The sequence below is a fragment of the Bacillota bacterium genome (assembly GCA_013177945.1).
In the GTDB taxonomy this organism is placed as follows: Bacteria; Bacillota; DSM-12270; order Thermacetogeniales; family Thermacetogeniaceae; genus Ch130.
Map to the genome: position 1 here is coordinate 1 of JABLXW010000011.1, position 57,379 is coordinate 57,379.

Genomic DNA, 57,379 nt, shown 5'->3' on the forward strand with positions numbered 1-57,379 from the left:
AAAGCCGCCAGACGGCGGCGCATGAAATCCCGGGGCCTCCAGAAAAGGCATCCTACTCCAGAATGTATACCTTCACCAGGCGGCGCCCCCACCTCCGGCACTCCTCCTCGGATTCAAAAAAGAGGTCGATCCTGTTTCCTTTGATCGCGCTTCCCACATCGAGCGCCCTGGCAAAGCCGTAGCCCTCCACATAGAGCCGCGTTCCCAGAGGAATGACGCGGGGGTCAACGGCGGCCACCCCGTACCCGACAGGGTGACCGGTCGCCGTGTACCTCCCGGTGCGCGGACTGTAAGCCGTTGCATGGGCTTCAAGAACACGCTGAAAACGCATTACAGAGCCTCCGCGCGCCACCGTCCCGAGAGTCCCGCAGGCAACAATCCGGTTCTGGGCGGGGCGCAGCACCCTTTCCTGGAGCACCGTTCTCTTTATCTCCCGTCCGTCCGCAAAAGTGACCCTGACGATCCGCTCGCCTTCGCCTGCCCTCCCCGGGCTGACAAGGCGCACCCGTCCCCGCTCCAGAGCGGGATCGGCCCTCCTCTCCACGGCCGCCGGGAGGGTATATTTCTCCCTCAATATTTTTTCAACAATTCTGGTCACTCGAATCACAGTACCTTGCCTTACGGTGAAATCCAGGGGCAAACTCACCCGGTCCTGCTGCCCCAGGGTGATGTTTGCCATTTTCAGAATGCTTACCACCGGGGCCGGGGGAGTTAAGACAACCCGGGTCTGCCCATCGGCCAGAACGCGGACCGGCACCGCCCGGTGCACCGTTACCTTCAGCCCTCTCTTAACCGGTGTGGCGGGATCTGGAGATACCAGATCCCGGGGGCCCACCTTCACTCCCGCCTCGGCGAGGGCTTCCCCCAGGCTGCGCCTGAGGGTTTTGTGCTCCACCACTTTCCCGTCAACCCTGATCACAATCCGCTGCTGGGCGCCGGCCAGCGTCCCCCAGGCGAGGGTCCCCACGAGACAGGAAACAAGGGCAAGGCGTCCCGGCCCAGATTTTGCCCATCCCCCGGCAATTTTCCACATGCTGCCTCCCCCTTTACACCAGGCTCCAACCCCGAAATGGTTCCCCGCACCCAACACCATCCTTTGCCTTTCTGATACCTAATAGTCTCCTGTTTTTTTGTGCCTTCTACCTTAAATTGAGTGCGTGGTTCCTTTCTTTGCCAAACATCTTTTCTTATCGATTAAATGTGTCATGCCAAAGAAAAACCGTGGTTATATATTATTCCACACGCGGCCAAAATTTCCTCTTTTTTCAGCTGCCCTCTTCCAGCACGTAAACGGTGACCTCCCGCCTTCCGAAGGCAAAACACTCCTCCGGAGTATTGAAAAAGAGGTCAATCCTGTTCCCCTTGATCAACCCGCCGGTGTCCACCGCGCTTGCCGGCCCGTAACCCTCCACGTAGAGCTTCGAACCCAGCGGAATGACCTCGGGGTCCACCGCGACTCCTCCCACATAGGGCCAGACCCCGGTTGCGGTGGGGTTTCCGGTGTGCGTGTAGGCCGTTGCCACCATCTTAAGCACCCGGCGCGCCTCCTTTTCGGGCGGTTCCCCGCGCGCCGCAGCGCGCCGGGCCGGGAGCCCGGCGCGGGAGCCGCAGGCGATGATCCTGGGCTCAGGCTTCCGGATCACCTCAGCCCCGACTTCTTTCCTGGCAACCTCCACCCCGTTTTCGGTAGTCACCTCGATCTTTTTCAAAAGGAGCCCGGGGCGCCCCGGGGAGCGCACTTCGGTTTTCCCAGGAGGAAGATAGAAATCCTGGACCCGCCTCACCGGGCAGGGAAGGCGCACCTCCTCGGCAACGATCCGGCTGCGGACCCGGATCACGTTAATCTCCGGAATGTCCTCTCCCGTGACAAGCTTCGCCTCAGCCCGGTCGCGCGCCCCCAGCTCAATTCCCGCCCCCGCCAGAATTTCTTCGAGGCGGGGGAAAGGGGCGCGCGTCACAACGGTTGACCCATCCACCTGCACCCGCACCGGCGTATCTTCAAAAGTCTGAAGAGAGAGCCCTTCCCCCCTGGTATAGGTGATCCCGATCCGCACCACCCGGCGCCCTTCGGGGCGCGGTGGTTTGCCAAAAAAGTCCTGCCAGAAGACGCCGACCGCCTCGGGCAAGGGGGTCTCCGCCCGGCCGCTCCCCTCCAGAAAAAGCAGGAATAAAGCCAGGGTGACGGCGCAGAGGAGGCCCCTGCGCCAGCATCCCCGCTGCTTTTTATCAGAAGACGAAATCAGCAGCTCCAGCTTCGTCACAACCCAAACCTCCCCTTTTCTGGGAACTGGTTTATCCACCATTATTTCCCATCAATTCCCGATTTATACAGGGAAGGGGGAGCGGGGCCGGCCGGTGCAAATAAAAAACCCCCTGAAAAAGGGGTTGGAGCAACAACCAGAAAACGGTTTTCAGGAGGGGGCAATGCGGAAGAGGCGGCAGGCGCTGGCGGTGGTTGCCGCCGCGACCTCGGCGGGGGAAACCCCTTTCACACGGGAAACCGCCTCCGCCACGGCGGTCAGGTAGGAGGGTTCGTTCCGCCTGCCCCGCCAGGGCTGAGGGGCAAGATAGGGGCAGTCGGTCTCCAGCAGGAGCCGGTTCAGAGGGGCAATCCTCACCGCTTCGGTTAACTCCTCTGATTTGGGAAAGGTGATGGGGCCCGCAATCCCGAGGTAGTAGCCCCGCGCCAGGCATTCCTCGGCGAAGCGGGGCCCCCCGGAAAAGCAGTGGAAAACAACGCCGGGAAGCCCGGGGAACTCTTCCAGGACCGCAAGGGTCTCCTCGTGGGCGGCGCGGTCGTGAATGATCACGGGAAGGTTTAACTCCCCGGCAAGCTGAAGCTGCCGCCGGAAAACCTCCTCCTGCACATTGCGCGGAGAAAGGTTACGGTAAAAGTCAAACCCCATTTCCCCCAGGGCCACCACCCGCCCGTTTTGGGCAAGCAGCCGCAGGCCCTCCCAGGCGCGCTCGGGAACACCGGCGGCGTCGTGGGGGTGAAATCCCACGGCGGCGTAAATTTCGGGGAACGTCCCGGCAAGCTGCACCGCGCGGCGGGAGGAGGCAAAATCGTAGCCCACGCAGATGATGGCCGCGACGCGGGCCTCCCGCGCCCGCGCCCGGACCGCCTCCAGGTCCCGGTCGTACTTCGGGTCGTTCAGGTGGGCGTGAGTGTCAACCAGAACAAGATCGGCAGTTTCCATTAAAAATGCCTCCCCGGCAGACTTTCTCGAGCCGGCCCGGCTGCCGGGCCGCTTGAAGACCCGGCCGGGGGAAAAAAGATCAGCGCACAGGCGTTCCGGGCGGAAGCTCTCTGTCCACCGTCAGGATCCCAAGATCCTCTTCCCCTACGGCCGCCAGGATCATGCCGTGGGAGGTGACCCCCCGCAGCTTCGCCGGGGCGAGGTTGGCCACAACCACGACCCGCCTTCCGACCAGCTCCTCAGGGCGGTAAAACCGGGCCACCCCGGCGACAACCGTCCTGGTCTCCCCTCCCAGATCGACCTCCAGCTTCAGCAGCCGGTCTGCCCCTTCGATCCTTTCGGCCGACCTGACGAGGGCGACCCGGAGGTCGAGCTTCGCAAAATCAGAAATCGTAATTTCCGGCTTAGCTTCCCCCGCTTCCGGGCGCACCCCGGGCGCCTCCACCGCATGGGGAGAGCGCTCTGCTTCAGCAGGCGCGGCCTCCGGGGCAGGGGCGGCCTCCCGGGGCGCGGGCGCGGCGGCTCGCTCGTCCGCCCCTTGTTGCACCCGCGGGAAAAGCCCCGGCCCCCGCGTGATCCGCAGCCCCGCAGGCAGGCGCCCCCACTCCCCGGTGCTCTCCCAGGTGTGGAGTTCGGGGCGGTCGTCGATTCCAAACTGCTCCCAGACCCGGGCCGGGAAGAGCGGCATAAAGGGGGAGCACCAGACGGCCAGGACCCGGACCGCTTCGCTCAGGTTGTAGAGAACCGTCGCAAGCCGCGGCCGGCCTTCAGGATCGCGCGCCAGGTTCCAGGGCTGGGTTTCGTCAACGTAGCGGTTGGCGCGGTGGACGAGCTGCCAGACGGCGGCGAGGGCATTGCTGAAATCGAAGCGCTCGAGTTTCTGCTCCAGCTCCTGCCTGGCCTCCCGGGCGCAGGCTTTCAAATCTTCATCAAGCGGCTCCCGGCGGCCCGGCTCCGGAACAACTCCGCCCCAGTACTTTTCCAGCATTCCGAAGGTCCGGCTGATCAGGTTCCCCAGGTCGTTGGCGAGATCCGTGTTGAGCCGCGCCACAAGGCTCTCCTCGCTGTAGTAGCCGTCCCCCCCGTAGGGAAGTTCCCGCAGGAGGTAGTACCTCACGGCGTCGGCCCCGTAGCGGTCGATCAGGATGAGGGGATCGATCACATTCCCCCGGGACTTGGACATCTTCCCCCCTTCCAGGAGGAGCCAGCCGTGTCCGAAAACGGTTCGGGGGGGCTCAATCCCGGCGGCCATCAGGATGATCGGCCAGATCACGGTGTGGAAACGGACGATGTCCTTTCCCACCAGGTGCGTCACGTGGGGCCAGTAATGCTCGAAGCGGGGGTCTGCTTTGTCCCAGCCAAGGGCCGAAATGTAATTGACAAGGGCGTCAAACCAGACGTAGATGACGTGGCGGGGATCGAAGGGAACGGGAATCCCCCAGCTGAAAGTTGTCCGGGAAACGCAGAGGTCCTCGAGCCCCCCCTTGATGAAATTGATCATCTCGTTCCGGCGGGAAACAGGCTGGATGAATTCGGGGTGCTCCTCGATGTAGCGCAAGAGCCGATCCTGGTATTTGGAGAGGCGGAAAAAGTAGCTTTCCTCCTTGAGCAGCTCCACCGGACGCCCGCAGTCCGGGCAGTTCCCCTCCAGCAGCTGGCGCTCCAGCCAGAAGGTCTCGCAGGGAGTGCAGTACCAGCCTTCGTAGGTTGATTTGTAGATGTCTCCCTGCTCGTAAATCTTCTGGAAGATCGCCTGAACCACCGCCTTGTGGCGGGGCTCCGTTGTTCTGATAAAATCATCGTAGGAAATGTGGAGACGCCGCCACAACTCCTTAAACCCCGCCACGATCTGGTCCACGTAGGCCTGGGGATCCATCCCCTTTTCGCGCGCCTTGCGCTCGATCTTCTGCCCGTGCTCATCAGAGCCTGTCAAGAAAAGGACATCGCACCCCCGCAGCCGTTTGTAGCGGGCCAGGCAGTCGGCGGCAACGGTGGTATAGGCGTGTCCGATGTGAAGACGATCGCTCGGGTAATAAATGGGAGTTGTGACATAAAAAACCTTTTTCTCCATAAACACGCCCGGCTGCGCCATGCTTTGCGCGAATTTCTTCTAACGACCAGGCTCTACTCCTTTCCCTTGGGAATTTCTCAAAAACTTATTATACCACAGAAAGCAGGGAATTACGCCCCGGGGAACAAGCTGAAACTTTTTAAAAAATTTCGCGCAAATGGTTGACTTTTCCTGGAAGAGATGGTATGCTTTTGCTTAAGCGAATTCTGTCGAATTTTATCCAGGAGGGAGAGGAGCTGTGAAATCTACCGGAGTTGTCAGAAAGGTCGACGAACTGGGGAGGGTCGTGATACCCATTGAGCTGCGGCGAACCCTGGGAATCGCAGAAAAAGACGCCCTGGAGATCTATGTAGACCGGGAGAAGATTATCCTGAAAAAGTACGAACCGGCGTGCATTTTCTGCGGCAATGCAGAAAACGTCCAGCATTTCCGGGGCAAAAACGTGTGCCGGGAGTGCGCGCGGGCGATGGCTCAGGAGGCTGTTTAATTGCGCCTGCAGGCGGTCAAGCCTTTGCAGCTTTTGGATTCCCTGTCCTCAGGAAACCCCCCGTTTTAAAGCCGAAACGGGGGTTGATTTTTCGTTTTTTGGGTTCAGCAAATGATGCGTGCGCATCATTTTCCGCGGCAGGCCCGGTAAACCTCGCTCTTCGAGATCCCCAGGGCGCGCGCTACAGCCTTGCAGGCGGCCTGGAACTCCGCCCCGGCGCGCCTCAGGGCCTCCACCGCAGCCCTGAGGGCCTCCGGGTCCTCCGGAGGGGCCGGCGCCTCTCTCCTTCTCCCCTCCGTAACAAGGGTCAGTTCCCCCCGCGGGGGGTGGGCTGCGAAGTGGGCCGCGAGTTCGGCAAAGGTTCCCCGCACCACTTCCTCATGCTGCTTCGTGAGCTCCCGCGCCACCGCCGCCCGCCGCTCTTCCCCCCAAACCTCCCGGAAGTCCTCCAGGGTTTTCTGGAGGCGGTGGGGGGTTTCGTAAAAAACCCCCGTTCTGGTTTCCTCCTCAAGCTCCTTCAAAAGCTCCCGCCGCGCGCCCCGGGCGCGGGGGAGGAAGCCCTGAAAATAAAAGGGGTAAGGGGGAAATCCCGAAATCACGAGCGCCGCCACGACGGCCGAGGGGCCCGGCACCACCGTGACCCCGTAGCCCTCGATGAGGGCGCGGCGCACCAGGTGATAGCCGGGGTCCGCCAGGCCCGGCATCCCGGCGTCTGTAACCAGCGCCACCAGCTTCCCTTTCGCAAGCTCCGAAAGCAAAAAGGGGATCTTTTCCTCCTGGTTGTGCTCGTGGAAGCTGGTGAGAGGGGTATGGATGTCGTAGCGGGAAAGGAGTTTCCGGGTGCAGCGGGTGTCTTCGGCGGCAATCAGGTCGACCATGCCCAGGACCCGGAGCGCCCTGAGGGTAATGTCTTCCAGGTTCCCCAGGGGGGTCCCGCAGAGGTAGAGCGCCCCCTTTCCCTCCTTTTCAGGGTGCTTCTGGCTGCTCCTTTCCGCCCGGAGCATTTTCCTCTCCTTCATCTTCTCCCGCCTCGTGTTTCTCTTCCGGGTGCACCGGACAGGATTCGTAGCAGGGATTTTCATACTTGAGGCAGCACATGAGCCGCCCGCAGATCCCGCTGATCTTGGTGGGATTCAGCGAAAGATTCTGGTCCTTCGCCATGCGAATCGAAACCGGCTCAAAATCCCCCAGCCAGGTGCTGCAGCAGAGCTCCCTCCCGCAGGGGCCCAGCCCCCCCAGCAGCTTGGCCTCATCCCTTACCCCGATCTGGCGCAGTTCAATCCGGGTCCGGAAAATTGCGGCCAGGTCTTTCACCAGTTCCCGAAAGTCAACCCTTCCCTCGGCGGTGAAGTAAAACAAAATCTTTCCCACATCAAAGGTGAATTCCACATCGATCAGCTTCATGGGAAGGCCGTGCTCGGCAATTTTCTGCTCGCAAATGGCAAAGGCCTCCCTGGCGCGCCGCCTGTTCTCCTCCGCCTTCGCGCAGTCTTCCGGAGTCGCCTTCCGGATCACGCTTTTCAGGGGAGAGACCGTTTCTTCAAGCAGCACCTCGCGGGGAGCCAGCACAACGGTGCCGAACTCGATGCCCCGCGCCGTCTCGACGATCACGTGGTCACCGGGCTGGAGGGGGATGCCGTCTGGTTTAAAATAATAAATTTTTCCGGCCCGCCGGAACCGGACCCCCACCACAGTCACCCTTGCGGCCGGTCCGGCTTCCTGCCCGGCCTGACTTTCCTCGCTTACATCCTGGACTTCTTGCTCACCTGTCATGGCTTTTCAATCCTCGCTTCCAGAAAATGCTTTCACATCTTTTAGCCCCCGGAGGCGCTTCTGCACCGTCCGGAGGGTCAGGGCAAGCACCAGAGAAGTCTGCAGATTTGCCTCCAGGAAAAAAATGCCCCGCTCGAGAGCCACCAGGCACTCGAGCAGGGACTCCAGCGCATCCAGCTCTTCCCGAGCGCGCTCCGGCTTCCGGCAAACCAGGCTCCGCCGGGTGAGGTAGATTGCCTCAAGATCGCCAAAAAGAATCTTCAGCAAATCCCGGGCAGCAGCCCGGTCCGGGCCGGAGAGGCGGAGCGCCCTGAGCAGTTCCGATTCCTTCCCTTCCCAGAGGAGCCGGGAAATCGAGGCGCTCAAATCTCGGGCCTCCCTGGAGCAGGAAGAATCCTCTTCCCCCCCGGACCGGAAAGCCAGGACCCGGCAGCGGGAAACCAGGGTTGGCAAGAGGACGCGGCAGTCCCTCGTCAACAGGAGAAAAACGGTCCGGGCCAAGGGCTCTTCCAGAACCTTCAAAAGGCTGTTGGCGGCCGGAGCCGTCAGGTGCTCGGGGCCCTCCAGACAGAAAACCTGGTGCCTGCCGAGCTGGGGCTGGTAATTAAAAAAAGGGCGCCAGAGCCTGATCTGCTCTACTTTCAGGGTGCTTCCCTGCGCCTCTAAGAAATGGAAATCGGGGTGCGCCCGGCGCTTAAAGGCGCGGCAGGAGGGGCAGGCTCCGCACGCCTCCCCGGCTGCCGGAGACGTGCAGAGGAGCGTTTGCGCAAAAGAAAAGGCGAGTTCCCTCAACTTTGCCGGGTCGCGCCCGGAGAAAAGGTAGGCGTGGGATATTCGGGCGCCCGCCAGGTCCTGACGCAACTGGCGCACCGCCGCTTCTTCCTGTTTCGCAAGAGATCCGCCCACCGGCTTCACCTCATTCTCCAGTTGTTTACGAATTTAAAAAGGGGCGCCCGGCTCCCTGTCCTCCAGATAAAGGGAAACCAGTTTCCAGAGGCGCGCCTGGACCTCCTCCGGAGCACCCCGCGCATCCACCACCTTGATCCGGCCCGGTGCGGTGCGGGCAAGAATACGGTAGCCCTCCCGGACCCGGTGGTGAAAAGAAATGTCTTCGTGCTCCAGCCGGTCGCCGGCGTGCCTCCCCCGGGAACGGCGCAGGCCCAGTTCCGGCTCCAGATCCAGCAAAATCGTGTAAAAGGGCCCCAGGCCGTTCAAAGCAAAGGCGTTGATCGTCCGCAGCAAATCCAGGTCAAGCCCCCGCCCGTACCCCTGATAGGCGAGGCTGGAATCCACAAAGCGGTCGCACAAAACAATCGTGCCTGCCGCGAGGGCCGGGATCAGGACCTCCCTCACCAGCTGGGCGCGCGCCCCTGCGTAAAGGAGGGCCTCCGCAGCAGGGGTCATTTCCCGGAAAGACGGATCCAGAAGGAGGCCGCGCACGGCTTCCGAAAGCCGCGTCCCGCCGGGCTCCCGGGTTGCCAGTACGGAGTAGCCGCCCGCCCGCAGAGCAGCGGCGGTTAAATTGACCTGGGTCGTTTTTCCTGCTCCGTCCGGCCCCTCAAAAGTAATCAGTTTCCCTTTCCTCCTCAAAGCCTCAACTCCCTGCCACTATTTTAATTGTTCCCTCTTTCCGGCCGGGCCAAACCCCTCCCGCCTCCTGCCAGGCTTTAAGGTAAGCAAGGACCTCCGGGCCGATCTCCTCGCCCGGGCAGAGGACCGGGGCTCCGGGGGGGTAAGGTGCCACAACCTCGGCAGCAATTTCGCCTGCAGCCGCGGCCAGGGGCACCTCCCGCCGGGGGGCAAAGAAAGCTGCACGGGGAGTCATCACCTGGCGGGGCAGGGGGAGTTCAGGAGGCTCCGGGTAGCCGCGCCTCCGGCCTTTTCTTCCGAAGCCGTGCGCCCGGGCAAGCGCCTCCAGGGCCGCGAGCAGTTCGGGTGCAAGACCTGCATCCGCCGGGCTCAGGAGGAACAGAATGTTCTGAAAATCGGCCAGCTCTACCAGAATGCGCCGCTCCCTCCGCAGCCAGGCTGCCGCCGCAAAACCGGTGATCCCGAGCCCCTTCACGTTCACGATCAAACGCGCCGGATCGAAGGAAACAACACCGGGCGCTTCCTTCAGCTCCTCTCCGGGTGCAAAAAGGCCCGGGACCTGGGAGATCTTGCGCCGGAGTTCCATCCCCAGGCAGGCAATCCCTTCCCACTTTTCTTTTTCCCTGAAAAACTGGTGCCGCGCCACATCCAGGGAGGCCAGCAAGAGGTAGGAGGGGCTGCTCGACTGAAGAATGCGGAGGGCCTGCCGGAGTATCCCGGGGTCCGGGAGGGTCCCCCGGTGATGGAGGAAAGCGCCCTGGGTGAAAGCCCCCAGCACCTTGTGGGCCCCCTGGGCAACAAGGTCTGCCCCGGCCCGGAGGGCGGGAACGGGATATGGGGGGCCTGCGTGAAAGTGGGCGCCGTGAGCCTCGTCTACCAGCGCCAGAAGCCCCCGCTCCTTCACCCTCTGAATCTGGGCCTCGAGGGCGCCCGTCAGCCCGTAATAATTGGGATGCAGGAAAAACGCAGCGCGCGCCCCGGCGCCGTGGAGGTCCAGGGCGCGGTCGAGGTCCTCTGTTTTTAAAGCTCCGGGCAGACCCCAGGTCCGGTCCGTCTCAACAGGCAGGTAGACCGGGCTCGCCCCGCTCAAGATCAAGCCGTGGACCACCGCCTGGTGGGAATTCCGGGGAACAAGCACCCGGTCCCCCGGGCGGCAGGCGGCGAGGAGCATGGCCAGGATCCCTGCAGTTGTGCCGTTGACCAGGAAATAGGTCTCCCGCGCTCCGAAAGCAGCCGCGGCCTCCGCGGCTGCGGCCTGAATAATTCCTTCGGGGGCCTGGAGGTTGTCGAGACCCGGAAGTTCGGTCAGGTCGAGGCGAAAGACTTCCTCTCCCAGCAGGCTGCGCCAGGCCGGCCAGGCTCCCCGGCCCTGCCTGTGGCCCGGAACGTGAAACCCTGTATAGCTTTTTGCAGCATGGGCAAGAAGGCCCGCCACAAGGGGGGGCCAGTCCTCCGCCGGGCCTCCTGCGTACGATCCGGTTCGCCCGGGAATGCGCTCCGTCTCCATTAAACATTCGACCCCAATCTTTCCGGCCTTTACCGCAACTTTTTTTTATTCTACCATATCCTAAATTTTTATTGAACCTCCCTCGACCGAGCCGCTGAGAGACAAGATGCGTCGCGGCTCCCCGGTGGGACGAAAAAACGCTCCCCATTGAAATGAGGAGGTATTCCCGGCGGGTGTTAATAAAACATTCGCAACGTCAAGCGGTTTTCCGGCAGCCGCTCTCAGGCGGAGCAAACTCTTGTTCCTGGGAGGGGAGGAGGAAGGAAGCTCTTCTCAGAAGGAAAAATCGGGAGAGATGAGGGAAAGAGGGTCGGGCTAAGGCCTGACCCGCGCCCAGATCCTTTTGATCTTTTCTTTGAGGTGAGAATAGCGGCTGTCGCCAACCTGGGCGCGGACGATCTCCTCTTCGCAGGGCGCGCAGAGGAAGCGGCCCGAGACCAGCATCCCTCCCGCAATGCCCTGGGGAGGAGTCCGCTCGCAAATTACGCAAACAGGCAAGAGGATTCCCTGCTTCTTTTCGTGAGAGGGCCTTAATTTCTCCGGATTCATCCTTTGCACCTGCCTCATTCTTTTTCTCAATATTATTATACGCAAAAAATCCTTTTTTCAACCCCTCGTTCTCCTTCTCCTTACTTATCTCGTTCTTGCTTTTGCCCCCGCAGCCAGGTCGAACCCCTCCTGGAGGGCGCGGAAGTTCAGGTCCCGGAGTTTGGGGCTCTTCTCAAACCTGTACCCCAACCGCCTCTCGATGGCTTCCCTTGCCTTCTCCAGGGTGACAACCCCCGTCGCGCCGATCACGGCGCCCAGCACCAGAACGTTGAAAACCCGGGGATGAAGCCTGCGGTTGGCGGTTTCCAGGGCCGGAAGCGCCGCCACCCTCTGAGCCTTTTCCGGGAGATCCTCTTCCGCCACCGGAAGCAGGGAGTCGTAAATGAAGAGCGTTTCGGGGCCCACGTGCATCCGCACCCGGTCCACCGCCCGGCAGCTCAGGGCAACTACAACGTCCCCTGTTCGGAATTTCGGAGAGCCGATCCTCTCGTCCCCGATCTGGACGTAGGCCACGGAAACCCCGCCCCGCTGCTCGATCCCGAAGTTGGGGATGTAGAGCGCCTCCTTTCCCTCCAGGGCGGCGGCCTCGGCCAGGATCTCGGCGGCGGACTGGACCCCCTGGCCGCCCTCGCCTGCAATGGCGATTCTGACGGGCCTCCCCATTCCTATCCCTCCTTTCTCCCGGAGCTTCTTTCGAAATCTCCCGATTCGCCGGAGCCTCCGGGAACCTTCAGTTCGCCAGGCGGAAAATACCCTGGCATCTTCTCTTCAACAAAGGCCCATGTCTGTTCGGCATCGGTGCGCCAGTTCGTCGGACAGGTGGAAAGCGCCTCCACAAAGGAAAAGCCCCGGAGCGCCAGCTGGTTTTCCAGCGCCTTTTTCAGGTAGGCTTTGAGCTGCCGGAAGCGGGCAACGCTTCCGCGCGCCACGTAGGCCCCTTCAGGGGAAATGGCCGCCACCATTTCGGGGCCCAGCATCGGGTGGCCGGTCTCCCTGACATCCCTCCCGTAAGGGGTGGTTTCGGTTTTCTGCCCCGGCATCGTCGTGGGTGCCATCTGGCCCCCCGTCATGGCGTAGGTGGTGTTGTTGACCAGGATGCAGGTGATCAGCTCGTTGCGGGTGGCGGCGCTCACCAGGTGCTGGGAGCCGATGGCGTAGCCTCCCCCGTCCCCCATGTAGGCAACGGCAACAAGGTCGGGCCTTGCCCGCTTGATCCCTACCATCACCGGGGTCGTCCTGCCGTGGTGGGTCTGCACGGTATCAACATTGAAGAAGTTCCAGGCCAGCAGGGAGCAGCCGATATCGCAGCCGAAAACAAGGCGGTCCTGAATCCCCAGTTCGTCGATGGCCTGGCCCAGGGCCTTCAAGACGAGCCCGTGCCCGCACCCGGGGCAGAACCTGTGGGGCTTTGTGGCCGGATTCCAGCTCTTCGGCATCTTCGGGAGGATCTCCACGGCCCTACCCCTCCCTTCCGTCCAGCAGAGCCTGACAGGCTTCCGCGACCTCTTCCGGAGTGATCCCCATGCCGGGGCGAAAGAGGGTCCGGACCGGTGCCTGCGACCCGTAGAGGTTTTCCAGGACGAGCCTGAAAAGCTGGCCGTAGGCCGACTCCACCACCAGGAGCTGCTTTGCCTCCCGCGCCGCCTCCCGCAGCTGCGCCCGGGGAAAGGGGCGGAGGGTGATGGGACGGAAATAACCGAGGCGCGCCCCGCGCCCTGCCAGCTCTCTGACCGCCTCGGCAACCGAACGGAAAACGATCCCGTGTGCGACCACCAGCAGGTCGGCTCCTGCAGTGTTGAAAGAGGCGGCCTCTGCGATTTCCGGCGCCGCCCGCTCGTAATCCTCAAGGTCCTTTTCCAGAGCGGCGAAAAGCTCCTCTTCAACGCTGAAGGCATTGCGCAGGTGGGCCGGGGGGCGGTCGACTCCGGGCATCCCCGGTTTCCCCACCAGCGGTTCTGGAGGCGCCATTTCGATGCCGCGCCGCCCGGGATCGTAAACGGTCAGCGGCTCCCGCATCTTCGCCTGGTAGCCGTCGCCCAGCACAAAGGTCGGGAAGCGGTGCCTCCAGGCAGTATTGAAGGCCTTAATGGTGTAGTCGAAGAGCTCCTGGTGGGAGGCCGTCGAGTAAACCACCCGCAGCCCCTCCCCGTTCCCCCCAAAGCAGGTCAGCGTCACCTCCTGCTGGGAGTAGATCACCGTTGCGGTGGAGGGGCCGCCCCGCTGCTGGATCACGACCACAACGGGGATCCGCATCGCCTCCGCCATCGAGAGCGGCTCCTGCATCAGGACGTTGCCCGGCCCCGCGGTTGCCGTAAAGGCGCGCTTCCCGGCGAGCACCCCCCCGATTGTCGTAAAACCTGCCGCAAGCTCATCCTCGGTCTGGAGGAATTTCTTCCCGAACCTCGGAGCCAGGCGCGTCCAGTAGTGCATGATCTCGTTCTGGGGGGTGATGGGGTAGCCGTACATGATCTCCGCCCCGGCGGCCAGGGCCCCCCAGGCCACGACCTCGTTGCCTGTCATAAAAACCTTCCTTTCTTCCTCAATCGGCTTCACGCCGGGCAAAGCAAACACCTCCCGGAATGATTGCTCCTGCATCCTCAGTTTACCCGGGCAGCCCCTGCTTCATGCACCCTCGCGGCCCCGGCAGGCGAGTGGCGACCCGCGCCAGGTCGGAAAATTCCTCGTGCAACCTCTCCAAATAAGAGCGCGCTGCTTTTAATGCTTAAAGAAAAAAGACCGGAGTAATCCCCGGTCTTTCCTCCGGTGCAGAGCCAACTTTTTGGCGCAGCGCGAAGATGGTTTTTTGCTCAGGCGATTCCGGCCAGCCTGAGGAGGCGGTTCCAGCGCCGGTCGGTTTCCGCCTGCAGTTCCTCGAGCAGGTGCTCGTTCCCCGGCCGGAAGAAGTGCTCAAAGCGGCCCTGGGGCTTCAGGTACTCGGCAACGGGCAGCTTGTTCTTTGGAATGTAGTTGACCGTCCACTTCTCTCCTTTCTCCTCCACTTCGTAGAGGGGAAAGATGCAGGTCTCGGTGGCGAGCCTGGCGATTTTGATGGTCTCTGAAGCGGGGTAGCGCCACCCGCGCGGGCAGGGGGACTGGATGTTGATGAAGGAGGGGCCCTCGTAGTTCAGGGCCTTTTCCACCTTCTGCATGAGATCCCGCCACCTGTGGGGGGAGGCGCTTGCGGCGTAGGCCCCGTGCGCGGCGGCAATCTGGATCATGTCCTTCTGGTGCTGGGGCTTCCCTTTCTGGGCCTCGCCCACGTGGCTCGTGGTCGTCCAGGCGCCGAAGGGGGTGGAGCCGGAACGCTGGATCCCGGTGTTCATGTAGGCGCCGTTGTCGTAGCAGATGTAGAGGCACCTGTGGCCGCGCTCGAGCATTCCTGAAATCGCCTGGAGGCCGATGTCGTAGGTGCCGCCGTCCCCTCCGATGGCGATCACGTCGTAGGTGCGGTCCCCCAGCATTCCTTTTCTCTTGAGGGCGCGGACCGCGCCTTCCACGCCTGAGGCAACGGCGGCGGCATTTTCAAAAGCGGAGTGGTAGTAGGGGGTCCGCCAGGAGGAGTAGGGGATGATTGCTGTTGTGATGTAGAGGCAGCCTGTTGCGTTGATGATGACGGGGTTGTGGGGCGCGGCCAGCAAAACCTGCTTCACGATGATCGGGGCGGCGCACCCGGCGCATGTCCTCGTGCCGCCGGTAAACTTGATCTCCTTCATGCTGAGTTCTTTTAAAGTGGCCATTTACTGCCACCCCCTTAGATCTAGATAGTTGAGGACTCTGTCGACACTTCCGGCTTTCGCGATCTGCTGAAGGTGGTTGTAAATCCTGGTGATGCTCTTGGGCGGGACATCCCGCCCTCCCAGGCCGGCGACGTAGCTGATCAGGTTGACTCTGGCATCCTGGTGGTAAAGTGCTCCGAGCACGTCGGAGAAGAGGGCAGGTCCGGGGGCGCCGGGAGAAATCGCCTTCTCCAGAACTGCGGCTGCGCGCACGTTTTTGAGGGCTGCGGCGACGGCGGCAACGGGGAAGGGGCGGTACAGTTTGATCTTCAGCAGCCCGGCCCTGACTCCTTCTTCCCGGAGCCTGTCTACCACAAACCTGGTGGTGCCGGCCATTGAGCCCATGGTGACAACCGCCACCTCGGCGTCCTCCAGGCGGTAGGCCTCGGTGATGCCGTAGCTCCTGCCGAACTTTTCTCCGAACTCGCGGTCGACCTCGGCGACCTTGTCCAGGGAGCGGTCGAGGGCGTGTGACTGGGCGAACCGGTGCTCGAAGTAGTACTCTGGCAGGGCGGCGGCGCCGAGGGTGATGGGTTTTTCGAGGTCGAGGAGGCTGGTGCGGGGCCTGAACTCCCCGATGAAGTCCCTGACTTCGCCGTCGGAGAGGAGCTCCAGGCGCTCCATGCTGTGGCTCAGGATAAAGCCGTCCAGGCAGACCATCACCGGGAGCTGGACCTGGTGGTCTTCGGCAATCCGGATGCCTTGAATTGTGGTGTCGTAAACCTCCTGGACGCTCTCGCAGTAGAGCTGGATCCAGCCGGCATCCCGCGAGCCGAAGGCGTCGCTCTGGTCGTTGTGGATGTTCAGGGGTGCTGAAAGGGCGCGGTTGACGTTGATCATGACGATGGGGAGGCGGTTGGCTGCCGCAATGTAGAGCATCTCGTGCATGAGGGCGAGGCCCTGGGAAGAGGTGGCGGTCATGGTGCGCGCCCCGGCGGCGGAGGAGCCGCAGCAGGCGCTCATGGCGCTGTGCTCGCTTTCCACGCAGATAAACTCTGTATGGACCAGGCCTTCGGCCACATACTCTGCAAATTTCTCTACGATTTCCGTCTGGGGTGTAATCGGGTAGGCTGCCACCACATCGGGATCGATCTGGCGCATTGCTTCGGCGGCGGCGCCGTCGCCTGTAAGACCGACTACTTTTCGTGTCAAAAGCTTCACTTCTTCACTCCCTCCTGGTAAGCGCCTCCCTCGGCCATCTTGATGGCTTCCTGGGGGCACTCGGTGCTGCAGATTCCGCAGCCTTTGCACAAAGACTCGTCGATTCCGACTACTTTGCCGTCTTTTACCTGAACTGCAAAGTCGGGGCAGTAGATCCAGCAGAAGAGGCAAGAGGTGCATTTTTCGGCATTGAATACCGGGCGCTGGCTGCGCCAGCTTCCGGTTTTGAAGTCGTCGGATCCTTCTGAAAGGAGCGCCCAGCCGAGGGGAATTTCATCCCAGGCGGGGAGCTTTGTCTTGTCGAGCTTCCTGATGGAATCGTCTTTCATATCTCCCGGACCTCCTCGTAAGCGCGCCTGATGGCGTTGAGATTCTGCTGGATCACTTCTGGCTTGAAGCGGTGGGAAAACTGGTCTTGAAACTCTAAAAGGACGCTCTCCAGGCTGACCAGGCCCACGGCTCTGACCAGGGCGCCCACCATCGGGGTGTTGGGCATCACCCGCCCCAGTTCTTCGCGGGAGATCTGATCGGCGTCTACAACGTATACTCTGCGGTTCGTGCCGTTTTTGAGCTCCTGGGGAACGCCGGTGTGGTTGACGACTGCAATCCCGTCGTTTTTCAGGTTTGCCGTGACGTTGACGACACTCAAAAGGCTGGGATCGAGGACGACGACGACATCTGGCTCTTCAATGGCGCAGTGCAAATCGATGGGTGCTCTGCTGATGCGCGTGAAGGCTACGATGGGCGCGCCCAGCTTTCGGGGCCGAAAAACGGGAAGGCCTGAAAGTAGAGGTTTTCTCTGATGGCTGAAGAGGCCAGAAAGCGGGAGGCCAGCACAACCCCCTGGCCGCCGCGGCCGTGCCACCTGATTTCAAGCATTTGACCTGACAAAACTTTCCCCCCCTCTCCCATTTTAGTTGATTTAACTTAACTCTATCTCGGAAACCCAAGGGCTTCCGGAAAAATCCTTCACCAGAAAGCGCAGGGCATGAAACGGTGCAGGACCCGGACGGGGTGGCCGAGCCCGGTAAGGTCCCCCACGCAGGGTGCAAGCTCCTCCGCCACTGCCGTCGCAACAACAGGAAGCCCCAGCACTGCAGCAGCAGCCCCTACAACCTCTGCGCCCTTCCGGACAAAGGCGGCATCGGTTTCCTCCCCCAGGTGAGAGTTGTTGATCAGGCCGTCAACCCGCCCGAGGCTGCGCACATGCTCCACAATGTCGGATACGGTTGCGGTCAGCGGCCGGGCGATGTTAATCACGGCGTAGATTTTCAAATCAGGGCTGTCCCGGGCGCCCTCGACCAGGTTGAGTACCCGGACCCCGGTGGCCCCGTATCCAACATCGAAAACGACGTCTCCCGGCCGGCGCAAGGCCCAGCGCACTGCGGGCTTGAGAATATTCCCCGCCTCGCCCAACCCCTCGGCCTCCCGGGTCTCCCAGGCAAGCACCGCGACCCCGGCCGCCTCCAGCTCTCGCTTCAGGGGCCTCAGTGTGTAAAAGGGCTCAACAAGATCCAGATCCACAAGGGTAACCCTTCTCCCGAGGCGGGCAAGTTCGAGGGCCCGGTTCACAGCATTTTCACTTTTGCCGCTGGCGTACTCACCAACATAGGCCTCAATCACGCGGGATGGAAGCTGCAGGGAAGACAACTTGCGTCACCTCAAGGAATCTCCAGGCAGGTCCGGCTGGCCAGGGGCATCCTGCAACAGGCGAGAAAAGGGGAGCTCGCTGTTTTTTAAGGTATATACTGAAGTATATATCGAAACTTAAAATTTCGTCAAGTTAAATGCCTAATTTCACATTTGCCAGCCGCCAAAGAGGAGCTTCAGCGCCCCCAGGAGAAGAAAACCGGGGAAGCCCAGCGCCCCGACGGCCAAGGCGCTGAGCGGGTTGACGGCAAAGGTCCAGCCCCAGGCTCCGGCGCAAAGGTTGAAGAGGAAAAGGGCAACGCCCCCCAGCAAAAAGCGGAGGCCCACCCGGAGCAAAAAGCGCAGAGGACCCCACAAAGCCTGTCCCACGAGAAACAACAAAAAAAGACCGAAAAGCACCCCCAGGACCGTTCCCATCATTCGCATTTCCCTCCCTTGCAGCTCACCCTTTCTGGCGCATCTTTTTCCAGAGGTAGACGTACCGCTTTTCGGCGGCCTGCAGGGTGAGAATCGCGTAGTCAACCAGGTCAGGTTCGGTTGCAAATTCAAAAAACTTCCGGGCCGCCATCCAATCGCGGTGGGCTTCGGCAAGGATCTTCTCGTCGTCCAATCTTTTGCTCCCGCTCCCCTCCCGAAGCCGGGTGCAGCAGCGGCGCAGCCAGCCTGCAAACCATCCGGGCATTGGCAGCCGCCCCCTTTCAGGCAGAAGGTTGGCATCCCCCTTTTCTCTTATTATATGAAAACGGGTTAAAAAAATTGCTAAACTTCGCGCCTTCCGAGAAACGCCCGGCTCAAAGTAGCGGTATCGGCAAACTCCAGATCCCCTCCCACCGGAAGGCCGTGGGCAATTCTGGTTACCTTTACGCCCAGGGGCTTTAAAAGCTGGGCGAGGTAAAGAGCGGTGGCCTCTCCCTCGACGGTCGGATTTAAGGCAAGGACGACCTCCTGCACCGTTCCCTCCCGAACTCGCGCCAGGAGTTCGGAAATTTTCAGATCCGCGGGGCCGATTCCGTCCATTGGGGAAAGAACCCCGTGCAGGACATGGTACAACCCCTTGAACTCCCTGGTGCGCTCCAGGGCAATAACATCCCGCGGCCACTCCACAACACAGAGGGCGGAACGGTCGCGCGCCTCGTCCCGGCAGATGCTGCAGGGATCGACATCGGTCAGATTGCCGCAGGTGGAACAAAAAAAGGTTTTGGTGCGCGCCTCCAAAAGCGCCCGCGCCAGACCCTCGGCCTCCTCCGGCGGGGCGTGCAAAAGATACAGGGCGAGGCGCTGGGCGGTTTTCGGTCCGATCCCCGGAAGCTTCCTGAAGGCTTCGATCAAAAAAGCCACGGGTTCCGGATAGAGGAACAAACCGTCCACCCCTAAATGAACCCCGGAATCTTTAAGCCGCCGGTGATCTTTTCCATTTCCCGGGTCACCGTTTCGCGCGCCTTCTTGAGGGCCTCGTTGACGGCAGTCAGAACCAGGTCCTCGAGAAGTTCGGGGTCCTCGGGGTCGATTACCGCCCGGTCGATCTTGATCTGCACAAGCTCCTGGTGGCAGTTTGCCACAACCTGAACCGCGCCCCCGCCGGTGCTTGCCTCAACGGTTCTGCTGGCCAGCTCCTCCTGGATCCGCGCCATTTCCGCCTGGATCTTCTGGACCTGCTTCAGCATCTTCTGCATGTTCCCAAAGCTCACCTATTCACCCTCCATTCCCGCTTGACTTATGATTTCCCCTTTAAACAAAGACAATGCCATCCCCACCGGATCCCCCCCGGGATCTCCTTCTTTTTCTCCCACGTCCGGCGCTCCCGTGTGCCGGGATTGCTGCATCTCTAGCTGCCGGGGCTCTTTTTCTGCAAACTCAAGCTCCACATCCCCCTCCAACTCCCTGATGGCCTCCAGCAAAAGGCGGCGGTTTTCTTCCTTCTGCAGCAGTTCCCGGGCGAAGGGGGAAGGGGGAACCACCACTATTTTACTCTCTCTTCGCTCAAATTTACACCCGGCCAGAACCTGGGCGAGCAGGGGCTGCCTGGATAAGCGGTTGCACAAAACATTCCTGAGGGCCTCGCGTTCTTCCCTCCGGCCGGGTGCCTGTCCCCGGCTTCTGCCCGGGGCCCCGGCCTGCCGCCCCGCCCGCGCGCCGCACGCAGGGAGGTCTTCAGCAACCCTCCCGGCAGGCGCGCCGCCCCCCGGATCCGGCGGCTCCGGACCCGGCTGCCGGGCCGCCCGCCCTGCGCGGGGTTCCTGGGGCGCGGTTTCCTCCTGGAGGCGGCCCGGTGCTCCCCGCAGCGGGCGCGCCCCGGCCGACGCCGGGAAGCCCTCCCCGGCGAGGCGCAGCAAAGCCAGTTCCAGAATCAGATCCGGCCGGCTGCTTCCCTTCATCTCCGCTTCGGCAGCTGCAAGGGCGCGCAAGGCTGCAGCATAATTTTCTCCTTCAGGGGCGAGGCTTCCGGAAGCAAAGAGGAGATCCCGGAGGTAGTCGGCCAGCTGAAAAAGGACCTGGCGGGGCTCATAACCTGCCGCAAAAAGGGATTCCAGGCGGTTCAAGAGTGCGGGCACATCCCCGGATGTGACCGCAGAAATCAGGGCCTTCAGGGGCTCCTCGCCCAAGGCCCCCGTCAAAGCCTCCACATCTGCCCTGGTAATCCGGCCGCCGGTGAAGCTTGCGGCCTGGTCGAGGAGGCCCAGGGCGTCCCGCAGGGCTCCCCCAGCCTGCCGGCTCAGGAGGCTTAAGGCGTCCGGCTCGACCTCCCACCCTTTCTCCCGGGCGACCCGCGCCAGGTGGCCGTTGATGGCCTCCCTGCCCAGCCGCCTGAAGTCAAAGCGCTGGCAGCGGGAGGCAATTGTGGGCGGGACCTTATGGGCCTCGGTGGTGGCCAGGACGAAGACGGCATAACGGGGAGGCTCCTCCAGGGTCTTCAGGAGGGCGTTGAAGGCCTCCCCTGTCAGCATGTGAACTTCATCAATGATATAGAACTTGAACCTCCCCGCAGTCGGGGCAAAGCCGACCCTCTGCCTGAGATCCCGGATCTCTTCGATCCCCCGGTGGGAGGCGGCATCCATTTCCAGGACGTCGAGGGCGGTTCCCGCAGTAATGCTCAGGCAGAGGGCGCACCGGTTGCAGGGCTCCCCCTCTTCCGATTGCGGGCAGTTGGCCGCCTTGGCCAGGATGCGCGCCGTGCTCGTCTTTCCCGTCCCGCGCGGACCGCAAAAAAGATAAGCATGGGCTATCCGCCCCTGCCTGACGGCGTTTTTCAAGGTTCTGGTTACGTGCTCCTGCCCCACCACATCTCGAAAGAACTGAGGGCGCCATTCCCGATACAAGGCCAGGTGCTCCACGGCTTCTCCTTCCTTCCCTCGACCCCGCAAAATTCCGGTTTTTTTATTCTTTTTTATTCGCCTCCAAGGAGCTTTTCCCCTGCCGGATTAAAAAAGCCGGCGGAATTCCGCCAGCCTTTTATTCTTGATGGTCGTGCACCTGCCTTCGAATGCAACCTTCCAGGCGGTACCAGGGCAGCCGGCTCGGTTCAGGCGCTCCCGCGGCACCCAAGAAACACCACTTACCGCTGCTTCCTCCCGGACCTGACGGGGTTCATGGGTTCTTGCTGCGCGGGACCCAAACGTCTTCACCACTTACCCGGGGCGGCCCCACAAGATTGACCCTCGGGCAGGACTTCGACCCCGCTCTAGCGGATTGCGGGCTACAGGGCACCGCTACCTCCCCGTCTAGCACGACCAACTTTTTTGCAGCTGGAGTGGCGCGCCCAGAGGGACTTGAACCCCCAGCCTCCAGATCCGAAGTCTGTCGCTCTATCCGGTTGAGCTATGGGCGCGGGTAAAATAATGGCGGAGAGAGGGGGATTCGAACCCCCGAGGCGGAGTTTTGCTCCGCCTACTCGCTTTCCAGGCGAGCGCCTTCGACCAGCTCAGCCATCTCTCCGCGCAGGGTCTCCTCTCTTTCCTCTGTTTTGTTGTTGCACCATCTTTTCCGGAGATGCCTTTCACTCCTCCGGGCAAATATAATTATACCACAACATCCTGAAAAAGCAAACATGATGCAGCGGGGCGGCAGCTGCCAACTCCAGGCGGGAAATTTTTTGCCGCCCACGCCGCAAGCGAAGGAATTCCTGGCTTGAGCCCCAAGCGCTTCCCCTGAGGAGCGCCTTGGGCCCTGGCAGCAAGCAAAAGCGAAAGGAAACCCCCTTTCTTCTGAAGGGGGCTGAACACGGTTTATTAACGGAGCGCCAGACCGATAAATCCTGCTATGATTGTTACGAAGATGCCAACTGCCCAAAATGTCAGGCTGTTGAATTTGCTGTTTATCTTTTCGTTCAGAGCGTTAATCTTTCCGTCAAGGTTTTTAATCTCTCCGCTCAGTCTTTCGTCCAGCGCCTTTATTTCACTGCTCAGCTTTTCGTCCAGGCGGTCGATGCGCTCACCCTGGGCTCTGATTTCACTGCTCAGCTTTTCGTCCAGCCTGTCGATGCGCTCACCCTGGGCTCTGATTTCACTGCTCAGCTTCTCGTCCAGGCGGTCGATACGCTCACCCTGGGCTCTGATTTCACTGCTCAGCTTTTCGTCCAGCCTGTCGATGCGCTCACCCTGGGCTCTGATTTCACTGCTCAGCTTCTCGTCCAGGCGGTCGATGCGCTGGAGCAGGAAAAAAAACTCCTGTGTAGCCAGGCGCAACCGCAAACGGCTTTTCGCCGGCGGATCGCCGGTTGCAGCAGCTTCTTTCAACGCATCATCAGGCACGACGCTCACCTTCTTTCGCTCGTCTTCATTATAACATCCGCTCCTGGAAAACTCAACCGCTTATTGGACCGAGATGCTGTCAAGATTTGCCAGGCAAAAATTCCGAAAATCTAATCTAACTTGAAGCCCTTTTTCTGGAAGAGATTCAGGCAGGCATCCACCACCTCGGGGTCGTACAAGATCCCCCTGTTGCAGGCGATTTCCCTCAGGGCCTCGGCGATCGGAAGGGCGGGCCTGTAGGGCCTGTGCGAGGCCATCGCCTCGACAACATCGGCAACACCCAAAATTCTTGCTTCAAGGAGAATTTCCGCCCCCAAAAGGCCGGAGGGGTATCCGGTGCCGTTCATCCTCTCGTGGTGCTGGAGTACAATTTCCGCAACCGGCCAGGGAAATTCGATGGTTTTTAAAATTTCAAAACCGACCTGGGGGTGAGTTCTGATCAGGCTGAACTCGATCTCGTTCATCCGGCCCGGTTTGCTGAGAATCTCGGCGGGAATGGAGATCTTACCGATATCGTGAATCGCCGCTGCTGTTTTTACTCCATCGACCTGCTCCCCTGAAACCCCCATTTCTCTTGCAATCGCGCAGGCAAGCTTTGCAACCCGGGTGTGGTGGCCAGCCGTGTAGGGATCCCTGATCTCAACCGTCAGTGCGATCGCCCGGATGGTGTCCTCGATGCTCTTTTTCAGATTTTCGCAGCTCTTCCTGATCTTTTCCTCGGCCAGCCTTTGCCCGGTGACATCCTGAAAAATCCCCTGATACCCGAGGATCATCCCTTTCTGGTCTCTCATAACGCAGGCTGTGGCCAAAACGCTAATCGCCTTGCCGTCCTTTCTCTTAAGGCTGACCGGGTAGTCCTTAACAAAATCCCGCCCTCTAACCTGGTCTAGAAACTCCCTGCCTGGAGGGTTGATGCAGAGGGCCTCCAGCTTTGTAGCCAGCAGCTCTTCACGCGTGTAGCCGAGGGTTTCCACCAGAGCAGAATTGAATTGCAGCAAATCTCCTTCAACTGAACTGAAATAGATCATATCCCTGGAGTTTTCGAAAAGGAACCGGTACCGCGCTTCGCTCTCCCGCAACGCTTCTCTTGCATCGTTGCGCCCGGCGCTCCTGGATGCGGCCTTGCTGGCCCCGGCGTCCCTGCCTGCATCTTTAGTGGGATCGTACATCACGAGCGTTCCTCCTCATTTCAAAAGATTTAGATCTGGAGGATAGAAGAACGGGAACTTCTCAAACAGAAGGTGAGGAAAAACAGAAGAGCGCGGATCATGGCCTTGCCGACCCCAGCTCGTCTCCTTGAGAAAAAGCCGAAACAGTTGCGCCGCAACCGGGCAAAAATTACCGTTAACAGGTACAATTATTGATTGATTGATTGATTGATTGATTGATTGATTGATTGATTGATTGATTGATTGATTGATTGATGCAAGAAGCGTGCCAGCCATCAAATGCACCTCTCTCAGCCTGTGAAATTCCAATCAAGTCTTGGTTGCCTGCAAAAAAAGCCGGATGTCTCAGAATCTCTCTGGAAATCCCGCAGAGTGGAAAACTATGCCAGAGATATTTGATTTAGCTTCGACACAAGTCCCTATTTTTCCTGCTGTTGTTCAAAAATTTCACAAAAAATTTAGGATTTAATACCTATTATGTTATTTTCTCGCCAAAAAAATACCACCGGCAGGCATCCGGTGGCGATGGTCGCTATCCCCCTCAAACCCTAAAAGATGCTGCAAGTTTATTAAGGTCCTCAGCCATTGCAGCTAATTTTCCTGACGTGGCTGCAATGTCGTTAAGAGCACTGCTTTGCTGCTGGACGCTACTGGAAATATTTTATGCGCTTTTGCTTACTTCACTGGTCGTACTGCTGATGTTGTTCATGGCGCCGGCAATTTGTTGTACCGATGCCGACAGTTCTTCGGTTGCTGCAGCGATCTCGGCTATCAATTTTCCTGTTTTGTTCACGCTTTGTAATATTTCGTTGAGATGTTCTCTTGCTGTCCCGGCCAGCTTCATTCCTTGGGAGACCACCTGGCTCCCGTAGGCCATTTTTTCTACAGCCCTTGCCGTCTTGCTCTGAATGCTGCCAATCAACTTGCCGATCTCGCTTGCGGCGGTGTTGCTTCCTTCGGCCAGTTTCCGCACCTCTTCGGCCACAACGGCAAAGCCCCGGCCCTGCTCCCCGGCCCGCGCCGCTTCAATCGCGGCATTTAAGGCAAGAAGGTTTGTCTGTTCAGAAATCGCGGTAATCGTTTGTACGATCATGCTAATCTGTTTCGATACTTCGTCAAGCTCTTGAATTGCCTGAGCCACCTCTGCCGCAGAACTGTTTATCTCATTGATCGAGTTTATGGCATCCTCCACGGCTTGAGCCCCTTCTTGCGCCCTTTCCCGCGCTTGCTCCCCCTGGTCTGCCGCCTCTCTGCAAGAATGTGCAACATTCTGGGTATTACTTGCCACCTCTTCCACGGCAGCATTGGTTTCTTCGGTTGCCGCAGCATTGTTTTGCATTCCCGCCGCAACTTGATTAACAGTTGCTGTAATCTCTTCCATGGCCGCGTTGCCCTCCTCCACCGCTGCCGATAGCTCCTGGGCCGCTGCCGCAACATCTTGAGCAGAGTTCAGGATCCGTTTTACAATCTCTTGCTGCCCGGCAAGCATGTAATTGAAACTATTCCCCAATTGTCCCAGCTCGTCACCTGACTTAATATTAACCCGAGCGGTAAGGTCTCCTTCCTTGGCACGTTCCATAGCCTCAACCAGCTGGCTGACTGCCCGTGCGATCTGTCCGGAAATGGCAAAGGCAACCAGGATTGCGAAGAGAAGAAAAACCGCAACAACAATTACCGTAGTTTTCTTGATTGCAGCAGCGGCCCTCATGTACTCTGCAACCGGTACAGTTAAAGCCAGAGACCAGTTTCCTGCCGGGGCATAGCCGCAGAACTTCCTGACGCCTTCGTAGGTATAAAATCCGTAGCCTGCCTTTCCTGCAGCCATCTTTCTAGCAAGATCGGCCAGCTCCGTATTCTGGCCGGTGATAAGGTTTTCTTCTAGCACCTTTTCCTGAGTTGGATGATAAACAACAACCCCCTTCTTGTCTATCATGAAGGCATATCCTGTTTCGCCTGCCTTAAGCTCGGCCGCGTATTTACTCAAGATGCTGAATTTCTGAACAAGGGCCACGACGGCCCCAACCTCTCCCTTCGACAACATCACAGGTGCAGCGCAAACCACAACAGGCTCCCCTGTAAGCTTTGATCGGACAACATCTCCGACTGTGGCTTCACCTTTAACGGCCTGGAGAAAATACTCCCGGTCCGCCACGCTCGTCCCAATAGAGCTTCCCCCAATCCCATCCGCGATTACCTGCCCCTGCGGGGAAACAAATAAGGCATTTTCTAAGGTCCCTCCCGCGTTCTCCACGAGGCGACTTAATTCCTTCACCACCAACTCCCACTGCGCCCCGCTCGCTGCCGACCCCTCCTTGTTTACTTGGTCGGCGAACTGGCGCATTACGTTTTTATCAGCAACCACCTTAGTTAAATCCAACTGTCCTTCCAGTCTGGCTTGAATCGCGATTGCAGTGCTCTTGGCCGCGTTTAACAGCGCTTCTTCTTGCTGTGACTGCATCTGGCGAGACGTTTGGCTGGAGCTGATCAGCCCTAAAACCACTAAAGGGATAACAGTCAAAAGAAGAAACGCAGAAAGCAGCTTTAACCTGATTCCCACCCTTCCTTGCATCCTTCGCTCCTCCTCCTTAGTTTCGGTTCCGGTCTTGAGGTTTAAGAACCACTTCATTTTTTAACCCTCCTCGTACCCAGAAAAGTTTTTTTCCTGCAGGCGGTTTGATTCCCCTCTGGGCCTTTTCAGAAGCACCCTGAAACTCATTTTTCGCCAATTTTGAAAAGAACGATTTGCTGTTCCGCCACCTTTTCACCCCTCCACCTTGAAATTAATCCAAAACAAAGCTTTTTTCCCAAAAGGAACAGAGGCCATCCAATTTCTCCCATTTTTGTTGTACTCGTCCACCCGTCAGGGGAGGCGCGAAACGACAAGAGGCGCCCGCAAGTGGCATAAATATCATTGAAAAATACAACGGGCACTAGCCGGGATTTCGACGCTCCCGGCCCGTGCCCGATAAAGAAAATGAGCGCTCTGAAATTCTAAAAAAATATTAACAGGTATGATTATTGATTGATTGATTGATTGATTGATTGATTGATTGATTGATTGATTGATTGATTGATTGATTGATGATTGATTGATTGATTGATTGATGCAAGAAGCGTGCCAGCCATCAAATGCACCTCTCTCAGCCTGTGAAATTCCAATCAAGTCTGGTTGCCTGCAAAAAAAGCCGGATGTCTCAGAATCTCTCTGGAAATCCCGCAGAGTGGAAAACTATGCCAGAGATATTTGATTTAGCTTCGACACAAGTCCCTATTTTTCCTGCTGTTGTTCAAAAATTTCACAAAAAATTTAGGATTTAATACCCATTATGTTGCAATCCGGTGGTGGATCAAGGCTGCAGCAGCTCCCTTATTAGCAAAGCGCTTCGCATCAGGGTCTGAGAACGCGCTGGATCACGGCAAGAAGCTGGTCGGGCTGGAAAGGCTTGACGATCCACCCCGTAGCCCCGGCCTTTTTCCCTTCCTCTTTCTTGTCTGCCTGCGATTCTGTTGTCAGCATCAGAATTGGAGTGAAGCGGTAGCCCGGCTGGGCGCGCACGGCCTTGATCAGCCCGATACCGTCGAGCTTTGGCATGTTCAGGTCGGTTATCAGAAGGTGAAATCTCTCGGAAGCACTCTTTATCTTCCCCAGCGCCTCTTCGCCATCTGAAGCAAGTTCGACCTCGTAGCCGGCCCGCTCGAGAACCAGCTTGACGCTCGTCCGGACGGTTGCCGAGTCATCCACCGCAAGGATCTTCCTGCCCATGCGGAAACCTCCTCGCCCTCAAAAAAGTTCCACATTATCCCCGAATTCCTCAAAAACCCTGCCAACCCTCTCCTCATTAAGGCACTTCTGCCCCGTCACGACCTCGTGGTGCAGCCTCTCCACCCGTGTCGTGTAAACTTTCTGAATTCGCTCGAGTATTGAGAAGGCAGAACGCTCGAAATCGCCGCAGGAAATCGCTTCTTCAGCTTCATTGAGCTCGCTGTAAAGCTCTTTCAAGACGCTTCTCACATTGGCGAGTTTCTGTGTAAAAAGATCCTGAAACTGCAGCGCCTCTACGGCTTTGGTAAGATTCTCTAAAACTTCGCAGAGCTCCATCCTCGCTTTCGTTAAGCCGGCAACAATAACCTCTACCCCTTTCTCCAGCTCGCGGAGGCCCGATCCGAGGCTCCTTTCGGCCTCCTCTACAAAAACCGCAGCCTGTCTTGCTCTGCTTTCAAGCTCCCCGGCAAAATCTTCAAACCGGTGGACCTGCAGGTTCAAATGCGCGGCCAGCTCCTCGATGGACTTTACGGATTCGCCCACCATCCCGGTCAATTTCTTGATCTCTTCGGCAATCACCATAAAGCCGCGCCCAAGCGAGCCCAACCGCGCTGCTTCGATGCCGGCATTCAGCGCCAGAAGATTTGTCTGGCGCAGGATGGCCTTAATCCGCGAGGCTGCCTCGCGAAATTGTTCGGTCCGGAAGCTTTCCAGGATCCCCATATAAGTGGTGCTGATCCCGAGAAACTCCGAGACTGCGGCCTTGCTCGCATCAACAAGCTGCAGGGCGGACTCCCGGCTTGCCTCGACAAGACTGCCTGCGCTTTTGCCCTGCTCAGAGGCGAGACCGGCAAGCATCTCCTGAAGCTGGGCAATCCCGGCGTTTGCCCGCGCCACCATCTCGCCAACGGCGCCTGCCCACCTTTCCCCGGCTTCGTTTATTTCCTCCAGCGCTTCCCCGATCACCCTTTCCATCACCTGGACCACGCTTCTGGTAACACTTACAAACTTAAGCAACACACTTTCGTCGCTCAGCCCTTCTTCCCGGGGAGCCGGCCCCGCCTGGTCGCCTCTCTGCCCTGCTCCCTCGCTTTTCTCAAATAAAAGCCTGCTCAAAAGGCGGGCGCCGGCCGCGCCCAGGGCTGCCCCAAACAGAAAGGCAAATACCAGCGCCGGCAAATCAGAGCACCTCGACTATCTCCAGGAATCTGCGGATCCTGGTGCTCAAAGGTGGGATCACAGAAGCAGAATCGGCCTCGCGCCAGAAGGCAAAAAGGAGCTGGAAGATGCTGAAGTCGAATTCCTCAAGGTCTCGCAGATCGAGAACAGGGCTCTGAGCGTTTTTTAAATCAAGCAGAGCGTCTTTGAGCTCAGATGCATCCTCCACAGAAAGGCGGCCGACAAGAGAAAGGGTCTCGCCATTCCTGGCAAGCGGCATAGTTCCACACACCTCAAATTATTTCTTTTGGATTGAGAACAAGCAAAACGCTCCCATCAGAAAGAAGAGAGGCGCCGGAGTACAGCCTGATGCCGGCAAGGTCTCCGGGAAGCGGTTTCAGGAGCACCTCTACTTCCTGGTCGAACGAATCCACAGCAAGACCGATCCCGTCTCTCAAGACCACAACCGAGCGGCTCTCGTGCAGCTTCCCCGGCAGGCCCAACAGCTCCCTTAAGCAGACTACAGAAATCACCTTCTCCCTCAGGCGAATCATACCCTTCCTGCCAAGGTCCCGGACCTGTTCCGGGCGGAGGCGCACGACCTCTCGCACCTCCTCCAGGGGAATCCCGTAAATCCCGTCATCCACCCGCACAACCAGAACCCTGGTGGTGGCAAGAGTAAGCGGAAGCTCCAAACGGACCGCAAAGCCAGACCCCGGGATATTGGAAATTTCCACATTACCGCCTAAATGATCAACAACCTCCTTCACCACATCCATTCCCACGCCCCGCCCCGAGAGGTCGCCTGCCTCATCCCGCGTCGAAAAACCCGGATGAAAAATCAGGCGCAAGGCTTCGTCATCGGAAAGCTGCCCGGCCTCTTCTTCCCCGAACAGCCCTTTCTCAACCGCAGCTTTTCTGAGCCGGCCGGGATCCGCTCCTCTCCCGTCATCAACAACCTCGATAAAGACGCCGGAACCTGCCTGACCTGCCCGCAGGATCAGCGTGCCCTCGGGATTTTTGCCAAGACTAACCCTCTCCTCAGGCGGCTCGATCCCGTGGTCAAGAGAGTTGCGGACGAGGTGAACCAGGGGTTCAGAAATTTTTTCCAGCACCGCTTTGTCCAGCTGGGTTTCTTCACCTTCGATGACGAGCTTTACCTTCTTTCCGAGGTTTTTGCTGACGTCCCGGACAAAGCGCGGGAAGCGCTGGAAAACCTGAGAAACCGGGAGGAGGCGGAAATTCATTGCAAGGTCCTGCAGCTCGCGGCTGATCTGCTCGATCACCTGATGCTTCTCTTTCAGCTCTCTGGCAGCTTCCGGAACTCCCCAGACGGCTTCAAGCTTCCGCACCAGGTAGGGAAGGCTGTTTTTGGCAATCACCAGCTCTCCGGCAAGCTCAAAAAGCCTCTCCACGCGCGCCTCCTCAACGCGGAGAAACCTCCTCTTGCCCCGAATCCCCGGCACCGGAGCGCCAGGGACCTGGATCTCGGAGGCCGGAAAAACCTCGCTGCCGGCCCCGTTTTCACCTCTTAACTCCGCCTCGAGAAGGTCTACTATTTTAAGAAGAGAGTCCCAATCGCGATCCGGAAGAAGCCGGCACCTCTCGGCAACATCACCACGCCCCAGAGCCAGGGCAACAGATGAGAGCACGCGGCGGAGCGAAGGCTCCGTGAGGCCCTCCCGGCCCCTGTTCAAAGAGAGACAAAGCCTTTGCTGGCGCAAGATCTCTCCCAAGATCTCCTTTCTCTCCCCGGACAGGACTCCGATTGCCTCTTTTTCCGCCCCATCCCCGTCACCTTCGGAGCCGGCAAAGACAGCCTCCAGGACCTGGTTCATCATATTCAAGGCTTCTTTTAGCTTCGGCTCCGATTCATCTTCAACCCCGCGGCAAACGCAATCCCAGAGCGCCCAGGCAAAAACGCACAGAGCGAAGACAACGCGGCGGCTGGGAGCGTGGTAGTAGGTCTCTCCGGCAGCCTGAAAAACCGTCTCCTTTAACCGGGAAGCTCTCTCTATAAGCGGCGCTTCCCCGGCGGCGCCGCGGGAAAGAGAGTGCTGCAGCTCGCGCAAAATGCTTCTGATGCGATTGACATATTCACCAACCACCCTCTGCACGCCAACCCGCGCTCCTTCGCTCAAGTCGAGATCTGGCACGATGTTTTCAAAGCTGATTTCCCGGATCAAGACGAAGTTCCGGTCGGGATCGAGAAACTCCACAATTTCCTCGAGCTCGCGGGCCTTCCCTGGCGCCTTTCTGATGTAGATCTCAAACCACATGTAGGCGCGTTCGGGATCGATTTGTTCAAGAGAAGGGAGCTCCCCGGCATGGCGAACAAACTCAAGAGGCTCCCCCGCTTCCAGGAAATCTTCGATGATGAGGAGGGGGTCCTGGCCGGTGAAGAAAATCTCGGGGTCAAATCTCAACACAACCTGGTAGACGCTGTAAACCCCTTCTTCAATGGAGTCAAAAATCTTTTTCCAGGACTCGGGAGCAAGCTTCAGCAGATACTCATGCGCTGCCCCGGGTGGGAAAGAGGCGGCCTCGACCGGAACCCCTGAGACCTTGCTTAAACCAGAAAGCATGGCCAGGACCTCCGCGTGCCTCCTCTTGTCCCCTGCCCTTCCTGCAGCAAAGGCAGCTACAAGCTCTTTCACGTAGTCGAATCCCTGAAAGAGAATATCGGCGAGTTCGCTGGTGAAGGCCCGATCACCGGAAATGATCTTTTCCAGCAGTTCTTCAAGAAGATGGGTTACCTCAGAAATCTGAGAGGCCCCCACAAGGCCGGCGGCCCCCTTGAGGGTGTGGGCGCACCGGAAGAGTTCTCTTAACGCTCCTTCATTCTCCGGGTTTCTTTCCAGGGCGAGGACAAGGTCGCTCAAATCCTCCAGCAAGTCGTTAGCCTCTTCGAGGAAGCCGGCCACCAGATCACTCACCGGACACAACCTCCCCGGTCAAAATGAGACAAACCTCGGCTAAGGCCTGCGGGGCCACAGGCTTTACGAAGTGAACGTTGGCTCCGGCGCAGAGACTCATCTTCAGGTCGGTGTAGGTTCTTTCAGAGGAGATTACGACAGCAGGAACGGCTGCCAGCTCGGGATTCGCCCGCACCTCTCTGAGGAAATCGAGGCCTGTTCCCTTCGTCATGTTGATATCCACCAGGTAAATGTCGAACTCCCCCTGCAAAGCCTTTTCTATGGCCTCGCACCCGTTCACTGCCTCTGCTGCAGTAAATCCGACCGACTCCAAGACTTTTCTGTGGTAGCTCCGCACTGTTGAAGAATCATCGACAATAAGAACTCTCCTCCCCATCCCAAGAACCTCACTTCTGGTAGATAATGGCGTTTTTAAACTTTCTGATCCGAAAAATCGGCGAAATCCTGCTCATCGACTCGGAATGCCCGAGAAAAATGAAGCCGCCGGGGCGGAGTGATTCGTAGAAAAGGAGGGCAACTTCGCGCCTTGACCTCTCGTCGAAATAAATGAGCACATTCCGGCAGAAGATGGCGTCGAAGCCCTGCATCTCGCGCATCCGGGCGCGGTCGCGCAGGTTGAGCTGATAAAAACGCACTTTCTTCTTGAGGTCCGGGAAAACGTGGTAGCTTCCGCCACGCCATGCAAGGTATTTTTCAAGATAGGGAAGAGGCATTTCCCTGACGGCGCGCTCCTCGTATACCCCCCTCCTGGCCTTTTGGAGGGCATCCGTATTGATGTCGGTAGCATGCACTTCAAACTCGCAGCTTTCAGAATCCAGCATTTCCTGCAAGATGATGGCCAGAGTGTAGGCCTCCTCGCCGGTAGAACAGCCTGCAGACCAGATCCTGATCTTCCGGGCCTCAGCGCGGGCGCCGAATAAAATCTCCGGAAGCACCTCTTCAGCAAAGCACTTCAGCTGGTCGTACTCTCTGAAAAAGTACGTCTCGTTTACGGTAAGCAGGTTCACCAGGGCCTGGAACTCCGTTTCTAAAGGGTCGCTGCGCAGGAAGTGGAAGTATTCCCGGAACTCCCCGCGGCCCACAAGGCGCATGCGTTCAAAAACGCGCTTTTCTACATAGTAGCGCTTGCTCTCGTCGTAGAAGATGCCTGTTTTGCGCCAGATGTAGTCCGTAAGCCGGGCAAATTCATCTTTCGAAATGGTGAAGGAGTCATTCTTCACTAATTTACCCCCATTTTCGAGAGAGCAGTCTCCACAGCAAAATCCAGATAAGGACTGGAAAAGCGGGAACGCGCCTGACAGATCGCCTCCCTGTCTTGGGAGGAACCGCCAAGTTCTCCTAAATACTCCACCGCGCTCCCCACTACGTTCACGTCTGGATCTCTCAGCACAACCTCGCGGAGCAGGGGTAAGGCGCCGGAGAAGTGCCCCTCCCCAACTACTCTCACGGCAAGAAGGCGGACATCGGGATCCGGGTCGCAAAGCAGCGCCCTGACCACGTGCTCCGCTTTATCCCCTAACTCCTGGAGAATTTCCGCGGCAGCGTTTCTGACGTAAGCATTGCTGCTCCTGAGGAGCCTCGCTGCTTCCTCGCCCACCTCCGCCGTTCCAATGCGGCAAAGAGACACAAGGCAGGCCTCCTGAACGGCGCGGCACTCGTCGCTTGCGAGGCGGGAGACAAGACCGCTGACAGCTTCAAATGTAGGGTAGTCACCCAGCTCCTCCGCCGCCCGCAGCCTCTCCGCCGCGTCCCGGCTCTCAAGCAAACCCAGGAGCTCCTTTAGATCTCTCAAGCTTCCTCCCCTCCACCGCATCCACAATCAACCTGGGGATTTCATAGGCGGGCGCCAGGACCTCTGCCCCGCCGCGCTCCCAAACCTCGCGGGGCATCCCCCAAACAACGGCCGTTTCTTCGGACTCGGCGATGATGCGGCCCCCTCCCCTCTTAATCAAAGCCATTTCATCCGCGCCGTCACTTCCCATTCCGGTGAGCATCACCCCGACGATTTGATCATCTTTCATAAGCTGGCGCAGGCTCTGGAGGGTAACTCCCACCGAAGGAACGTACAGAGAGCCGCGGGGCTCCCGGGAGAGGCGCACCACCAGCTCCTTTTTTCCCGCCCCCCGGCTGAATTTCAGGTGATAGCCCCCGCGCGCCACCACAATCAACCCTCTCGTAAGGAGCTCCCCATCTTCGGCCTCTTTCACATGCAGGGCGCAGGTTTCATTGAGGCGTGAAGCAAAGTACCTGGTAAAGCCTTCAGGCATGTGCTGGACAACCACCACCGGAGCAGGAAGATCTCCCGGTAGTTGGGGCAGGACTTCGCCAAGGGTCTTCGGCCCCCCTGTTGAAACCCCGATAACAACAACCTTTTCGAACGAAGCCCCCGGAGAAACTGATGATTTTCGGGGGGCAGCAGCACGCTGCCGCCCCGAAACCGGCACGCGGCTCTTCACCTTTGCTCGCGCCGCGGCTCTCACCTTTCTCCTGATTTCTTCGCCCACCTGGTCGATGCCCAGGGAAACCGTTCCCTCAGGCTTCGCGACGCACTCCACCGCTCCAAGCTCAAATGCCTCGAAAGTGGCCAGCGCCCCCCGCTGGGTGAGAGAAGAAATGACCACCACAGGGCAAGGGGCGGTGTGCATGATATACTGGAGGGCGGTAAGTCCGTCCATTTTGGGCATATTCAAGTCAAGAGTGATTACATCGGGTCTCAGTGCAAGGTTCTTTTCTACAGCTTCTTCTCCGTCCCGCGCCATCTCGACAACTTCGAGGCCGGGGTCTTCCTCGAGGATCTTCCTGAGGTACTTCCTCATAAGGGCAGAGTCGTCAACCACCAGAACTCTGATCCGTCTCTTCACGAAACCTCTCTAATTCGCTCCTTTCCTCTTTGTTAAGGAGGCGCAAAAGGTCAAGCAGAATCAGGATGCGCTCCCCCCGACGCGCCTTCCCGATCCCGCTCAAAAAACCGGTGTCATCAGACTCCAGGAAGACCTCGGGAACCTGTTCAACATCCCGCCGGGGGATCTTCAGGACTTCGCGCACCGCATCAACAATCAGCCCCGTCCTGGTATCACCGAGGTCGACCACGACGATCCTGTGCGCCTCGCTCCTGCTTTGCTTCTCCAACCCGAAGCGTGTGCGCAGGTCGACAACAGGGATCACCTGCCCTCTGATGTTGACAACTCCTTCGATAAACTCCGGTGCTTTGGGAACGGCAAAGATTTGGGGAACCCTGATGATTTCCTGCACCTGGGAGATGGGGGCGCCGTATTCCTCCCCTGCAAGCAAAAAAGTGACATACTGGTCCTCGTCATTCCCCAGGTCCTGGCTCTCCTGGGCTTCGGCTTCCTGATCCTGATCGAACACCGCGGACTCGAAGCCCGAGGCGGCACTGAACAGTTTCCCGGCATCAAGGATGTTCACGAGCCTCTCTTCGCCGAGCTTGCACACTCCGCTGATAAACTCCGAGTCCTTCGTTCTGAGGAGGGCGGGAACAGGTTCGATCTGCTTTTCAGACACCCGGAGAACCTCCGAAACGCTGTCAACGGCAAAACCGGCGGTGATTCTCCTCAGATCGTTGACGAGGTTTACCACAACAACGCGGCACCGCTCGTCAAGCTCCCCATCACCCATGCCAAGCAGGCTTCCCAGGCGAACGAGAGGAAGGAGCTTCCCCCTTAAGGTGGCCACTCCCTCGCAGTAGTCGGGGGCGCCGGGCACCTTGCTGATCGTCTTGGGAAGGTGCAAAATCTCCTGCACATCCATGATGTCAATGGCGTATTCTTCGTCCCTCACGCGAAAGCTGACAAACTGGCGCTCCTGGCCCTGGTCGCCTTCCAATCTTTCCCGGACATCCCCCGAGGCAGCGCGTCGCGCCACCGCCCCGGTTCTTTTCTCAAGGCGCGGAAAAAGCCGGGCCACATTGACTACCAGCACCAGGGCATCTTCTTCTCCTGTTTTAGCTACTCCCTCAACGAACTCGTCGCGCCCTGCTTCCCTGGCCTCGATATCCTTGAGGGCCACAGTCACGACATCAGAAACGCGGTCCACAACAAATCCCAGTTTTCTTCCTTGATAGTCGACCACGATGACGCGGCTCGCTTCGTCAAAGTCCCTCCGCTCGAGGCCAAAACGCACCCTGCTGTTCACCACGGTGAGGATCGTGCCCCTAAGGTTGGCCAGGCCTTCTACATAAGGAGGGGCAAGAGGCGTCTTTGTCAGTGCAGGCATTCTGATAATTTCCTGCACAAATTCAATGTCAACCCCGTATTTCTCCTTGCCAAGGTAAAAGGAAACAAACTGCCTGGTTTCATCTGCCATCGGGGACCCCCCTACAGTTGCTGCAACTCGTCCGCCATTGCAGCAATCTCCTCGATCGCCCGCGCCAGCTCTTCGGCTCCAGAAGCCTGCTGGCGCGCCGCCGCTGCCGCCTCCTCAGCAGCCGAGGCCGCCTCCTGGGCAGCAGTAGCAATCTGTTCCACGCCCTTGCGCGCCTGACCCACAGCAGCAGCAATTTGGGTGGCGTTGTCGGCAACCTCGCGGGCGCTCTCTACAACCAGCTTCATGTCCTGCTCGATGGTCACCAGGTCCTGGGTAATCTTGCGCGCCTTTTCTACCTCCTGTTTTGTTGTTTCCCCTACTGCTTCTACGTCCCTGAGCACCACCTGCACCTGCTCCTGAATTGCCTTGACGAGGTCCTTGATCTGCTCGGCGTTCCTGGCACTGTCCTGGGCGAGGTTCCTGATGTCCGAAGCAACAACTGCAAAGCCTTTCCCGTATTCCCCGGCGCGCGCCGCCTCGATTGCCCCGCTGACCGCGAGCATATTGGTCTGGATCCCCACATTAACGATGGTATCCACAATTTTGTCGATCTGGCGCGTCCTTTTTTCCAGCTGCCGGATCTTCTGGACATTCTCTATATTAGCCCGCAGTGCGGACTCAACTCCGGCAATAAGGTCATCCACATTTGCCTTGTTGCGCCCCAACAGCTCGGAGAGCGCCTGAATGCGCTCGAGGGAAGCATTCGCCTTGTCGAGAATTACGTTCACCCCCTGGTCCATCTGTCCTGCCGCGGTCGCGGAATCTTCTGCTGCCTTTGCCTGTTGAGCAGCACCCTGAGATATCTGCTGCAGGGCCGTCATGATCTGCTGGGCCGACTGGTTCATTTCAGCAATTGCCGCAGACAGCTCCTCGGCGGCAGCAGCTAAATTCTCGGCAGATTTCTGAACATCAGTTGAGGAACGCAAGACTTCGGCCATCTCGGCGAGTTCCGCAGCGCTCGTAGAAATCTGCTCCAGGGCTTTGGTCTGCTGCTCAACAGATCCCAAAACTTCCTGAGAGGCCTGCGCCTGCTCCTCTGCTGTTTTGGCGATTTGAGCAGAACCGTTACGGAAGGACTCGGCAACACCCACGGACTCTTGGGAAAGCTTGTCGATCTCCCGCGAGCCCTCTACAACCTCTGCCATGTCTCTGGCTATCCTCGCCAGATCCGCAGTAACGCCCTTGCCTTTTTCCACCTCCTGGCGCGCTACTTCCGCGGCCTTGTTGATCTCTTCAGCAATAACCCGCACCTCGCTCTGGATAATCCCCACTAACTCCCTGATGTCGTTGGCGGCCTTTTCCGAGGTTTCCGCAAGTGTCCGCACCTCGTCGGCAACAACAGCAAACCCCTTCCCATGCTCTCCCGCCCGGGCCGCCTCAATGGCAGCATTCAGGGCCAGCAGGTTGGTCTGGTCGGCAATGTTGACGACGGTAGACACGATGTTTCCGATATTCTCTGCTTCCCGCTCTAGCTCCCCTACCAGGCGCGCGGATTCTGCATTCTTGTCGGCGGCGTCATTTATCCCCTGGATCAACCCTTCGATCTCTCCGGAGTTAACGCCCACAAGGTTCTGGATAGCCACTCCTCTTTCTAAAGAAACCCTTACGGCCTCCGCAGCCCTTTCGATGTTACCGAGTATTTGGGTGATAGCAGCAAGAGACTCCTCGCAGGCTCCACCGGCCTGTTCAGCGCCCGAAGCAATCTGATCCATCGCGGACTTCAGTTCTTCGCAGGCACTTGAAGCCTCTTGAACCCCGGCGGAAAGCTCATCTGTGGCAGCAGCGATGCGCTCTGCAATCTGCTGCTGCTTGGCGTAGGTCCGCGCCTGCCTGCGCTGTGCCTCAAGCCTCCGCCTGTCGACCTGATCCTTGAGAGCAACACCCGCCTCCTTCGTCTCGGTCTTGCCGGCCCCCACGCGCGACGGGGGCAGTGCCAGTGTTTTTTCGTCAGCCAACTTCCATCCCTCCAGATTTTTAATATTTGCTTAAGGTGCCGCAGCAGGCACCAGATTCGCCCGTCTTAAAAAGCAAAAAGCACAGGGACCGGGTTCAAAACCCCCCGACCTGTGCTTTTGAAAAAAGCCGGAATGCTCATAAAAGCAAATTGTGGTTTTGCAAAAATATTAATAGATACAATTATTGATTGATTGATTGATTGATTGATTGATTGATTGATTGATTGATTGGCAAAGAACGTGCCAGCCATCAAATACACCCCTGACAGTCCGTAATTCTAATGGTTTTTCATCAAAAAAGCTAGATATCTTAAAATCTCTCCGGACATCCCGTAAAGAGGAAAACTATGCCAGAGGTACTAAATTTACCTTCGACATAGGTCCCTATTTTTCCTGCTGTTGTTCAAAAATTTCACAAACAATTTTAAGATTCAATTCCTAATATGCGATGAATCAACGACGGCTAAGGCATGGGCGCCGCGGCGCCCCCCATGACACTCATATTTAAATTACGAAGCGATCGCTTGCCTCCTTGAGCTTTTCCATCAACTCCACGAGGTTCCGGGCATAGCTGCTGATGCTTTCGGCAGAGGCGCTCATCTCTTCCGCCGCCGCGCTGATTTCTTCGGCGGAGGAGGCATTCTCCTGGGAAAGGGCAGCAATGCTCGCCACCTCGCGGTTGACGCGCTCGCTCTGCTCCCGCACCGTCTTCGCTTCCTCCCTGATCTGGCCGAGCAGGCCGTTTATCTTCGACGCGCCTTGCGCGATGGCAAGAAAGTGCTCGAGAGAGTCCTTTCCGGCGGCCCTCTGCTCCGCCACCCGCGCCCCGGCCTCCTCCGCAGCCTGCACCGCGCGGGCAATGTCCTCGGCGATTTTTCCGACTACGGCAGCCACTTCTCCCGCCTGGGTCCGGGACTGCTCGGCGAGCTTGCGCACCTCCTCGGCCACCACCGCAAAGCCGCGCCCGTGCTCCCCGGCGCGGGCGGCTTCGATCGCAGCGTTCAGGGCGAGGAGGTTCGTCTGGTCCGCGATTCCCGTGATCACGTCCGCGATTCCCGAGATCTGGCGGGCGCGCTCCTCCAGCACGTTCATGACCTCGCGCAGGGTTCCGGTCTTGGCCGCGGTTTCTTCTATCTTGGAGGCAAGCTCCTCCATCAACTTTTCACCTTCTTTTGTGCGGGCCGCCGTTTCTTCGGTGCTGGCGGCAATATCTTCAATCCGCTGCTCCAGCGCCTGAGTGCGCCTCAGGCTCTCTTCTGAAGCCTGCGTAATCGCTGTCACGGTGTTTGCCGTATCCTGCGCCCCTGCGGAGACCTGGCCGATCGCCTCCGCTACCTGCTCGGAGGCCCGCGCGGACTCTTCAGAGGTCCGGGAGATCTCCCTCACCGCCCCGTCCAGGTTGGCAACCGCCTCCTTGACGGCTCCCACAATCGCCTGCGTGTTCGCCACCATTTTCCTGAGGGCCCTGCCCAGAACGCCGAGTTCTGCACCGTAGTTTTCCTGCACCTCAACGCGGAGGTCGCCGGTCGCAAGGGTTTCCGCCTGGGACGCAAACCGCACAACCGGATTGGCAATTCCGCCGGCGATGATAAAGGCAAGCACCGCCACCAAGACGGCGAGGAGGATGCTTCCGTAAATCGCAGACCTCATAATCGCCCCGGCGGGAGCCAGGAACTCCTGCACCGGAGAGGTGACAACCGCCGCCCAGCCGGCGCTCTTTACCGGCGACCAGGCAACGAACTTGTCGATTCCCTTGAATACGTAGCGGTCAAATCCTTCTCCCCCCTTGATGATCTCGCTGCCCACCCGGTTCAGGCTTTCGGACTCAGACTTCGTGATGTTGAGCTTGAATATCTGGTTCGGATCGGGGTGCGCGATCGCCACTCCCTGCGCGTCCACCAGATAGGCGTAGCCGTCCCTGCCGAAGCGGGTCGCCTCCACATCAGCAGCAAAGCGCTCGAACCCGACATTCCCGCCGAAAACCCCAATCACTTTTCCTTCCCGCACCACAGGAACGGCAAGGGAAATCACCTTCGTCCCGGTAGTTTGGCTAGTCCGCGCCTCCGATACTGCACGCTCGCCCTGCAGCGCTTTCTGGAAGTAGCCGCGCCCGCTCATGTCTACTTCCGCGCCCGCGGAGTTGATCGCCTTCCCGTCGGGTGGGGCAAAAAAGACGAGTTCGATTTCTGCGGGCAGCGTGCTCTTGAGCCTCACGAGCTCGGCCGAAATCCGGTCCCGCTCCCCGGAGGCAAAAACGGGTGAGGCGGCTATTGCCTCGATCTGGCTGAACGTCTCTTTGAGAAAGTTGTCGACTCCGGCGGAAAGCGTGCGGGAAAGGGCGGCCATGCTGTTTTTCCCGAGTTCAGTCAGTTCCTTGCGCGCCGTATACTGCTGGCTGGCCACGATGATTCCGAGCGGAACGAAGGCAATCACAAGGAACCAGGCCAGGAGCCTCCCTTTAAGCGAATCCTTCAAGCCCCTCCAGAACATAAAAAGCCCCCCCCATCAAAACTTTCGGAATATATATTATCGGGTGATCCCTTTCTGCCTGTTCCTTTCACCCCGCTTCCTTTTTGAATCCAAAAAATAAAAAAGCGCGCGCCCAAACGCGCGATAAGCGCCCTGCAACGCCCGCCAGAAACCTCAGAACGTGGTTAAGATTATCGGTGATTGATTGATTGATTGATTGATTGATTGATTGATTGATTGATTGATTGATTGATTGATTGATTGATTGATTGATTGCAAAGAGTGTGCCAGTTTAAAGCGATCGCTTCCCTCATGCGCTCCCCTCACGACAACATGCGATTCCAGCCGGTCTTCGCAAGCAAGCAGACCGAAATCCCTCTCCCAAATGGAAAACGGTGCCAGAGTTGAAATTACAATTCGATACGAATCCCATTTTTCCTGCTGCTTGCCGGCAAGTTCAGGAAAAAGGGCCTATTTTTAAGAGCAGCCAGGAGGGATTTCCCGTTGTTCCGTTTTCTTTGAGGAAGCGGTGCCATAAGCAAAACCCCCCTTCGCTTTTTTTTGGGGGGCGGCAAAAAGCTTTCCTTGACAAGAGATTATCCAGATTGCTAATATTTAGATGATTATCAAACTATCAAAACAGTAAGAGGCCAACTATGAACAAAAATATTAAAAACTTCACCAGAATTTTCAAAACCCTCGCCGATGAAAACAGGATAAAAATATTGTTATCGGTTCACAAAAAAGAATGTAAATGTGAAGGAAATGAGCCTTTCAACCGAAACGAAACCTGCATTAAAGACTTGTCAAAATCCTTAAACATTACTATCCCCACAATTTCTCATCACATTAAAGAACTTGTAAACGCAGGTCTTATCACAACAAAAAAAGAAGGAAGGTGGGTCTATTGCAGGATAAATCAGAAAGCATTTCAAGAAGTCTGCAGTTTTCTGAACAACTTCTCAACAAGGAAAGGTCGAGGCTATCAAAAAAACTCAATAAAAGGAGGCAGTAATATGGCAAAGAAAATTGGAGCAAAAACCAACAGCGTGACTGTACAAGAACAAAAAGGCTGTGGATGTGATGCATGTGGACCGGCCCCCAGAGAATCAACAGAAAATACCGCAGGAAAGCTGCTAAAAATCAGGTGGCAAAGATTGATATTCGAGGGAGAAACATGTCCAAGATGTGGATCAACAGAGAAAGAGGTTGACAGGGCAGTTTCCACCCTCAAGCAATCTCTCGCTCCGTTAGGAATTGAAGTTATTGTAGAAAAGGAAGAACTTTCTGTTGCAGAGTTCAAAGAAGATCCCTTACAGTCGAATCGAATTTGGATTAACAACCGCCCGCTGGAGGATTGGATTGAAGGAAGGGTCGGCCGCAGTCCCTGCTGTGATGTTTGCGGCCCTTCGGAGTGCAGAACTCTTGAAGTAGAAGGAAAAATATATGAAGCAATTCCGGCAGAATTAATAATTAAAGCAGGGCTTATTGCTGCCTCAGAATTAGCTGGCGAAGATGCAAATTAAAATTCTTCCGGCTGCAAAAAACCCTTTTCACCTTCCAGCGAAGCGGTGAAAAGGGAGTCGAGCTAAGCACAGCTTTATTTGGCGGAGAGGGTGGGATTCGAACCCACGAGGCAGGTTTCGGCCCGCCTACTCGATTTCGAGTCGAGCGCTTTCAACCGGACTCAGCCACCTCTCCGCGCCACACCTGTTTCCATGAAACGGCAAAAACCAGCTGGTTTCCTCTTGAATCCAAAAACGCCGGAGAGTCTGCCTTAAATCAGGGAACCGAATCTTCATCCCCTTCGGTCGGGGCTCCCGCGCCCCTGCGCAGGAACTGGAAAAACTCCCTCAGGATCCGGGCGCAGGCTTCCTCGCAGACGCCGCCCGCGACCTCGACCCGGTGGTTGAAGCAGTCCTGCCCCAGAAGATCGACGCAGCTTCCCGCCGCCCCTCCCTTGGGGTCCCGCGCCCCGTAGACGAGCCGCTTCAGGCGCGCCTGAATCGCCGCTCCCGCGCACATCGGGCAGGGCTCCATCGTCACATACAGGGTGCACTCATTCAGGCGCCACCCGCCGGCAACCTGGGCAGCCTCCCGGAGGGCAAGAAGCTCGGCATGGGCTGTGGGATCACCGAGGCGCTCCCGCAAGTTGTGCCCGCGCCCGATGATCTTTCCCTCTTTTACAACCACCGCACCCACCGGCACTTCCCCTTTGGCAGCGGCGCGGCGGGCTTCCCTGAGGGCCTCCTTCATAAACTTTTCGTCCGCCTGATCTGCCGCGCTTACCGGCGCCGACCTGGAGTTTTCCCCATCGGGCAGCTCCGTTGCTTCCACGCTCCCCTGCAAGGAGAAAATGGCGCGCCCGGAGGGACTCGAACCCCCGACACGCGGTTTAGGAAACCGCTGCTCTATCCTCCTGAGCTACGGGCGCAAAATAAACGAATGTATTAAAATGGCGGAGAGAGAGGGATTCGAACCCTCGAGGCAGGGTTTAAGCCCCGCCTAATCGCTTAGCAGGCGATCGCCTTCAGCCAGCTCGGCCATCTCTCCGCAAAAAAATTTACAAAATTATGTTATGGTGCGCCCGGAGGGACTTGAACCCCCAACCTACAGATCCGTAGTCTGTCGCTCTATCCAGTTGAGCTACGGGCGCAAAACAGATGATGCCTCTGAAATGGCGGAGGGGGTGGGATTCGAACCCACGGGGCCCGCAAGGAGCCCAACGATTTTCAAGACCGCCTCCTTAAGCCGCTCGGACACCCCTCCAACAGGAGCAACGAGCACGGGAAAACCCGCGCCGCCTCTGCAGCCAGTATAGCACACGCTCCCTTCCCTGTCAAGCCAGCGCAGCCCTGAGTCATCCCTGTCCGCAAGGAAGGAGGTTGTCAGGAGGCGAGAGTCCTGTGATGAGGCATCAGCAAGGAGCCGATTTGCTTCGAAAAAATTTTTTAAAAGTTTTTTTAGAAAAGGAGGAATTTTTCAGGTCGATATCTAATATAATAATTAGTGCTATTACTAACACCGGTTGATTTTAAAACCTTACAAAGGCAAAGGAGGGTTTTTTATGAATCTTATTAACGAGAACAAAACAGGAGTGGCCAGGGGAACTGTTGTGGAGGAAGACGTGAAGCGAGAGTTTCGAGGAGAAACGATGGAGGTTGGGCTTTACCTCGCGATGGCGCGGCAGGCCCAGAGAGAAGGGTTCCCAGAGGTGGCAGAGGTGCTCAGGTCCATTGCGATGGATGAAGCCTGGCATGCGGCCAGATTCGCAGAGCTCAACGGCCTCATTTCCGACACCAGGTCGAACATTGAAAAAATGCTCCAGGGCGAAATCGAGGCAAACAACGGCAAAAAACAGGCCGCCGTCAGAGCCAAAGAAGCCGGTATCGACGAAGCCCACGATGTCCTGGACGAATCATCAAGGGATGAGGCCCGCCATGCCCGCGCCCTGAAGGGCCTCCTGGAAAGATATTTTAAGCAGGGATAACGTCGGTGCCGAGATACGGGCGCAGGGCAGGGGGAATGACAACCGAGCCGTCCTCCTGCTGGTAGTTCTCCAGAATCGCCGCAAGGGTGCGCCCCACCGCAAGCCCGGACCCGTTCAGCGTGTGGACAAAGCGGGGGCGCGCCCCGGGCTCCGGCCGGTAGCGGATGTTGGCGCGCCGCGCCTGGAAGTCCTCGAAATTGCTGCAGGACGAAATCTCCCGGTAGCAGCCGGCGCTCGGAAACCAGACCTCCAGGTCGTAGGTTTTTGCGGCCGCAAAACCCAGGTCCCCGGTGGAGAGGACAACCACCCGGTAGGGGAGGCCCAGGCGCCGCAGCACCTCCTCGGCATCATCCGTGAGCTGCTCCAGCTGGGCGTAGGAATCCTCCGGCCTGGTGAACTTCACCAGCTCCACCTTGTTGAACTGATGCTGCCGGATCAGCCCCCGGGTGTCCCTTCCCGCAGCCCCCGCCTCGGCCCGGAAGCAGGCGCTGTACGCCGTCAGGGAAATGGGCAGGGCGTCCCCGGGGAGGATTTCGTCCCGGAAGAGGTTGGTAACCGGCACCTCCGCCGTCGGGATCAAAAAGAGGTCTTCTCTGTTGCAGAGAAACATGTCCTCCTCAAATTTAGGGAGCTGGCCGGTTCCGGTCATGGTGGCCCGGTTCACCAGAAAGGGGGGAAAGATCTCCGTGTACCCCTGCTCCCTGACGTGGAGATCGAGCATGAAGTTGATCAGGGCGCGCTCCAACCGCGCCCCCCACCCCTTCAGCACCGTGAACCTCGCCCCGGCGATCTTGGCCCCCCGGGCGAAGTCCAGGATATCGAGCGCCTCCCCGATCTCCCAGTGGGGGCGCGGCGGGAAGGAGAAGGTCCGGGGCTCCCCCTCCACCCGCAGAACCACGTTTGCCGTCTCGTCGGGGCCGACGGGCACCGAGGAGTGGGGAATGTTGGGAATCAAGAGCAGGGCCGCCTCGAGCTTTTGCGCGAGGTCCGCAAGCTCCTGGTCGATCTCCTTGATCCGGCGGGAAATTTCCTTCACTTCCTGAATCAATCCCGTGGCGTCCTGTCTTGCCGCCTTTAAGCGCCCCACCTCCTCGGAGAGGGTGTTCCGGCGGTGCCTGAGCTGTTCTCCTTCCGCGAGCAGCCCGCGGCGGGCCTCGTCCCAGGCAAGAACCTCGTCTACATTGAAGGTGTTCCCGCGCCTTATAAGAGCCTCTTTCACAACCTCGGGATGGGTTCGGATAAATTTCAGATCGAGCAAGGTCTTTCACTCCTTCTCCTTGGTTGGCTTCCCCCGTTCTCCCCGCCTCAAAGCGGCCCGGCCTCCGGAGGCCGCAGCAGAAACGCGGCAATGCCTTCCGGGAGGCCAATCCCACCGCCGCCGTCTGGAGCGGAACTGCAAGCAGACGCTACAGAGAAACGACCTTGACGTTGAGGATTCCGCCCACCCGGCGCAGCTTTTCCAGGGTCTCCTCATCGACAGGCGAGTCCACGCTCAGGGTCATCAGCGCCTCTTCGCCCCGGGTGCAGCGGCCGACCTGCATCATGGCGATGTTGATCTGGGCCTGCCCGAGCACCGAGGCAAAGGGGCCGATCACCCCCGGCCGGTCGATGTGGTCCACAAAAAGCATGTAGGGGGTGGGAATGATGTCCATCTTGTAGCGGTTCACCTGGACAATGCGCGGCCCGTTGTCCCAGGCGATGGTTCCGGCATACTCGGCCTGGGTCCCGTTCCCGGCGATCTTTGCCGTGATCAGGTTCACATAGCCGGACCTGCTCCCTTCGTCCTGCCGTTCAAAGACCCGGATGCCGCGGTTTTCGGCAAGCCAGCCGGCGTTGACCATGTTCACGTTGTCGCCCATAACAGGCTTGAGAAGCCCCTTCAGGAAGGCAAGGGTGATAATCCCCGTTTCCCTCCTGGCAATTTCGCCGCTGTAGGTAAGTTCCACCCGCTCCACGGGAGCCTTTTCCAGCTGGTAGTAAAGCTTCCCCAGCTGCTCCGCAAGCAAAAAGTAGGGGCGCAGGGTGTTGATCTCTTCTCCCAGGAGGCAGGGAAGGTTCACCGTATTGGGGACGATCTCCCCCCGCAGGGCTCCCAGCACGTAGGCGGCGACATCCGTCCCCACCCGGTGCTGCGCCTCGTAAGTGGTCGCCCCCAGGTGGGGGGTAACGACCACGTTGTCGAATTCGAGCAGGGGATTCCCCGTGCACGGCTCCTTGGTGAAAACGTCCAGGGCGGCGCTGGCAACGATCCCCTCCCGAAGAGCGTCGGCCAGGGCCTTTTCATCAATAATGCCGCCCCGCGCGCAGTTCACTACCCTGACCCCCCGCTTTGCAATCCGGAACTGCTCGGCCCCGATCATTCCGATGGTCTCCTCGGTCTTCGGCGTATGGACGGTGATCATATCTGCCTCCCGCACCAGGTCGTTCAGAGTTTCCTTGCGCTCCGCCCCAAACCGCTTGAAGCGCTCCAGCGGGATGTAGGGGTCGTAGGCAATCACCCGCATTCCGAAGGCCTTCAAACGGGTCGCAACCAGAGACCCGATCCGGCCCAAACCCACGATCCCCACGGTCTTCCCGTAAAGCTCGTTTCCCATGAAGCGGCTCCGCCCCCACCCTCCGCTCTTCACCACATGGTGGGCCTGTGGAAGATTCCGGGCCGCCGCCAGCATCAGGGCAATGGTCTGCTCTGCAGCGGAAATGCTGTTGCTGTCGGGGGTGTTGACCACCACTACACCATAGCGGGTAGCCGCATCCACATCGATGTTGTCAACGCCGTTTCCGGCACGCCCCACAACCTTCAGCTTTTTTCCCCGGCGCAGGACCTCCTCCGTCACCAGCGGGACGCTCCGCACGATCAGGGCGTCGTAGTTTTCAATGATCTCCTCCAGTTCCGGCTGGCTGATCCCGATCCTGACGTCCACCTCCGCCTCCTGGCGGAGCATTTCCAGGGCTTCGTCGACAATCTTGTCGCCCACGAGAATTCTCGGCCTTGTGTTCTCCGCGTGCTCCATCCTCCTCAACTCCCTCCTTCCCCGGCTGCGGCAAGCGCAACCTTCTGGGCCGCCCTGACCCCCCGCCCCAGCTCCACCGGATGGCCGCAGAGGTCAAGGGTCATTTCCAGGGCGGCAAGCACGGCAATAATGTCCAGATCCTGAACATAGCCCAGGTGCCCGATCCGGAAGATCTTGTTCTCGAGCTGGCGCTGGCCGCCAGCCACCACCACGTTGAACTTCTCCCGGAGCACCCGGCGGATGGTGTTGGCCTCGATCCCGGCGGGGCTCAAAACGGCGGTCACGGCGCTTGAGGCAACCTCGTCTGCTGCGAGCAGTTCGAGGTTGAGCGCCCGCGCCCCCTGGCGCACCATCTCCCGGTGCCGCCTGTGGCGCGCAAAGATGTTCTCCAGCCCCTCGGCCTCGATCATCTTCAGGGACTCGACAAGGGCCGAAAGCTGGGGAAGCGCCGGGGTATAGGGCGTCTGGCCCTTCGCCGCCGACTTGCGGGCGGCCTCCACATCCCAGTAGTAGCGGGCGTTGGTGCAGCGGGCGGCAGCCTCCCAGGCGCGGGGGCTGAGGCACAAAAAAGAGAGACCGGGTGGAATCATAAAGCTCTTCTGCGAGCCCGCCACAACCACGTCGATGTTCCAGGCATCGGTTTCCAGCTCCATTGCCCCCAGGCTGCTCACCGCGTCCACGATGAAAAGAGCCGGGTGGTCCCCCAGGGCGCTGCGCAGCCCCCGCAGATCGTTGGTCACGCCAGTCGAGGTTTCATTGTGCGTGACAAAGACGGCCCTGATCTCCTGTTTTTCGTCCTTTTTAATGACATCCGCAACAGCCGCCGGATCTGCGGCCGTCCCCCAGGGAAAATCCAGCTTCTCAACCCGGGCGCCAAAGCGCCCGGCGATTTCCGCAAAGCGGTCCCCGAAAACCCCAATGGAAACCACCAAAACCTTTTCTCCGGGTGAAACGAAGTTCGCAACGGCAGCCTCCATCGCCCCGGTTCCTGCCGAGGGAAAGATGATGATTTCGTTCTGGGTGCGGAAGACCTTCTTCAACCCCTCTGTTACTTCCTCCAGCAGCGCCTTAAATTCGGGCCCCCGGTGGTTGATCATCGGCCTGGCCAGAGCCCGCAGGACCCGGGGGGGCACCGGCGTAGGCCCCGGCAGCATCAGGTACTGTTTCTCCTCCATTTTTCTCCTCCTCGGCAAAGTAGACGTAACAAAAAACCCCCGCCCCGTTATGGGACGAGAGGTCTTCCCCGCGTTGCCACCCAATTTGGTCCACGGCGCAGTAAGCCGCGACCCCCTTTCCGGTCGTTAACGGAATCCACCGTACCCCTTCACCCGGCCGGAGCCGGTTTGCGGGGTCAGCTCCAGGGGGGATTCCAGCCGCCTGCCCGCCGGCTCCCACCAGCCGCCGGCTCTCTGGAAGAAAACAGGACTGCTGTACTTGGCCCCTTCATCGCCCTTTTGCCGTCAAACCATACTGTACCGCTCGGCGCATGCAGCCTCTCCCGCGCCTTTCAGGATGGGCCTCCTCGCCCCAGGCGCTGGCGGAACACCTGGTTCCCTTGCCGCGATTATACCACATAAGCAGGAAAGAGGCAAATTTTTCTCAAAATTTTTTTCCGGCTGCCGCAAGATTCAGAAAATAGCGGTGCAGGCGAAGATCCGGCGTCAGTTCGGGGTGAAAGGTTGCCGCAACCAGCTTCCCCTGCCGCGCCAGGACGATTCCCTCCCTGTACCGGGCCAGCACCTCAACCCCAGGGCCTGCCGCCTCGATCAAGGGGGCGCGGATAAAAACGGCCGGAAAGGGATCGGCGCCCAGGCACGGAATTTCCAGTTGGGTCTCGAAGCTGTCCACCTGCCGGCCGTAGGCGTTCCGGCAGATCCTGATGTCCATCAACCCCAGCCGCTTCTGGTCGCTCCCCACGATCTCGCGGGCGAGGAGAATTGCTCCGGCGCAGGTCCCAAAAATGGGGAGGCCTTTCTGCGCCTCTTCCAGGATCGGCTCCGCCAGTCCAAAATCGAAGACCAGCTTCCCAATCGTAGTGCTTTCCCCGCCGGGAAGAACAAGGGCCTCGATCCCCTCCAGGTCCCGGGGCTTCCGCACCTCCACAACGTCACAGCCGCAGCGCTCCAGGGCTTGGGCGTGCTCCCGAAAGGCCCCCTGCATCGCTAAAACACCGGCTTTCACTTCTTCAGGTCCCTTCCTTAAACGGTTTTTGCTTCGCTGCCTCCGGGCATTTCCGCGGCGGTTTTTTTGCCTTGAGAACCTGCACTCCCGGCTACCAGCCCCGGACCGCCAGGCGCTCTTCCGGGGCGAGAGCGGCAAGCTCCAGACCCCGCATCGCTTCGCCCAAACCCCGCGAGACTTCCGCCAGCACCTGCGGGTCGTTGTAATGGGTCACCGCGGCCACGATCGCCCGCGCCCGCGCCGCAGGATCGGAGGACTTGAAGATGCCGGACCCCACAAAGACCCCGTCCGCACCCAGCTGCATCATCAGAGCAGCATCGGCCGGTGTGGCAATTCCGCCCGCCGCGAAGTTGACAACGGGGAGGCGCCCCGATGCGGCGACCTCCTTCACCAGCTCAAAAGGTGCCCCCAGCTTCTTGGCAGCGGCCATCAACTCTTCAGGAGGGAGGCTCTGCAGCCAGCGAATCTCGCCCATGACGGTGCGCATGTGCCTCACCGCCTCCACGATATTGCCGGTCCCCGCCTCCCCCTTCGTCCGGATCATCGCCGCCCCTTCCCCGATTCTCCGCAGGGCCTCGCCAAGGTCGCGCGCCCCGCAGACGAAGGGAACACGAAACCGGTGCTTGTCGATGTGGTGAAACTCGTCTGCAGGTGTGAGAACCTCGCTCTCATCGATGTAGTCCACACCCAAAGCCTCGAGAATCTGGGCCTCCACAAAATGCCCGATCCGGGCCTTCGCCATCACCGGGATGGTAACCGCGTCCATAATCCGCAAAATCACGTCGGGATCGGCCATCCGGGCGACCCCCCCGGCGGCCCTGATATCGGCAGGAACCCGTTCCAGGGCCATCACCGCACAGGCCCCGGCAGCCTCGGCGATCCTCGCCTGTTCCGGCGTGGTGACATCCATAATCACTCCGCCTTTAAGCATTTCCGCAAGCCCTTTTTTCAGTCTCCAGGTTCCCTTCGCCTCCATTTGCAACCCGTCCTTTCTCCATCCGCTCTCCTTTGCTGTTATTCTACTCCATGCAGCCTTCCCTGGCAAGATAAACGGTTTGCGATTTTAACCCGAATTTAACCTGAAGGAAAAGAATTTTTCTCCCGGAATCCTGATGAAGGAACTTTCGCGAGGGCAACCAGCCGGTCTCCCGGCTCCAGGCGCATCAGCCGGACCCCCTGGGTGGCGCGCCCCTGCTGGGGTATCTCCCGGACCGCGAGCCTGATCATGCTTCCTTCGCCGCTCATCAGGAGCACCTCATCCTGCTCGCCCACCACCTTGATCCCCGCGAGGGGCCCATTCCGCTCCGTTACCTTCAGGGTAATAATCCCTTTTCCGCCGCGCCCCTGCCGCCGGTACTCTTCGAGCAGGGTCCGCTTTCCGTAGCCTTTCTCCGTCGCAGCCAGCAGCTGCCCCTGCGGCCGCACCTGCTCCATCCCGACCACTTCATCGCCGGGCCGGAGGCGGATCCCCCGCACCCCGGCAGCGGTGCGCCCCATCGGACGCACCTCCTCCTCGTGGAAGCGCAGCACCAGTCCGGCGCGGGTCGCAAGAAGCAGTTCGCTTTCCCCGCCGGTAAGCTTAACCCCGATCAGCTCGTCCCCGGGGTGCAGGCGGAGGGCAATAATCCCGTCTCTCCGGGCTGATTCGTACTCTCTGAGCCTTCCCTTCTTCACCATCCCCTGCTTCGTCGCAAGGAACAGATAATGCTCCTCGCCGTACTCCCGCAGGGGAATCACCGCCGTCACCTCCTCATCCCCGGCCAGCGGGAGGAGGTTGACCAGGGCGACCCCCTTCGCCTGGCGGCTCCCCTCAGGGAGATCGTAGACCTTGAGGCGGTAAACCTTCCCCTTGTTCGTGAAGAACAGGAGGTAGTGAAGGGTTGTGGTGACAAAGAGGTGCTCCACAAAGTCCTCGTCGCGGGTCGTGAGGGCAGTGACCCCCCGTCCCCCCCGGTGCTGGCCGCGGTAGACCTGGACGGGGATCCGCTTGATGTAGCCGCGCCGGGTGAGGGTAATCACCACGATCTCCTCAGGGATAATGTCTTCCCTGGAAACCTCCGGGGGGGGACCGACGATTTGCGTGCGCCGGGTATCCCCGAACTTTTCCTTGAACTCGAGAAGCTCGGTCCGGATCACGCCCCGGATCAGGTCCTCCCGCGCCAGGAGCTCCTTAAGGTGGGCGATCCTTTCTTCAAGCTCCCTGCGCTCACTTTCCACCTTTTCCCGCTCCAGGGCGGTCAACCGCTGGAGGCGCATATCCAGGATCGCCTGCGCCTGGCGCTCGGTCAGAAGAAAGCCCTCCTGCAGCCCCTGCCGCGCCTCCTCCACGTTCTTCGCGCGGCGGATCAGGGCGATCACTTCGTCGATGCGCCGGAGGGCGATCACCAGCCCCTCCACGATGTGGAGGCGTTCTTCGGCGCGCCGCAACTGGTACTGCGTCCGGCGCGTCACCACAACAATCTGGTGGTTGAGGTAGTGCTCCAGAACCTGGCGAAGGTTTAAAACCCGGGGCTCCCCATCCACGAGGGCGAGCATGATCACCCCGAAGGTTTCCTGGAGCTGGGTGTGCCTGTACAGCCTGTTCAGGATGACGCGGGGGTTCGCCTCGCGCCTCAGTTCCAGGACGACCCGCATCCCCGTCCGGTCGGACTCATCCCGCAGGTCGCTCACCCCGTCGATCTTCTTCTCCCGGATCAGCTCGGCAATCCGCTCCACGAGCCGCGCCTTGTTCACCTGGTAGGGAAGCTCGGTGATCACGATGTGAGCCCGCCCCCCCGGGCCCTTCTCAATGGAAGCGCGCCCCTGCATCACCACCGTCCCCCGGCCGGTTTCGTAAGCCGCCCGCACCCCCTCCTGGCCGAGGATGAACCCGCCGGTGGGGAAGTCGGGCCCGGGGATGAACCGCATCAGGTCCTGGACCGTTGCCTCCGGGTGGTCGATCAGGTAAACAAGGCCGTCGATCACCTCGGCCAGGTTGTGCGGGGGGATGTTGGTGGCCATCCCCACGGCAATTCCTGAAGAGCCGTTGATCAGAAGGTTGGGGATCCTGCTGGGCAGGATGGCAGGCTCCTTGAGAGAACCGTCGTAGTTGGGGACGAAGTCAACAGTTTCCTGGTCGATGTCGGCAAGCACCGCCAGGGCCACCGGCGCCAGCCGGACCTCTGTATAGCGCATTGCCGCCGGGGCGTCCCCATCCACCGACCCGAAGTTGCCGTGCCCGTCCACAAGGGGATAGCGGCAGGCGAAATCCTGGGCCAGCCGGACAAGGGCGTCGTAAACCGCCGCATCCCCGTGCGGGTGGTAGCGCGCCAGGACGTTCCCCACCACTACGGCGGACTTCTTGTGGGGCCTGTCGGGACCCATCCCGGCGTCGTACATCGCGTAGAGAATCCGCCTGTGCACGGGCTTCAGGCCGTCCCGGACGTCGGGGAGGGCGCGCCCGACAATCACGCTCATGGCGTAGTCCAGATAGGATTTCTGCACTTCCTCGTTGATGTCTACAGGCAAGACCACACTTCCCGGTGCCGCCACAGTTCTGTCTTCCTCCCGTCATGTTCTACCTTCCCCTGCATTTTACCACACTCGTGAAGCGAGATCTATCTTGCTGCGGGCGGCCTGAACAAACTGCCCGCGGCGGCAGCCTCCTCCCGGGCACCCACCGCCTCCAGGCAGGGGAGCCTCCTCCGCCTGCGTTTTTTTCTCTCTGGTGTACCGAAAAACATTTTGAAAAAATACCGCTTCGGATATAATTTTTGGTAGAGACCATACTCACGTGTATATCAGGGAGCGCTCTCAAATGGAAAACGAAACCTCAGGCCTCCTCGCGGAGCTGGCCCGGGAGCCGGATCGATTAAAAAAGATCCTGAAAACCCTGGCCCTCATCACCGAACAGATTCAGCCCCTCAAACCCATCGTGGTCGGCGGTGCGGCGCTGGAATTCTACACCCTGGGCGGCTACACCACGAAGGACGTCGACCTTGTCGTTGGCGACCGGAGGCGGCTGGACCAGGTGCTGCGTGATCTGGGTTTCCGGCGCACCGAAGGAAGACACTGGTACAGCGAACTGCTGGACATGGCCATCGAAGCTCCGGATGAGGTGCTTGCCGGATCCGAGGATAAAATCACAACTGTTACGGTCGGGGGCAAAAGGGTATACCTGATCGGCCCCGAAGACCTGATCGTTGACAGGCTGGCCGCGGCTAAATACTGGCAGAACTGCGAGGAGGATTTCAACCTGGCAGTGCGCCTGCTGGTTCTTCACAACCAGCGCATTGACTTAAACTACCTCAAAGAAGCCGCGCGGAAAGAATTCGTTGAGGATATTTTAAACAGAGCGCTCCGGAAGAGCCAGAAATATCTCAAAAAGCTGGAAGGGCTGGATCGGGTATGAAGGAAGTTGAATTCGACCGGTACCGTGCCGAACTGCTGGAAAAAAAGCGCAGGCTTGACAGAATCCTTCCCCCCGCCGGAAGGAGGCACAGACTCGTGCGCGCCCCGGGGGAGGCATTTCTTTTGGCCCTCCTGGACGCGAGGCGGTGGGAGCGCGCCCTGGCCGCAGGAGAAATCGAAGCAACGGGCCCGCGAGAGTTCAGGCTGCCCGATAAGGTTTTATTTAAGGTGGACTAAGTTAAAAACCGCGGCGCCCGAGGGGAACTTCCGGGCCGGCCGCGGTTTTGCTTCATCCCTCAGATGTCGAGGTTGCGGACCTCGCGGGCATGCGCCTGGATAAAGTCCCGGCGGGGCTCCACCTTTTCGCCCATCAGGATCGTGAAAATTTCGTCCGCCCGGACAGCATCCTCCAGGGTCACCTGGAGCATCGTCCGCTTTTCGGGGTTCATCGTGGTCTCCCAGAGCTGCTCGGGGTTCATCTCCCCCAGCCCCTTGTAGCGCTGGATGGTCACGTGATCCGAGTTCCACTTCGCGAGGAGCTGCTCCAGTTCCTGGTCGCTGTAAAGGTAGTGCTGCTCCTTCCCCTTCTGCACCCGGTAGAGGGGGGGCTGGGCGATGTAAATGTAGCCGGCCTCGATCAGAGGCCTCATGTAGCGGTAGAAAAAGGTGAGCAAAAGCGTCCTGATATGGGACCCGTCCACATCGGCGTCGCTCATGATCACGATCCTGTGGTAGCGCGCCTTCTCGAGGTCGAAGTCGTCTAAAATCCCCGTTCCCACGGCGGTGATGATGCTCTTGATCTCTTCATTGGCCAGGAGCTTATCCAGGCGCGCCTTCTCGGCGTTGATGATTTTCCCCCTGAGAGGAAGGATCGCCTGGAACCGCCGGTCCCGCCCCTGCTTTGCGGAACCGCCTGCGGAATCCCCCTCGACGATGTAGAGCTCGCACTCCTCCGGGTTCCTGGAAACGCAGTCAGCCAGCTTCCCCGGGAGGGTCAGGTGGTCGAGGGCATTTTTGCGCCGGGTAAGCTCCCGCGCCTTCCGGGCCGCCTCCCGCGCCCGGGCGGCCTTCACCGCCTTCTCCGCGATCAGGCGGGCCGGCCCCGGATTTTCCTCAAAAAAAACCGCCAGGTGCTCGGTGACAACAGAGTCAACGATCCCCCGCACTTCGCTGTTGCCGAGCTTGGTCTTCGTCTGCCCCTCGAATTGGGGCTCTTTGAGTTTGATGCTCAGGACCGCGGTGAGCCCCTCCCGGACATCCTCACCGGTGAGGTTCTCCTCGTTTTCCTTCAAAAATCCGAAGCGCCTGGCGTAGTCGTTGACGACCCGCGTCAGGGCCGTTTTGAATCCGGTCTCGTGGGTGCCCCCCTCCTGGGTGTGGATGTTGTTCACAAAGGAGTAGATGTTCTCGACATACCCCGTGTGGTACTGGAGGGCGGCCTCGATGAGAACCCCCTCTTTGCGGGTGGTGAAATAGATCGGGTCGGGATGCAGGGCTTCCTTATTGCGGTTGAGGCCCCTGACGAAGTCGGCGATCCCTCCCTCGTGGCAAAAGGTCAGGGTTTCTCCTTTTTCCTCGTCGACTAAAGTGAAGCGCAGCCCCCTGTTCAGGTAGGAAAGATCCCGGAGCCGCGAGGCGATGAGATCCCGGCTGAACTTCCGGTCCGGGAAGATCTGGGCATCAGGGAGGAAGCGGATCGTCGTCCCGGTACCGCGCGCCTCACCCGCTTCCTTCAAAGGGGTCTTTACCTTTCCCCGCTCGTAGCGCTGCACGTAGCGCTTTCCCTCGCGCCTCACTTCCACCTGCAGCCAGCGGGAGAGGGCATTCACGACGGACAGGCCGACCCCGTGCAGCCCGCCCGTGATCTCGTACCCGTTTCCCCCAAACTTCCCGCCGGCATGGAGAAGGGTCAGGGCCGCCTCGAGGGCCGGGCGGCCGGTTTTGGGGTGGATGTCCACCGGGATCCCCCTGCCGTTGTCGCTGACCGTGACACTCCCGTCTCGATTGAGGACGACCTCGATCCGGTCGCAGTAACCGGCCAGCGCCTCATCCACGCTGTTGTCGACCAGCTCAAAAACCAGCTGGTGCAATCCCCGCGTCCCGGTGTTTCCGATGTACATCCCGGGACGGCGCCGCACGGCCTCGATTCCCTCCAGGACCTCGATCTGACTGGCATCATACGTGCTCCCGTTTCGGTTTTCCTCCCGTTCGCGAACCATTTTCACTACCTCCTTTGCTCCACCGCCGGCGGCAAGCTGTCAATCTTCCTCAGAACCTGCCTGTTTTCCTTAATTTTTATTCCAGCCCTCTTGAATTATAACATATCGCAGGGCCGTCCCGAAACATGCGTTCTGAAGAGGCGCCGGCGCCCTTTCCGGAGGCTACCCCCTGACCCCCGGCCCTCCCGACCGGGCCCTCTTCAGCAGCGTTGCCGAAGAAATCGGGGAAAAGTAAATCCGGTGCGTCGTCAGGATCGCGCTCTTCTCCCGCGTCTCCTTGCTGATATGGACCGCCGCCTGCTCCTCGGCGGCAAAGCTCAAAAACTCCCGGGTCGCCTCCCGGGATTTCACCGCTTCCAGGTCGATGATCGCGACCAGCTCCTCCAGAGGAATTACAACATCTCCCCCCAGGTGCAAATACATCCCATCACCCCCTCGATCCCAGGTCAGCACGTAACATAGAAAATATCAGGTGTGAGCTGCGTCTTCTCCCTTGCTTCCCCGTTAAAATGCGATGTTGCGGTTGCGATCACCTGCTTTTTGAGCCGCAGCTCCGCGAGCACCTGCCTCCGGCGGGCCGGGTCAAGCTCTGAAAAGACATCATCCAGAAGAAGCAGGGGCTCGGCTTTCCGCTCCTCCCCGAGCAGGCGGTACTGCCCGATTTTCAGGGCAAGGGCAAGCAGCCTCTGCTCCCCCTGGGAGCAGTACAGGCGCGCCTCGCGGCCGCGCAGGTAAAAGCGCAGATCATCCCGGTGGGGGCCGGCGGGGGTTGCCCTCCAGCGCTCTGCAAGGGGTTGCAGCCGGGAAAGGGCCTCCAGAAAGAGCTCCCTGTACTCAACCTCCTCCCGCGCCTCCAGAGAGGGGGGAACCACCTGCGAAACGTAGGCCCCGTCCAGGTCCCCGTTCCCTCCGAGAAAGGAGAAAACCTCGCGGCTCAGTTCAATCAGCCTCTTAAAAACCGCAAGGCGGCGGCCCAGGATCCGGGCCCCGATCTCAACCAGCTGCAGATCCCAGGGCCTCAACTCCTCCTCCCTGAAGACTCCCTGCCTGAGCAGGTTGTTGCGCTGGAGCAGCACCTCCTGGTAGCTGTGCAGATCCTTTGCATGCTGCGGCCTGACCTGGATCGTGATCAGGTCGAGAAAGCGCCGCCGCAGCCCGGGCGCCCCCTGCAGCAGGAGGAGATCGGCCGGCGAGAAGATGACTACGGGCAGGTACGCAGCGCAATTCCCGGAAAGCTCGCGCTTTCCGTTGATCCTCGTAATCTTCCGGCGCTCCGCACGCTGGTAAACGACCTCCAGCTCGTGGATAAGTCCGCCGGTCTGAACCTTCCCCCGGATCAAAAAAAAGTCTGAACCCCACCCCACAAGCACGTCATCCTGGTGCTGGCGGTAGGAATAACCTGCCCCCAGGTAAAAAATTCCCTCCAGGAGGTTGCTCTTCCCCGCGCCGTTGGCCCCGACCAGGACCGTAAAGCCCTCCGGTGGAAAAAAATCCAGATCCCGGTAATTGCGGAAGTTCTTGAAGTGAAGGTGAACCAGCATCAATCAGGACACTCCGTCGCCGGCACGGCAGACCGGAAGCACGAGGTGAAGGTAGGACCCTTCACCCTCCTCCCGGTAGACGGCGGGCCCGCTCGAGCCGTTGAGGCCCAGGCTGATCTCCTGATTATCCATGACCTTCAGCGGCTCCAGCAGGAAATGGGTGTTGAAAAAGGCTCTCATTTCCTGGTATTCGGCCCCTGAGCAAGCCGCGAGGGGTATCTCCTCCAGGTAAGAGCCGACCTGGGCGGCCTGGGCCGCAAGGC

Annotated in this window: 53 protein-coding genes, 7 tRNA genes, 1 other RNA gene, 2 pseudogenes and 1 other annotated feature (1 of these 64 cut by a window edge); of the genes and pseudogenes, 5 read left to right on the forward strand and 58 right to left on the reverse strand. The window is 59.3% G+C overall.

Annotated features, from left to right (window positions below; genetic code table 11):
* Positions 1-52: 52 nt before the first annotated feature.
* From HPY58_06660 to metG, 4 genes are all read right to left on the reverse strand, one after another.
* Complete coding sequence (locus HPY58_06660; protein ID NPV29333.1) at positions 53-1,033, reverse strand: DUF348 domain-containing protein; 981 nt, start codon at positions 1,031-1,033, stop codon at positions 53-55.
* A 232-nt stretch (positions 1,034-1,265) separates the two neighbouring features.
* On the reverse strand, positions 1,266-2,261 hold the full coding sequence (locus HPY58_06665; protein ID NPV29334.1) for a hypothetical protein: 996 nt from the start codon (positions 2,259-2,261) through the stop codon (positions 1,266-1,268).
* Between the two features lie 150 nt (positions 2,262-2,411).
* Complete coding sequence (locus tag HPY58_06670) at positions 2,412-3,200, reverse strand: TatD family hydrolase (GenBank protein ID NPV29335.1); 789 nt, start codon at positions 3,198-3,200, stop codon at positions 2,412-2,414.
* Between the two features lie 79 nt (positions 3,201-3,279).
* Positions 3,280-5,271, reverse strand: a complete 1,992-nt coding sequence (gene metG, locus HPY58_06675; protein ID NPV29336.1) for a methionine--tRNA ligase — start codon at positions 5,269-5,271, stop codon at positions 3,280-3,282.
* A gap of 238 nt (positions 5,272-5,509) precedes the next feature.
* On the opposite strand from metG, the gene HPY58_06680 reads away from it, so the two are divergent.
* Positions 5,510-5,758: an AbrB/MazE/SpoVT family DNA-binding domain-containing protein gene (locus tag HPY58_06680; GenBank protein NPV29337.1), complete on the forward strand. Its 249-nt coding sequence runs from the start codon at positions 5,510-5,512 to the stop codon at positions 5,756-5,758.
* 125 nt (positions 5,759-5,883) lie between these two features.
* Here the strand turns inward: HPY58_06680 and rsmI are convergent, their stop codons facing one another.
* From rsmI to HPY58_06870, 38 genes and pseudogenes are all read right to left on the reverse strand, one after another.
* Entirely contained in the window at positions 5,884-6,762 is an 879-nt protein-coding gene (gene rsmI, locus HPY58_06685; protein NPV29338.1) for a 16S rRNA (cytidine(1402)-2'-O)-methyltransferase, read from the reverse strand.
* Complete coding sequence (locus HPY58_06690; protein NPV29339.1) at positions 6,725-7,531, reverse strand: stage 0 sporulation family protein; 807 nt, start codon at positions 7,529-7,531, stop codon at positions 6,725-6,727. The genes rsmI and HPY58_06690 overlap by 38 nt, the downstream gene beginning before the upstream one ends.
* A gap of 6 nt (positions 7,532-7,537) precedes the next feature.
* Entirely contained in the window at positions 7,538-8,437 is a 900-nt protein-coding gene (locus tag HPY58_06695) for a hypothetical protein (GenBank protein NPV29340.1), read from the reverse strand.
* Between the two features lie 33 nt (positions 8,438-8,470).
* Positions 8,471-9,121: a dTMP kinase gene (locus tag HPY58_06700; GenBank protein ID NPV29341.1), complete on the reverse strand. Its 651-nt coding sequence runs from the start codon at positions 9,119-9,121 to the stop codon at positions 8,471-8,473.
* 4 nt (positions 9,122-9,125) lie between these two features.
* Positions 9,126-10,628 (reverse strand): aminotransferase class I/II-fold pyridoxal phosphate-dependent enzyme, encoded by a 1,503-nt coding sequence (locus tag HPY58_06705; protein NPV29342.1) that lies wholly within the window; start codon positions 10,626-10,628, stop codon positions 9,126-9,128.
* Positions 10,629-10,943: 315 nt separating this feature from the next.
* Positions 10,944-11,177, reverse strand: a complete 234-nt coding sequence (locus HPY58_06710; GenBank protein NPV29343.1) for a hypothetical protein — start codon at positions 11,175-11,177, stop codon at positions 10,944-10,946.
* Positions 11,178-11,261: 84 nt separating this feature from the next.
* On the reverse strand, positions 11,262-11,840 hold the full coding sequence (locus HPY58_06715; GenBank protein NPV29344.1) for a 2-oxoacid:acceptor oxidoreductase family protein: 579 nt from the start codon (positions 11,838-11,840) through the stop codon (positions 11,262-11,264).
* Between the two features lie 2 nt (positions 11,841-11,842).
* Positions 11,843-12,613, reverse strand: coding sequence for a 2-oxoglutarate synthase (locus tag HPY58_06720; GenBank protein NPV29345.1), 771 nt, complete (start codon positions 12,611-12,613; stop codon positions 11,843-11,845).
* A gap of 22 nt (positions 12,614-12,635) precedes the next feature.
* Entirely contained in the window at positions 12,636-13,772 is a 1,137-nt protein-coding gene (locus tag HPY58_06725; GenBank protein ID NPV29346.1) for a ferredoxin oxidoreductase, read from the reverse strand.
* Between the two features lie 212 nt (positions 13,773-13,984).
* Positions 13,985-14,914: a pyruvate ferredoxin oxidoreductase gene (locus HPY58_06730; protein NPV29347.1), complete on the reverse strand. Its 930-nt coding sequence runs from the start codon at positions 14,912-14,914 to the stop codon at positions 13,985-13,987.
* A complete protein-coding gene (gene porA, locus HPY58_06735; protein NPV29348.1) occupies positions 14,915-16,054 on the reverse strand; it encodes a pyruvate ferredoxin oxidoreductase in 1,140 nt (379 codons plus the stop codon).
* Between the two features lie 56 nt (positions 16,055-16,110).
* A complete protein-coding gene (locus HPY58_06740) occupies positions 16,111-16,443 on the reverse strand; it encodes a 4Fe-4S binding protein (protein ID NPV29349.1) in 333 nt (110 codons plus the stop codon).
* Positions 16,440-17,026 (reverse strand): annotated as a pseudogene (locus HPY58_06745) (pyruvate synthase). Before HPY58_06745 ends, HPY58_06740 begins: the two are co-directional and overlap by 4 nt.
* Before the next feature lie 57 nt (positions 17,027-17,083).
* A complete protein-coding gene (locus HPY58_06750) occupies positions 17,084-17,755 on the reverse strand; it encodes a hypothetical protein (protein NPV29350.1) in 672 nt (223 codons plus the stop codon).
* Positions 17,756-17,911: 156 nt separating this feature from the next.
* Positions 17,912-18,184 carry a SigmaK-factor processing regulatory BofA gene (locus HPY58_06755; protein ID NPV29351.1) on the reverse strand — a complete coding sequence of 91 codons (273 nt, stop codon included), beginning with the start codon at positions 18,182-18,184 and terminating at the stop codon, positions 17,912-17,914.
* Positions 18,185-18,206: 22 nt separating this feature from the next.
* Positions 18,207-18,446: a DUF2508 family protein gene (locus HPY58_06760; protein NPV29352.1), complete on the reverse strand. Its 240-nt coding sequence runs from the start codon at positions 18,444-18,446 to the stop codon at positions 18,207-18,209.
* Between the two features lie 77 nt (positions 18,447-18,523).
* On the reverse strand, positions 18,524-19,123 hold the full coding sequence (gene recR, locus HPY58_06765; protein NPV29353.1) for a recombination protein RecR: 600 nt from the start codon (positions 19,121-19,123) through the stop codon (positions 18,524-18,526).
* Positions 19,124-19,134: 11 nt separating this feature from the next.
* Positions 19,135-19,452 (reverse strand): YbaB/EbfC family nucleoid-associated protein, encoded by a 318-nt coding sequence (locus HPY58_06770; protein ID NPV29354.1) that lies wholly within the window; start codon positions 19,450-19,452, stop codon positions 19,135-19,137.
* Positions 19,453-20,358: 906 nt separating this feature from the next.
* Positions 20,359-21,096 (reverse strand): annotated as a pseudogene (gene dnaX / locus HPY58_06775) (DNA polymerase III subunit gamma/tau).
* A 131-nt stretch (positions 21,097-21,227) separates the two neighbouring features.
* An RNA gene (gene ffs / locus HPY58_06780) (signal recognition particle sRNA large type) lies at positions 21,228-21,492 on the reverse strand.
* A 21-nt stretch (positions 21,493-21,513) separates the two neighbouring features.
* Positions 21,514-21,590: transfer RNA gene (locus tag HPY58_06785), tRNA-Arg, on the reverse strand.
* Between the two features lie 11 nt (positions 21,591-21,601).
* Positions 21,602-21,697 (reverse strand) — tRNA-Ser (locus HPY58_06790).
* A gap of 293 nt (positions 21,698-21,990) precedes the next feature.
* Entirely contained in the window at positions 21,991-22,512 is a 522-nt protein-coding gene (locus HPY58_06795; protein ID NPV29355.1) for a hypothetical protein, read from the reverse strand.
* A 110-nt stretch (positions 22,513-22,622) separates the two neighbouring features.
* Positions 22,623-23,684 carry an HD domain-containing protein gene (locus HPY58_06800; protein NPV29356.1) on the reverse strand — a complete coding sequence of 354 codons (1,062 nt, stop codon included), beginning with the start codon at positions 23,682-23,684 and terminating at the stop codon, positions 22,623-22,625.
* Between the two features lie 12 nt (positions 23,685-23,696).
* On the reverse strand, positions 23,697-23,957 hold the full coding sequence (locus HPY58_06805) for a hypothetical protein (protein NPV29357.1): 261 nt from the start codon (positions 23,955-23,957) through the stop codon (positions 23,697-23,699).
* A 385-nt stretch (positions 23,958-24,342) separates the two neighbouring features.
* Positions 24,343-26,307, reverse strand: a complete 1,965-nt coding sequence (locus HPY58_06810; protein NPV29358.1) for a methyl-accepting chemotaxis protein — start codon at positions 26,305-26,307, stop codon at positions 24,343-24,345.
* Between the two features lie 762 nt (positions 26,308-27,069).
* Positions 27,070-27,444 carry a response regulator gene (locus HPY58_06815; protein ID NPV29359.1) on the reverse strand — a complete coding sequence of 125 codons (375 nt, stop codon included), beginning with the start codon at positions 27,442-27,444 and terminating at the stop codon, positions 27,070-27,072.
* 18 nt (positions 27,445-27,462) lie between these two features.
* Entirely contained in the window at positions 27,463-28,623 is a 1,161-nt protein-coding gene (locus HPY58_06820) for a hypothetical protein (protein ID NPV29360.1), read from the reverse strand.
* Position 28,624: 1 nt separating this feature from the next.
* Positions 28,625-28,882 (reverse strand): STAS domain-containing protein, encoded by a 258-nt coding sequence (locus HPY58_06825; protein ID NPV29361.1) that lies wholly within the window; start codon positions 28,880-28,882, stop codon positions 28,625-28,627.
* Positions 28,883-28,895: 13 nt separating this feature from the next.
* The gene (locus HPY58_06830; GenBank protein ID NPV29362.1) at positions 28,896-31,538 is read right to left on the reverse strand and encodes a chemotaxis protein CheA; all 2,643 of its coding nucleotides are present in this window, start codon (positions 31,536-31,538) and stop codon (positions 28,896-28,898) included.
* Entirely contained in the window at positions 31,531-31,914 is a 384-nt protein-coding gene (locus HPY58_06835; protein ID NPV29363.1) for a response regulator, read from the reverse strand. Before HPY58_06835 ends, HPY58_06830 begins: the two co-directional genes overlap by 8 nt.
* A gap of 10 nt (positions 31,915-31,924) precedes the next feature.
* The gene (locus tag HPY58_06840) at positions 31,925-32,737 is read right to left on the reverse strand and encodes a protein-glutamate O-methyltransferase CheR (GenBank protein ID NPV29364.1); all 813 of its coding nucleotides are present in this window, start codon (positions 32,735-32,737) and stop codon (positions 31,925-31,927) included.
* Between the two features lie 20 nt (positions 32,738-32,757).
* A complete protein-coding gene (locus HPY58_06845) occupies positions 32,758-33,330 on the reverse strand; it encodes a HEAT repeat domain-containing protein (protein NPV29365.1) in 573 nt (190 codons plus the stop codon).
* A complete protein-coding gene (locus HPY58_06850) occupies positions 33,296-34,399 on the reverse strand; it encodes a chemotaxis response regulator protein-glutamate methylesterase (protein ID NPV29366.1) in 1,104 nt (367 codons plus the stop codon). The genes HPY58_06845 and HPY58_06850 overlap by 35 nt, the downstream gene beginning before the upstream one ends.
* The gene (locus HPY58_06855) at positions 34,368-35,861 is read right to left on the reverse strand and encodes a purine-binding chemotaxis protein CheW (protein NPV29367.1); all 1,494 of its coding nucleotides are present in this window, start codon (positions 35,859-35,861) and stop codon (positions 34,368-34,370) included. Before HPY58_06855 ends, HPY58_06850 begins: the two co-directional genes overlap by 32 nt.
* 11 nt (positions 35,862-35,872) lie before the next feature.
* On the reverse strand, positions 35,873-37,798 hold the full coding sequence (locus HPY58_06860; GenBank protein NPV29368.1) for a methyl-accepting chemotaxis protein: 1,926 nt from the start codon (positions 37,796-37,798) through the stop codon (positions 35,873-35,875).
* 83 nt (positions 37,799-37,881) lie between these two features.
* Positions 37,882-38,067, reverse strand: a complete 186-nt coding sequence (locus HPY58_06865) for a hypothetical protein (protein NPV29369.1) — start codon at positions 38,065-38,067, stop codon at positions 37,882-37,884.
* Between the two features lie 253 nt (positions 38,068-38,320).
* Complete coding sequence (locus HPY58_06870; protein ID NPV29370.1) at positions 38,321-40,306, reverse strand: methyl-accepting chemotaxis protein; 1,986 nt, start codon at positions 40,304-40,306, stop codon at positions 38,321-38,323.
* 635 nt (positions 40,307-40,941) lie between these two features.
* Here HPY58_06870 and HPY58_06875 point away from each other — a divergent pair.
* Positions 40,942-41,811, forward strand: coding sequence for a metalloregulator ArsR/SmtB family transcription factor (locus tag HPY58_06875; GenBank protein NPV29371.1), 870 nt, complete (start codon positions 40,942-40,944; stop codon positions 41,809-41,811).
* A gap of 79 nt (positions 41,812-41,890) precedes the next feature.
* Here the strand turns inward: HPY58_06875 and HPY58_06880 are convergent.
* The 6 genes from HPY58_06880 to HPY58_06905 form a co-directional block, all read right to left on the reverse strand.
* Positions 41,891-41,986 (reverse strand) — tRNA-Ser (locus HPY58_06880).
* An 81-nt stretch (positions 41,987-42,067) separates the two neighbouring features.
* A complete protein-coding gene (locus tag HPY58_06885; protein ID NPV29372.1) occupies positions 42,068-42,541 on the reverse strand; it encodes a nucleoside deaminase in 474 nt (157 codons plus the stop codon).
* Between the two features lie 101 nt (positions 42,542-42,642).
* Positions 42,643-42,719 (reverse strand) — tRNA-Arg (locus HPY58_06890).
* 22 nt (positions 42,720-42,741) lie between these two features.
* Positions 42,742-42,838: transfer RNA gene (locus HPY58_06895), tRNA-Ser, on the reverse strand.
* A 26-nt stretch (positions 42,839-42,864) separates the two neighbouring features.
* Positions 42,865-42,941, reverse strand: a tRNA-Arg gene (locus tag HPY58_06900).
* A gap of 22 nt (positions 42,942-42,963) precedes the next feature.
* A tRNA-Ser gene (locus tag HPY58_06905) sits at positions 42,964-43,054 on the reverse strand.
* Between the two features lie 298 nt (positions 43,055-43,352).
* On the opposite strand from HPY58_06905, the gene HPY58_06910 reads away from it, so the two are divergent.
* Positions 43,353-43,775, forward strand: a complete 423-nt coding sequence (locus tag HPY58_06910) for a rubrerythrin family protein (GenBank protein ID NPV29373.1) — start codon at positions 43,353-43,355, stop codon at positions 43,773-43,775.
* Here HPY58_06910 and serS read toward each other — a convergent pair.
* The 6 genes from serS to gyrA all read right to left on the reverse strand — a co-directional run bounded on the left by serS (position 43,762) and on the right by gyrA (position 52,498).
* Complete coding sequence (gene serS, locus HPY58_06915) at positions 43,762-45,033, reverse strand: serine--tRNA ligase (GenBank protein ID NPV29374.1); 1,272 nt, start codon at positions 45,031-45,033, stop codon at positions 43,762-43,764. The two genes, HPY58_06910 and serS, sit on opposite strands and share 14 nt — an antisense overlap.
* Before the next feature lie 148 nt (positions 45,034-45,181).
* The gene (locus HPY58_06920) at positions 45,182-46,786 is read right to left on the reverse strand and encodes a phosphoglycerate dehydrogenase (protein NPV29375.1); all 1,605 of its coding nucleotides are present in this window, start codon (positions 46,784-46,786) and stop codon (positions 45,182-45,184) included.
* Between the two features lie 5 nt (positions 46,787-46,791).
* On the reverse strand, positions 46,792-47,961 hold the full coding sequence (locus HPY58_06925; GenBank protein NPV29376.1) for an alanine--glyoxylate aminotransferase family protein: 1,170 nt from the start codon (positions 47,959-47,961) through the stop codon (positions 46,792-46,794).
* Between the two features lie 47 nt (positions 47,962-48,008).
* Positions 48,009-48,242 (reverse strand) — a binding site (T-box leader).
* A 143-nt stretch (positions 48,243-48,385) separates the two neighbouring features.
* Entirely contained in the window at positions 48,386-48,967 is a 582-nt protein-coding gene (gene pdxT / locus HPY58_06930) for a pyridoxal 5'-phosphate synthase glutaminase subunit PdxT (GenBank protein ID NPV29377.1), read from the reverse strand.
* A gap of 91 nt (positions 48,968-49,058) precedes the next feature.
* Entirely contained in the window at positions 49,059-49,943 is an 885-nt protein-coding gene (pdxS, locus tag HPY58_06935) for a pyridoxal 5'-phosphate synthase lyase subunit PdxS (GenBank protein ID NPV29378.1), read from the reverse strand.
* A gap of 98 nt (positions 49,944-50,041) precedes the next feature.
* Positions 50,042-52,498 (reverse strand): DNA gyrase subunit A, encoded by a 2,457-nt coding sequence (gene gyrA, locus HPY58_06940; protein NPV29379.1) that lies wholly within the window; start codon positions 52,496-52,498, stop codon positions 50,042-50,044.
* Positions 52,499-52,763: 265 nt separating this feature from the next.
* Between gyrA and HPY58_06945 the strand changes: the two genes are divergently transcribed.
* Complete coding sequence (locus tag HPY58_06945; GenBank protein ID NPV29380.1) at positions 52,764-53,357, forward strand: UbiD family decarboxylase; 594 nt, start codon at positions 52,764-52,766, stop codon at positions 53,355-53,357.
* A complete protein-coding gene (locus HPY58_06950) occupies positions 53,354-53,593 on the forward strand; it encodes a hypothetical protein (GenBank protein NPV29381.1) in 240 nt (79 codons plus the stop codon). Before HPY58_06945 ends, HPY58_06950 begins: the two co-directional genes overlap by 4 nt.
* A gap of 59 nt (positions 53,594-53,652) precedes the next feature.
* Here the strand turns inward: HPY58_06950 and gyrB are convergent, their stop codons facing one another.
* From gyrB to dnaN, 4 genes are all read right to left on the reverse strand, one after another.
* Positions 53,653-55,575 carry a DNA topoisomerase (ATP-hydrolyzing) subunit B gene (gyrB, locus tag HPY58_06955; GenBank protein ID NPV29382.1) on the reverse strand — a complete coding sequence of 641 codons (1,923 nt, stop codon included), beginning with the start codon at positions 55,573-55,575 and terminating at the stop codon, positions 53,653-53,655.
* Between the two features lie 162 nt (positions 55,576-55,737).
* Positions 55,738-55,998 carry a DUF370 domain-containing protein gene (locus HPY58_06960; GenBank protein NPV29383.1) on the reverse strand — a complete coding sequence of 87 codons (261 nt, stop codon included), beginning with the start codon at positions 55,996-55,998 and terminating at the stop codon, positions 55,738-55,740.
* Between the two features lie 23 nt (positions 55,999-56,021).
* The gene (locus HPY58_06965) at positions 56,022-57,119 is read right to left on the reverse strand and encodes a DNA replication/repair protein RecF (protein NPV29384.1); all 1,098 of its coding nucleotides are present in this window, start codon (positions 57,117-57,119) and stop codon (positions 56,022-56,024) included.
* On the reverse strand, positions 57,120-57,379 hold the final stretch of the coding sequence (dnaN, locus tag HPY58_06970) for a DNA polymerase III subunit beta (GenBank protein NPV29385.1). 886 nt of this gene lie beyond the right edge of the window; only the last 260 of its 1,146 coding nucleotides appear in the window; its start codon lies off the right edge, out of view — the gene reads right to left on this strand; its stop codon occupies positions 57,120-57,122.

Coding starts and splice junctions, on each gene's coding strand:
- pdxS (NPV29378.1), bottom strand. CDS start 49,943: ATGGAGGCGAAGGGAACCTGGAGACTGAAAAAAGGGCTTGCGGAAATG.
- HPY58_06805 (NPV29357.1), bottom strand. CDS start 23,957: ATGGCTGGCACGCTTCTTGCATCAATCAATCAATCAATCAATCAATCA.
- HPY58_06925 (NPV29376.1), bottom strand. CDS start 47,961: ATGGAGGAGAAACAGTACCTGATGCTGCCGGGGCCTACGCCGGTGCCC.
- HPY58_06870 (NPV29370.1), bottom strand. CDS start 40,306: ATGTTCTGGAGGGGCTTGAAGGATTCGCTTAAAGGGAGGCTCCTGGCC.
- HPY58_06720 (NPV29345.1), bottom strand. CDS start 12,613: ATGCCGAAGAGCTGGAATCCGGCCACAAAGCCCCACAGGTTCTGCCCC.
- gyrB (NPV29382.1), bottom strand. CDS start 55,575: ATGGTTCGCGAACGGGAGGAAAACCGAAACGGGAGCACGTATGATGCC.
- HPY58_06660 (NPV29333.1), bottom strand. CDS start 1,033: ATGTGGAAAATTGCCGGGGGATGGGCAAAATCTGGGCCGGGACGCCTT.
- HPY58_06855 (NPV29367.1), bottom strand. CDS start 35,861: ATGGCAGATGAAACCAGGCAGTTTGTTTCCTTTTACCTTGGCAAGGAG.
- HPY58_06815 (NPV29359.1), bottom strand. CDS start 27,444: ATGGGCAGGAAGATCCTTGCGGTGGATGACTCGGCAACCGTCCGGACG.
- HPY58_06950 (NPV29381.1), top strand. CDS start 53,354: ATGAAGGAAGTTGAATTCGACCGGTACCGTGCCGAACTGCTGGAAAAA.
- HPY58_06920 (NPV29375.1), bottom strand. CDS start 46,786: ATGGAGCACGCGGAGAACACAAGGCCGAGAATTCTCGTGGGCGACAAG.
- HPY58_06755 (NPV29351.1), bottom strand. CDS start 18,184: ATGATGGGAACGGTCCTGGGGGTGCTTTTCGGTCTTTTTTTGTTGTTT.
- HPY58_06945 (NPV29380.1), top strand. CDS start 52,764: ATGGAAAACGAAACCTCAGGCCTCCTCGCGGAGCTGGCCCGGGAGCCG.
- HPY58_06910 (NPV29373.1), top strand. CDS start 43,353: ATGAATCTTATTAACGAGAACAAAACAGGAGTGGCCAGGGGAACTGTT.
- rsmI (NPV29338.1), bottom strand. CDS start 6,762: ATGCTCCGGGCGGAAAGGAGCAGCCAGAAGCACCCTGAAAAGGAGGGA.
- HPY58_06885 (NPV29372.1), bottom strand. CDS start 42,541: ATGAAGGAGGCCCTCAGGGAAGCCCGCCGCGCCGCTGCCAAAGGGGAA.
- HPY58_06670 (NPV29335.1), bottom strand. CDS start 3,200: ATGGAAACTGCCGATCTTGTTCTGGTTGACACTCACGCCCACCTGAAC.
- HPY58_06725 (NPV29346.1), bottom strand. CDS start 13,772: ATGCAGGAGCAATCATTCCGGGAGGTGTTTGCTTTGCCCGGCGTGAAG.
- HPY58_06690 (NPV29339.1), bottom strand. CDS start 7,531: ATGACAGGTGAGCAAGAAGTCCAGGATGTAAGCGAGGAAAGTCAGGCC.
- HPY58_06960 (NPV29383.1), bottom strand. CDS start 55,998: ATGTATTTGCACCTGGGGGGAGATGTTGTAATTCCTCTGGAGGAGCTG.
- porA (NPV29348.1), bottom strand. CDS start 16,054: ATGCGCCAGATCGATCCCGATGTGGTGGCAGCCTACCCGATTACACCC.
- metG (NPV29336.1), bottom strand. CDS start 5,271: ATGGAGAAAAAGGTTTTTTATGTCACAACTCCCATTTATTACCCGAGC.
- HPY58_06825 (NPV29361.1), bottom strand. CDS start 28,882: ATGCCGCTTGCCAGGAATGGCGAGACCCTTTCTCTTGTCGGCCGCCTT.
- HPY58_06865 (NPV29369.1), bottom strand. CDS start 38,067: ATGGCTGGCACGTTCTTTGCCAATCAATCAATCAATCAATCAATCAAT.
- HPY58_06730 (NPV29347.1), bottom strand. CDS start 14,914: ATGGCCACTTTAAAAGAACTCAGCATGAAGGAGATCAAGTTTACCGGC.
- HPY58_06810 (NPV29358.1), bottom strand. CDS start 26,307: ATGAAGTGGTTCTTAAACCTCAAGACCGGAACCGAAACTAAGGAGGAG.
- HPY58_06705 (NPV29342.1), bottom strand. CDS start 10,628: ATGGAGACGGAGCGCATTCCCGGGCGAACCGGATCGTACGCAGGAGGC.
- HPY58_06875 (NPV29371.1), top strand. CDS start 40,942: ATGAACAAAAATATTAAAAACTTCACCAGAATTTTCAAAACCCTCGCC.
- HPY58_06710 (NPV29343.1), bottom strand. CDS start 11,177: ATGAATCCGGAGAAATTAAGGCCCTCTCACGAAAAGAAGCAGGGAATC.
- HPY58_06715 (NPV29344.1), bottom strand. CDS start 11,840: ATGGGGAGGCCCGTCAGAATCGCCATTGCAGGCGAGGGCGGCCAGGGG.
- HPY58_06740 (NPV29349.1), bottom strand. CDS start 16,443: ATGAAAGACGATTCCATCAGGAAGCTCGACAAGACAAAGCTCCCCGCC.
- HPY58_06760 (NPV29352.1), bottom strand. CDS start 18,446: ATGCCCGGATGGTTTGCAGGCTGGCTGCGCCGCTGCTGCACCCGGCTT.
- HPY58_06835 (NPV29363.1), bottom strand. CDS start 31,914: ATGGGGAGGAGAGTTCTTATTGTCGATGATTCTTCAACAGTGCGGAGC.